The organism is Azorhizobium oxalatiphilum (genome assembly GCF_014635325.1).
GTDB classification, from domain to species: Bacteria; Pseudomonadota; Alphaproteobacteria; order Rhizobiales; family Xanthobacteraceae; genus Azorhizobium; species Azorhizobium oxalatiphilum.
In genome coordinates, this window is sequence record NZ_BMCT01000002.1 from 171,080 (window position 1) to 226,544 (window position 55,465).

Genomic DNA, 55,465 nt, shown 5'->3' on the forward strand with positions numbered 1-55,465 from the left:
AGGGGCGCTCGCCGGCGCCACGCTCGGTGCCGTGCAGATCCTGGCCCCAGAGCAGGAACTCGATGGCGTGCCAGCCGCTGCCCACATTGGCCTCCACGCCGCCGGCGGAGTTCAGCTGATGCAGCAGGGCGGGGGTGATCTTGGTGGTGTCGATCGTCTTCTTGCCGATGCGGATCGACTTGGCGGCGATCACATTGGCCGTATAGAGCGGGTTCTCGTCGGACTTGGTGCCGTAGCTCTTGGCATCCACATAGTCGATCAGGCCCTCGTCCAGCGGCCAGGCATTCACATTGCCTTCCCACTCATCGACGATGGGATTGCCGAAGCGGAACGCCTCGGTCTTCTGATAGGGATTGCGGGCCTTCTTCCACGCGTCCCGCGCAGCCTTTTGCGTGGCCTCGCTGGGGGCGGCGATGAAGGCGTTGATGGCCGTCTGCATCTCCTGAGCAGCGGTATAGCTGTCAGTGTACATGGCCTGCGCGAGATCCGCATAGTGCGTGAGCACCTGCTTGGGCGTGGGAGCGGTGGTCTTTGCCGCTGCGGGCTTGGCGTCCGCCTGTTTCGTTTGAGCGCTTGCCGGGCCTGCGATACCGAAGGCCAAGGCGAGGGCGGCAGCAATGATCTGCGCGCGCATAATCTGGTTTCTCCCGAAAATCCCGGCTGTATGGCGGTGGCCGGCAATCTTGCGATGCAGGGTACCTTCCGGCAGCCGAGCGCAAACTAGCGCCCGGCCAAGCTCGCTCACAAGGCGGCAGAGAGATAATGGAATTATTCCATACTGCTCGCCGGGCCGTGCGGTGCTGTTGATGCGCTTCAGATACGGGCGCGTCGAGCAAGGCCACTGACCACAAGAAAAACGTCGCACGCGAAAATGAACTGTGTCGCTACATCGGAATTACGATCCGCCTGAGCGAGACGGTTCCCTAACGTCCGTCTTTATTTGCAACGCTCGTCTCCTCTATGCGGCCGGGTGCAGTCGTAAATCTGTTTTCTGGATCAATTCCAAAGATTGGCGATGCCGGTGACAGCCGGAAAGCATGCGTGTACCTGCCAGAGATCATCAGCCTGCGCCGCATGCCGGAACAGGGCGGCGGCGCGTGTTCCTGCTCGGGACAGCGCCATGCCGCAACGGCAGAGTGCGCCGGTTTCGTGCCTCGCGAGGAGACCCGCCATGTTGGCCGCTTTCATTATCGTCTTCCGAGAGGTGCTCGAGGCCGGGCTGATCACCGGCGTGATGCTGGCGGCCTCCGAGGGGGTGCGAGGGCGGGGACTGGTGATCTCGCTGGGCATTGTCGGCGGCATCGTCGGCTCGGCGATCATCGCGCTGTTTGCCGAGCAGATCGCCAATCTGTTCGAGGGCTCGGGGCAAGAGCTGCTCAATGCCGCCATTCTCTCAGTGGCAGTGGTGATGCTGGTCTGGACCGTGGTGTGGATGGCCAGCCACGGCAAGGAGATGGTCAGCGAGATGCGGGCGGTCTCCAGCGACGTGAAGGCCGGCCGCCGGCCGTTGGCGGCGCTGGGCCTTGTGGTGGGCATGGCGGTGCTGCGCGAGGGCGTTGAGATCGTGCTGTTCATGTATGGCATTGCCATCACCGGCGGGGAGGGGCCGCTCAATGTGGGCCTCGGCTTCCTCGGCGGCGTGGTGGCGGGCGGTCTCGTGTCCTTCGTGCTCTATCGCGGTCTGGTGGCCATCCCGGTCAAGCACCTGTTCAAGACCACCACCGTTCTGATCACGCTGCTGGCTGCCGGCCTGACCGCGCAGGTGATCGGCATCCTGCAGGATGCGGGCTTCATCCAGTCGATGATCGACCCGGTATGGAACAGTTCGTGGCTGCTGGCGGACGACAGTGCTGTGGGGCGCGTCCTGCGCACCCTGGTGGGCTACCGCGCAGAGCCGACGGGCATGCAGGTCATCGGCTATCTCGGCACGGTGGTGGTGATCGTGGTGATGTCCCGGATCGTCAACGGCCGGCTCCAGAGCCGGAAGGCGAGCGGCGCGGCGCTGGCTGGCGGGAAGCGCTGAGTTGGCGGTGAGTTGTGAAACTTCCGTCCGAGATTCTATAGCAAGCTGCTTCCTGTTTCGGAGGGGTCTCATGAGTCCATTACGCGTCATGATGGCAGCAGGGATTATCCTTTCTCTATCTACTCCCGCTTATTCGATTGAAATAACAAGGGAAGAGTGTCTTGCCATCAGGGATGGCATGCGAGTTTATGCAGAGCTGAATTATGTTGCCTTTAAAATTGCATCTGATGTCAAAAGATATGAAATAATTAATTCCACTCTCAGTAGGCCGCGATTGAATATATCAGATGAAAATATAGATCTCCTGCAAAGTCATAGCGATAAAAATAAATCGATAACCGCTCGGTCTGTTGTTCTTATTAATCGACTGTGTGGAGATAAGTGAAGCGACATATCGGGCGTGCGTGGTGCCCGAGCGACTGATTGCCATCTCGCGCGCTGAAGGGCTTTCGAAGCGAAGGGTGTGGTTTTTGCCTTGGCGATCCATTCGCCTTGCAAGGGGTAGTCGGCGGCCGCATGCCCGATGAACATCCATGCCAGAGCCGCCAGAGGCAGGTCAGCCATGGCCGCCTCCCGCGAGAACGAACGCGGAACCGACTTCGGGGAAAGTTCGGGACTTTGCGCGGCGACTCCCGCACCCCGGCGCACTTAAGCGCACGCTTCGGTTGCGCCTGGCGGCGGCCACGATCACCTTCGCGACCGCGAAAAACGCTTCATTATCAAGGGTCTTGGCGGAAGGGGTGGGATTCGAACCCACGGTGGGCTTGCACCCACGGCGGTTTTCAAGACCGCTGCCTTAAACCACTCGGCCACCCTTCCAGCACAGCGATACCCGTGCACCGTCTTCTAGCGGGACGCACCGGGCGCGTCGAGAGACAGGCGCAAGCTTCCCAAAGGCTTATTGCAGCAAATGCGATGGAATGAGGGTGCACGGCGCCGTCGATTCGACAGTCGGGCAGGTCCACATGCGGTGAGGCGGGGGAGGTGGGCAGGCCGGGAGATGTTGCCGTCATTGGCAAAGCGCCCGCAAAGCCAGCGCCACCTTGCGGAAGATTACAGGTCGTTTACCTTAACCACAGGTGCGCCGCATTTCCGCCTCGTTTTCCGCACCTCTTGTGTCAAATTCCACGCAGGCATGTACAGTCTGCTTGCCGAGAGAAATCCGCACACGCGCAAGGTTGCGCGGGTTTCGCTGACAGGGACGCCCATGACGCGCGAACAGAAAATCGTCTCCCGGGTACGCGCTGCGCGCGGTGGAATGGGCGTGGCCGCCCTCTGCCTGACGCTGGCGGCGTGCAGCTCGGCGGGCAAGCTCGCCAGCCAGATCGACCCCAAATACGGCGTGTCGGCCAGCCCGCGCGTGGTGGCCGATGGCAATCCGGTGCCGAAGGGCGGCGGCGCCTATCGCGTGGGCAAGCCCTATGTGATCGCCGGCCGTACCTACGTGCCGCAGGAAAACCCGAACTACCACGCCGAGGGCATCGCCTCCTGGTATGGCGACGACTTCCACGGCCGCCTGACCGCCAATGGCGAAGTGTTCGACCGCACCTCCATTTCGGCCGCCCATCCCACGCTGCCCATGCCCAGCTATGTGCGCGTGACCAACATGAACAATGGCCGCTCCATCGTGGTGCGCGTCAATGATCGCGGTCCCTATCACCAGAATCGCGTGATTGACGTCTCCCATCGCACCGCCGATCTGCTGGGCTTCTCGTCCAAGGGCGTGGCCAAGGTGCGGGTCGAGTTCGTGGGCCGCGCGCCCATCGACGGGTCCGACGATCGCAAGCTTGTCGCCTCGCTGACGCAGGACGGCTCGCCGGCCCAGGTGCCGGCCAATTCGGCCGTGCAGGTGGCCTCGGCCGCGCCGTTCGTGCCGAGCCTGCCCATGGTGATGCCCACCAGCGCGCCCGGCGATATTCCCGTGCCGCTGCAGCGTCCCTTCGATCTCGGTCATGCCGAGGCGCCCGAGCAGGTGGCTTCCGCCGCGCCTGCGCCGGTGCGCACTGCTGCCGCCGATCCCATCGAGACCCAGTCCATCCGTCGCCCGGCGACGGTGGCCTCGTCCGCTGTTTCCGCCGCGCCCACCGCGACGGCCGCCATCCACGCTGCCGCTCCGAGCGGCTGGTCCGTCGGACCCGCCCCCGTGTCCGGCATGAGCTTTACGGGCGTCTCGAACTCGGGACGCTGATCTGCGGAACGGGAGTTCCGGGGGGTCGTCCATGACACTGGTTTCGAAGGGCATCGGTTCTATTCGCGCCGATGCCGTTTCGCTTCAAATCCGCCGCCGGCCGTTCGGTCCGGCGGCGTTTTTGTCCCTGCGCGCAGCCATCGGCCACGCGGGCGCTGTGCTGCGGCTTGCCGTGGTGGCAGCCGCCGTGGCCATCACGCCGGCTGCCGCCCAGACCACCTTCCAGACTGCGGCGCCGGAAGCCATGCTGCTGGACTTCGGCAGCGGCACCATCCTGTTCGAGAAGAATGCGGATGGGAAAGTCGCGCCGGGCGGCATCGTCAAGATCATGACCGCCGCCGTGGTGTTCGATCAGATCCGCGCCGGCAAGATCACGCTCGATACGCCCTTCTACGTCAGCGAGAACGCATGGCGGCGCGGCGGCGGGCCTTCGGGCGGCGCGGCCATGTTCGCGGCGGTCAAGAGCCAGGTGCGCGTGGGCGACCTGTTGCAGGGCGCGCTTGTGGTTTCCGGCAATGATGCGGCCATTGCGCTGGCCGAGGGCGTCTCGAACACCGAGGGCGAATTCGCCGTCAAGATGAACGAGAAGGCGGCGGCGCTGGGGCTGACGGGCTCGCAGTTCCGCAACGCCACCGGCTTTGCAGATCCCGAGCAATACACCACCGCCCGCGACATGACGCTGCTGGCCCGTTCCATCATCCGGAGCGAGCCGGACCTCTACAAGATCTTCTCGGTGCCAGCCATCGAGTGGAGCAAGATCAAGCAGCGCAACCGCAATCAGTTGCTGGATGCGGGCGTGGGCGCCGATGGTCTGCATGCCTCCTGGGTGCGCGAGGCCGGTTATCATATGGTGGGCTCGGCGGTGCAGGGCGACCGGCGGCTGATCGCCGTGGTGATGGGCGCCAAGTCCGAGAAGGAGCGGCTTGAGGAAATGCGCCGCCTGCTCGACTGGGGCTTCCATTCCTTCCAGAACCGCCTGCTCTTCGCGGAAAGCGCGGAAGTGGGCCGGGCCAGCGTGTGGGGGGGCGAGACCGGCTCCGTGGGCCTGACCGCACAGGTGCCCTTGTCGCTGCTGATGCCCCGCAACAGCCAGGAGAAGCTGGTGGCGCGGGTGAACTACCAGACCCCGCTGCGCGCGCCGGTGGCGAAGGGGGCCGAAGTCGGCCGCCTCGAATTGACGCGCGGGCAGATGAAGGTGCTGGAAGTACCAGTCTACACCACCGCCGAGGTGCCTGTCGGCACGCTGTGGCAGCGGGCGCTGGACGGCGCCGGCACCATTGCGGGCGACGCCTTCCGCGATCTGACCGCGCAGGTCATGGCGAAGCTGAAGCGATGAACGTTTCGCGGGGACGCTTCATCACCCTTGAGGGGGGTGAAGGTACGGGCAAGTCCACGCAATCCCGCCGTCTGGCGGCGGCGCTGGAGGCGCAAGGGCGCAAGGTGCTGATCACCCGCGAGCCGGGAGGGTCTCCGGGAGCGGAAGCCATCCGCCATGTCATCCTGTCGGGCGCGGCCAGGGCCTATGGGCCTGCCTCCGAGGCGCTGCTGTTCGCGGCGGCCCGCGCCGATCACGTGGATACGGTGATCGCGCCTGCGCTCGCTGCCGGCACGTGGGTGGTTTGTGATCGTTTCATCGATTCCACCCGCGTCTATCAGGGCGTGCTGGGCTCCCTGTCCGGCGATCTGCTCGATAGTCTGGAGGGTGTGGCCGTGGGCGAGACGCGCCCCGATCTCACCCTGATGCTGGATGTGCCGCCCGAGGTCGGCCTCGCCCGTGCCGCGGCACGGGGGGAGGCGGCAGACCGCTTCGAGAGCGAGGGGCTTGCCTTCCACGCCAAGGTGCGGGATGCCTTCCTCGCGCTGGCCAAGGCCGAGCCGGATCGCTGCGTGGTGGTGGATGCCACGGTGCCGCCGGACAAGGTGGCGGAACGCATCTGGGAGACTGTGGTGTCCCATCTGTCGCCGGCCGCCCGCACCCGTCGCTCGACGCGGCGGAAGAAGTCGAGCTGAGCGTGCGGCGCGTCATCAATCGAGTAGGGAACAGGGCGTTTGGCGCGAGCTTCTGCTGACAAGGAACTGACCGAGGGGCCGGAAGGCGACATTCTGCCCGGCGCGCCGCATCCGCGCCGGCAGGACCGCCTGTTCGGCCATGCGGCCGTGGAAGCGGACCTGATCGCCGAATGGCGCGCGGGTCGTTTGCCGCACGGGCTGCTGATCGGCGGGCCCGAAGGCATCGGCAAGGCGACACTGGCCTATCGTATCGCGCGCTTCGTGCTGGCCGGTGGCGAGGTTCCCACCACCCAGCACGCCTTCGATGTGCCGGGCAGTCATCCCGTCGCGCGGCAGGTGGCGGCGCTGACCCATCCGGATCTGCTGGTGCTGCGCCGTGTGCCGGAGCCGGGCGAGGAGAAGATCCCCACCGTCATTCCCGCCGAGATGGTGCGTAAGGTACGCGCCTTCTTCGGTGCCACGGCGGGCTCGGGTGGATGGCGTGTGTGCATCGTGGATGCGGTGGACGATCTGAACGCCTTCGGTGCCAATGCGCTGCTGAAGACGCTGGAGGAGCCGCCGCCGCGCGCGTTGTTCCTGCTCATCACCCATGCGCCCGGCCGCGTGCTGCCCACCATCCGCTCGCGCACCCGCAAGGTGCTGCTGAAACCGCTTGGTGGAGCCGAGGTGCTGGCGGCGCTCGATCATCTGGCCCCCGAGCTGGGCCTTGAACCCGATGCGCTGCCCGCAGCGGCTGCGGCCAGCGGGGGCAGTGTCCGCCGGGCCATCGTTCTGGCGCGCGGGGAAGGCATGGAGGTCCGCGGCGCCACGCTGCGGGCGCTGGAGCAACTGCCCGATCCCCGCATGGAGGAACTGCACGCGCTCGGCGCCCGATTGCAGGGCGACCGGGGCGACGGGCTCGATCTGTTTCTGGAAGCGGTCAGCGACTGGATCGCGGCCGAGGCCACCAGCGGTGCGGCATCGGGCCGCCGCCTTGTCCGGCTGGGCGAGGTGTGGGAGAACGTGCAGCGAAACGGAGCGGCGGCCGACACTTACAATCTCGACCGCAAGGCTCTGGTCTTTCGCATTTTCTCCGAGCTGGCGGAGGCCGCGCGCGCGTAAGCGTTCGGTCCGGCCGCGCTTCCCTCGGCCCATTTGTCCGGACGCCAGATGTCAGCCAAGACGCCCTTCTACATCACCACCGCCATCGCCTATCCCAACGGCGTGCCGCACATGGGCCATGCCTATGAGGCGATCGCGACCGACTGCATCGCCCGCTTCAAGCGGCTGGATGGCTATGATGTGCGCTTCCTGACCGGCACCGACGAGCACGGCATCAAGATGCTGCAGACGGCGCAGAAGGCCGGCATCACGCCCGCCGAACTGCTGGACCGCAACGTGCCTGCCTTCAAGGCCATGGGGCCGGCGTTCAACCTCTCCAACGACGACTTCATCCGCACCACGGAAGAGCGGCACATCAAGTCGTCGCAGGCGATCTGGGAGCGGATGGCGGCGAACGGGGACATCTACAAGTCCACCTATTCCGGCTGGTATTCCGTCCGGGACGAGGCCTATTACGCCGAAGACGAGACGACGGTAAACGACCAGAACGTCCGTCTCGGCCCGCAGGGCACGCCGGTGGAGTGGGTGGAGGAGGAGAGCTATTTCTTCCGCCTCTCCGCCTATCAGCAGAAGCTGCTCGACTTCTATGCGGCCAACCCCGGCTTCATCATGCCGGAGGCGCGCCGCAACGAGGTGGTGAGCTTCGTGTCTGGCGGTCTGCAGGATCTCTCCATCTCGCGCACCACCTTCGACTGGGGCATCCCGGTGCCCGGTGATCCGGCGCACATCATGTATGTGTGGGTGGACGCGCTGACCAACTACATCACCGCGCTCGGCTATCCCGATCAGGACGCCGAGCTGTTCAAGAAATTCTGGCCGGCTGACTTGCACGTCATCGGCAAGGACATCATCCGCTTCCATGCGGTCTACTGGCCTGCTTTCCTGTGGTCGGCGGGGCTGGAGCCGCCCAAGCGCGTGTTCGGCCACGGCTTCCTGTTCAACCGCGGGGAGAAGATGTCGAAGTCGGTGGGCAACGTGGTCGATCCGTTCGGCCTCGTTGAGACCTATGGCGTCGATGCCACGCGCTATTTCTTCCTGCGCGAGGTCTCCTTCGGGCAGGACGGCTCGTACAGCCACGAGGCGATCGTGAACCGCATGAATGCGGACCTCGCCAACGACCTCGGCAACCTTGCCCAGCGTTCGCTGTCCATGATCTCGAAGAATCTGGATGGCATGGTGCCCACCCCGGGCCCGCTGTCTCCGGAGGACGAGGCCATCCTCGCTCTTGCCGACGGCATGCTGGCCAAGGCCCGCGAGGCCATGGAAAGTCAGGCGATCCATCAGTATCTGGCAGCGGTCTGGGCCGTGGTGGCGGAGGCCAACCGCTATTTCGCGGCGCAGGCGCCGTGGGCGCTGCGCAAGACCGATCCGGCGCGCATGGAAACCGTGCTCTGGACCACGGCCGAAGTGATCCGGCAGGTGGCGATCCTCGCCCAGCCGGTGATGCCGGAAAGCGCGGGCAAGATGCTGGACCTGATCCTCGTGCCGGAGGCCGAGCGCGGCTTCCACACGCTGGGTGGCGGCTTCCGCTTGCAGGGCGGGCTTCAGATCCCGGCTCCTGTCGGCGTGTTCCCGCGCTATGTGGAGCCCGAGGCGCCGGCCGCCGGCTGAGATCCAATGCCTGAGAAAAGAAGAGCCGGGAGATGCACATCTCCCGGCTTTTTGCTGTCCGCTTCAGCCGCGCGCGAAGGCGGCCGCCGCCTCCACATGCAGCGCCGTGGTGTCGAAGACCGGGAAGCCGGGCAGATCATCCTGGCCGATCAGCAGGAAGATTTCCGTGCAGCCGAGGATGACGCCTTGCGCGCCCTCCACCCGCAAGCCTTGCACCACCCGCAGATATTCGCGCTTCGAGTCCTCCCGCAGGTCGCGCCGGACCAGTTCCTCGAAGATGATGCGGTCAATGATGCTCTTGTCCGCGTCATCGGGCGACACCAGCTCGATGCCGAAGCGGGTGCGGAAGCGCTCCCGGAGGTCTTCGGACTGCATCACCGGCATGGTGCCGAGGAGGCCGACCTTGCGCAGTCCCGCCCGTTGGATCGCCTCGGCGGTGGGATCGGCGATGTGGATGAAGGGCGTCGTTCGCCCGGCCATGATGGGCTCCACCACCCGATGCATGGTGTTGGACACACACAGGATCAGATCCACGCCCGCCCGCTCCAGTCGCTCCACCTTCTCCTGAAGATAGGCGCGGGCCTCATCCCACAGGCCCCGGCGGACGAAATATTCGATGTTTCCGAAGTTCACCGAGACGATGATGATCTCGCCATTGTCCCAGCCCCCCAGCTCACCGTTCAGGCGTTCGTTGAGCAACCGATAATATTCGCCGGTGGCCTGATTGCTCATGCCGCCGAGGATGCCGATGGTCTTCTGCGGCAGGGGGCGTTGTAGCGTCGTCCGGTTCATGGTGCTGGAGATCTGTCCGTTGAGAAATGCGCGCCCATGGTGACGGCTCACCGGTGCCAATGATTGGAAAAACCTGCGCATCACCGCCGGACGGGATATGGTCGCAGGATGGCGATCAGGCGTGACAGGATGACGTTGTGGCGGGAGGCCGACCTGCCGGATGGGCTGGAGATTCTGCGCGCCTCCTGTTTCGATCATCGCTATCCCGCGCATTTCCACGATGAATTCGTCTTCGCCGCCTTCGCGCGCGGGGCGCAACGACATCGCATCGCGCGCTTCGAGGGCGTGGCGGAGGCTGGCACGCTGATGGTCATTCCGCCGGGCGAGGTGCATACGGGGGAGGCTGTGGAGCGCAGCAGGGGATGGGACTATTGCGCCTTCTATCCTTCGGCCCGCTTCGTGGAGGCCATCGCCGACGAGGTGCTGGGCGGCAGCGGGCCGGTGGATTTTCAGGGCGAAGTGCTGCGACATGATCCGGAGCTGGCCCGACATCTGCTGGAGGCCAGTGCAGCCATCGGCGCGTCAGGAGATGTGCTGACGCGGCAGTGTGCGGCCTATGCGGCCTTCGGCGCCGTGATCGCGCGTTATGGCGAGCGCCCCTCGGGTCGCCGGCGGGCGGAAGCGGCGGACACGGCCATGGGACAAGCGATCGCCTTTCTGGAGGCGCACCATGGCGAGCCCATCGGCGTGAATGCGGTCGCGGAAACGGTTGGGCTGAGCCCATATCACTTCATGCGCTCGTTCCGCGCGAAGACGGGCCTGTCCGTTCATCGCTATCTGACGCAGATCCGGCTCAATCACGCCAAGGCGCTGTTGCTGCGAGGCGAAAGCGCGGCCGAGGTTGCGCTCGGCGCGGGCTTCTTCGACCAGAGCCATCTCATCAACCAGTTCCGGGCGCAGTTCGGCGTGACGCCGGGCGCTTTCGTTGCCGCCAGCCGGTAGGGCGTTTCATTGTTTCATGGAAACACTGAAACGCTCCAACGTATTGATAGAGAATGTTTTTCGGCTTGGATGCGGAGCAATCAAAGCCGAACATGCTCCAGGGCCGTCAGCGGACGCGTCGGCCGAGGGTGCGTTCCGCCAACAGCACGGTGGCGGTGGCCAGCAGCACCTTCACCACCGAGCCGGGGAGGAAGGGAATGAGACCCTTCTGGAGGGCGACGGCGGTACCGATCTTGGACGCCAGCCAGCCCACGCCGAAGGTAAGCAGCACCGCATGGCCGAGCGCCATGATGCCGATCCACGCCAGGATGGTGCGGCGGCCGGCACGCTCCGCCAGCCAGCCGACCACGAGGGCGGCAATCAGGAAGCCCACCAGATAGCCGCCGGTGGGGCCGGTGAGCACGGCGAGCCCGCCCTTGGCGCCGGAGAAGACCGGCGCGCCCAGAAGGCCGACCACCAGATAGCCACCGACGATCTCGCCCGCGAGCCGCCAGCCGGCGAGCGCCGCCAGCGTCACCAGCGCGTAGCTCTGCAAGGTCATGGGCACCGGCACCATGGGCACGCTCGCCTGCGCGCTGGCTGCCATGACGGCCGCACCCAGCACCACGAGGGCGAGCCGCCAGACCAGCGAGCGATCGGCGAGGCGGGCGAGGGGGGCGGCGTGCATCCGGCGTCTCCTGAGGATCTTGTTATGCCGCTTCCTATCGGGGGAAAGGCCTATCGACGCAAGGGTAGCGCTTCCGTTCGAGCGCTCACGCCTCGACGGGCCGGCCGGCAGCGCCTATGTGAGGGGCAATCCTTTTCGCCTCAGGTGCCGCGTTTCCCATGCTTGTCGACAGCCACTGCCATCTTGATTTTCCCGATTTCGCCGCGGAACTGCCGGATGTGATCGCCCGCGCCAATGCGGCTGGTGTGACGCATTTCGTCACCATTTCAACGCGGGTGAAGCGGTTTGCCGAGATCCTGGCGATCGCGGAGCGATTCCCGCAGGTGAGCTGCTCGGTGGGCACCCATCCCCATCAGGCTCATGAGGAACTGGACATCACCACGGAAGATCTGGTGCGCCTGTCCGCCCACCCCAAGGTGGTGGCCATCGGCGAGGTGGGGCTCGACTATCATTATGACAACAGCCCGCGTGAGGCGCAGGCGTACGGCTTCCACACCCACATCGCTGCCGCACGCGAGACCGGCCTGCCGCTGGTGATCCACGCCCGCGAGGCTGATGACGACGTGGCCGCCATTCTGGAAGCCGAGAGCGCCAGGGGCGCTTTTCCTTTCCTGCTGCATTGCTACACGGGCGGCGCGGACCTCGCGCAGCGGGCGATTGCGCTCGGTGGCTATGTGTCCTTCTCCGGCGTCATCACCTTCAAGAAGAGCGAGGAACTCCGCGCGCTCGCCGCCAGCCTGCCGGAGGACCGGCTGCTGGTGGAGACGGACGCCCCCTTCCTCGCCCCCATGCCCCATCGCGGCAAGCGCAACGAACCCGCCTTCGTGCGCAACACCGCCACCGTGCTGGCCGAGACGCGGGGCGTGAGCCTTGAGGAGATCGCGGCGCGCACCACCGAGAATTTCTATAGGCTGTTCTCGAAAGCCGCCCGGACCTGAGACCGGGCACGGCCCGAAGACGGCGCCAAGCCGCGCGGGCGAGGAGACGCACAAGGAGAGTGGGCTTGGATCACGATCACTACGCCGACGCCTATATCCGCAGCATCCTGAGCGAGGTGAAGACCATCGCCATCGTGGGGGCGAGCGCCAATGCCGCCCGCCCGTCCTTCTTCGTCACCAAATATCTGGCCGAGCGCGGCTTCAAGGTGTTCCCGGTCAATCCGGGGCAGGCGGGCAAGGAGATCGCCGGCCTGCTTACCTATGCCACGCTGAAGGACATTCCCGAGCCCATCGACATGGTGGACATCTTCCGCGCCTCCGAGCATGTGCCGCAGGTCGTGGATGACGCGCTGGCGCTCTCGCCGCTGCCCAAGGTGATCTGGATGCAGCTCACCGTGCGCAATGACGAGGCCGCCTCGAAAGCCGAGGCGGCGGGACTCAAGGTGGTGATGAACCGCTGCCCCAAGATCGAATATGCCCGTCTCTCCGGTGAGATCGGCTGGACCGGGGTGAACAGCCGGACCATCTCCTCCAAGCGGCCGCTGAGGCTGGGGCAGGGCGTGCAGCGCCTGTCCCTCGATCGGTCCGGCTGGAAGAAGTAGCTCCAGTTTCGGAGAATTCCACAATCAACATGCCGCACGCGGGTTGGCTGGATATCCACCCCGCATGACTGCATGATGCGTGTGACGCGGTAGCCGAACGAGCTTTCGCGCGGAGGAATTCTGCCGGCTGTCCGCGCCCTCCGGTGCGTGCCCCGGCGGCAAGGAGAGACGCTTATGAGCGACCACACCCCCGGCTTTTCCACCCTCGCCATCCATGCCGGCGCGCAGCCCGACCCGACCACGGGAGCGCGGGCGACGCCCATCTATCAGACGACCTCCTTCGTCTTCGACGATGTGGACCATGCGGCGGCGCTGTTCGGCCTGCAGACCTTTGGCAACATCTACACCCGCATCGGCAATCCCACCGTTTCGGTGCTGGAAGAGCGGGTGGCGGCACTGGAGGGCGGCACGGCGGCGCTGGGTGTGGCCTCCGGCCATGCGGCCCAGCATCTGGTGTTCCACACGCTGCTGGAGCCGGGCGATGAGTTCATCGCCTCCCGCAAGCTCTATGGCGGCTCCATCAACCAGTTCAACCATGCCTTCAAGAGCTATGGCTGGAACGTGGTGTGGGCGGATCCGGACGACATCTCCAGCTTCGAAGCCGCGGTGACGCCGAAGACCAAGGCCATCTTCGTGGAGAGCATCGCCAATCCGGGCGGCATCGTCACGGATCTGAAGGCCATTTCGGCGGTGGCGAAGAAGGCGGGCGTGCCGCTGATCGTGGATAACACGCTGGCCACGCCCTATCTGTGGCGCCCCTTCGAGCATGGCGCCGATATCGTCATCCATTCCGCCACCAAGTTCCTTGGCGGCCATGGCAATTCCATCGGCGGCGTGATCGTGGACGGCGGCACGTTCGACTGGACGGCCTCGGGGCGATATCCCTTCCTCACCAAGCCGCGCCCGGAATATCAGGGCATCGTGCTGCACGAGACGTTCGGCAATTTCGCCTTCGCCATCGCCTGCCGCGTGCTCGGCCTGCGCGATCTCGGCCCGGCGCTGTCGCCCTTCAACGCCTTCCTGATCCTCACCGGCATCGAGACGCTGGGTTTGCGCGTGCAGAAGCATTCGGACAATGCGCTGGAGGTGGCGAAATTCCTCAGCCAGCATCCGGCGGTGGCAGGAGTCAATTACGCCGGCCTGCCCGGCGACCGTTACTACGACCTTGCCAAGACCTATCTGCCCAAGGGGGCGGGCGCGGTGTTCACCTTCCGGCTGAAGGGCGGCTATGAGGCGGGCGTGAGCCTTGTCTCCAACGTGGAGCTGTTCTCGCATCTGGCGAATATCGGCGACACCCGCTCGCTGATCATCCATCCCGCCTCCACCACCCATCGTCAGCTCTCCGACGAGCAGAAGACGCTGGCCGGCGCCGGGCCGGAGGTGGTGCGTCTGTCCATCGGCATCGAGGATGCCGCCGACATCATCGCCGATCTCGATCAGGCGCTCGCCAAGCTCTGATTGGAAGCGGAGATCCGTTGAAGTGTGAGAGGCGGATTCACGGATCAGATTGATGCAATCTGATCCGATCCGGCTCTCAGACGGCCATTGCCGTCCCCATGCACCTCGCGGCTCAGCGCCAGCCAGGCGCGGGCCGCGTGGGACAGGTAGCCGCCGCGCCGCCAGACCAGCGCCATGTGCCAGCTGGTTGCCGGCTCGTCCAGAAGCACACGGGCGACGCCGGGATGCTGGCGCTGGGCGGCGATCATGCGCGGCAGGAAAGCCACGCCCATGCCGGCCGCCACCAGACCCACGAGGAAGTCGATCTGGCCACTGCGCGCGACAATGGCGGGATGGACGCCGCGCTGCTGCCATGCCTCGCGCAGCACCTTGTTGAGGGCAAAGCCTTCCTCGAACAGCAGGAGGGGCGAGTCCGCGAGCGAGATGAAATCGCAGGAGGCGGCGAGGGCGAGCGGATGGGCCGCCGGCAAGAGCGCCATCAGCGGCTCAGCGTGCACGGACTGCCACTCGAAATCCTCCGCCACCGGCAGCAGGGAGCCGGCCAGGTCCAGTTCGCCGGTGAGGATCATCTCCTCCAGCCGGGCGCTGCCGTGCTCCACGAGCTGGATCTCGATGCCGGGATAACGACTGCGATAGAGGGCGAACAGCGGCGCGAACAGCGTGTCCGAGCCCAGCGGCGGCAGGCCGAGGCGCAGGCTGCCGCGCTTGAGGCCGCGCAATTCACCCAGCTCGGCCACGAGGTCGTCGCGCTCTGCCAGCATGGTGAGGGCACGGCGATAAACGATCTCGCCCGCCGCCGTCAGCTTGCTCTTGTGGCCGACGCGGTCGAGGAGGGGGACGCCAAGCTCCTCCTCCAGCTGCTTCACCGCTTTGCTGATGGTGCTCTGAGTGGCGAACACGGCCTTGGCGGCCTGCGAGAAGCCGCCCTGCCGCACCACCTCGACGAAGGCGCGAAGGGTTCGTAATTCCATTACTATTCCATATGCGACTTATCTAAATTCCGCCAATTCATTTTACGCATACTGCGATGCAGCGTAATGATATGGGCAAGCCGGAGTCGCCGGCACCTTCCAGCATTTCCAAAGCATCGCCATGATCCAGCGCTCCTTCTCCCTCCTCACCATGTTGCGCCGCACACGTCTGGCGCAGGTGGTCCTGCTCGCCATCGTCTGGTTCGTCAGCGATCTGGCGGTGCGCGCCTTCGACCTGCCGCTGCCGGCGGGCGTGATCGGCATGGTCGCGGTTCTGGCGCTGCTGGGTTCCGGCGTGCTGAAGGTTCATTCGGTCTCGGGTGGGGCCAAATGGCTGCTGGCGGAAATGCTGCTGTTCTTCGTGCCGTCGGTTCTGGCGGTGCTGGATCACTCGGAATTCCTCGGGGCCGTCGGCCTCAAGATCGCGGCGGTGATCGTGGTGGGCACGGTCCTCGTGATGGCCTCCACGGCGCTGACCGTGGACCTGTGCTACCGCTGGAGAGCCCGCCATGCCTGACGCCATGCAAGGCGTGCTGACCGCGCTGTTCTGGTCGGTCATCACCATCGGCTGCTATGTGCTGGCGCGGATCATCGCCAAGCGGTTTCCGGCCTGGTGGTCCTCTCCGCTGCTGCTGGCCCCGATCATGGTGGGGGCGATCATCCTCCTGCTGCATGCGGGCTATGCCTCCTACATCAAGGGCACCCACTGGCTGGCGCTGATGATGGGGCCGGCGACGGTGGCCTTCGCCATCCCGCTCTATGAGCATCGTGAGACCATCAAGCGCCATTGGCCGGTTCTGCTGGCAGGTGTCGCCATCGGCAGCACCACGGCCATCGGCACCGCCTTCGCGCTGGCCTATTACCTCGACATCCCGGCGGCTCTGCGCACCAGCCTGCTGCCGCGTTCCACCTCCACGCCCTTCGCCATGGCGGTGTCCAGCGATCTGGGCGGCATGCCGGAATTGACCGCTGTGTTCGTCATCATCACCGGCGTGACCGGGGCGGCGTTCGGCGAGTTTATGCTGCGGGTGATGCCGCTGCGCTCTTCACTGGCGCGGGGTGCCTTCCTGGGCATGGGCGCCCACGGTGCGGGTGTCGCCAAGGCCCACCAGATCGGCGCCGAGGAGGGCTCCATCGCCGGCCTCGTGATGATCCTCGCCGGCTGCTTCAACCTGATGATGGCCCCGGTGGTCGCGCTGATGATGACCTGATCCCGAAAGCGGGAAAGGGCGAGCAAACGAAAACAGGCGGTCCCAGCGGGACCGCCTGTTTTCGTTCGGATGGCGGGTGCGCCCGTTGCCTGGAGCGTTTCCGTGTTTCATGGAAACGCAGAAACACTCCAACTCATTGATAGAGAACGTATTGTCGCTTGAATTGCAAAGCAATCCAAGCCGGACATGCTCTAGGCCAGGGCGGGGACAGGCGCTTGCGCGCGGGCCACATCGCTGGCGTGGACGGTCGCCACGATGAGCACCACGGCAGCGCCGAACTGGTGGGCAAGGGCGATGTCCAGCGGCACCATGTGGATGAGCGTCAGCACGCCCAGTGTCGCCTGACCCGCGATGAGGGCGAACAGGATCCACGCTCCGCGCCCCGCCGGGCCGCCGATGCGGCCGGCATCCAGAGCGTGCAGCGCCGCTACGGCGAACAGCGTATAGGCGATCATCCGGTGCACAAACTGCACCGTCATGACGTTCTCGAACAGGTTGCGCCACGCCGGCTCCATGGCCCCGAGTTGGGAGGCATGGGGGATGAAGCGCCCGTCCATCAGCGGCCAGGTGTTGAAGGTCAGCCCTGCATCCAGCCCGGCCACCAGTCCGCCGGCGAAGATCTGCAACAGCACGAGGCCCACCAGCACATAGGCACCGGCGCGCACGCGGCCGGGCACCGCCTGCCGCGCCCGTGCGGTGAGCCCGCGCGCTACCCACACCGTGGCGGCGAGAATGATGCAGGCCAGCGTGAGATGGATGGCGAGGCGATACTGGCTCACGGAGGTGCGCTGGGTGAGGCCGGAGGCCACCATCCACCAGCCCACAGCGCCTTGCAGGCCGCCCAGCACGAACAGGGCAAGGCAACGGGCAAGGAGGGCGCCGCGCAGCACGCCGCGCACGGCGAACCAGACGAAGGGCAGGAAGAAGGCAAAGCCGATGATACGGCCCAGCAGCCGATGGCCCCACTCCCACCAGAAGATGCGCTTGAAGCCTTCCAGCCCCATGCCCTTGTTGAGGATCTCGTACTGGGGAATGGTCTTGTACTTCTCGAATTCCGCCTGCCATGCGGCCTCCGAGAGTGGCGGCAGGGTGCCGGTGACGGGCTTCCATTCGGTGATGGAAAGCCCCGACTCGGTGAGGCGCGTGGCGCCGCCCACTACCACCATGAGCACGATCAGGGCCGAAACCGCATAGAGCCAGAGGCGAACCGCGCGATGGCCCGTGACGGTCGGCGGGTGCGCCGCGTCCATGACGGAAATCCCCTGCGCCTGCGACATCACTCCATGCTCCTGCATCTGCCCTCCCGGCGCGATCCGTTATAGACCGGAACATGGCCGTGCAAGGCATGCCGTCGCGGGGAGCGTGCACCTGTGCGTGACGGAAAGCAGCAGCGGGGGCGGGCGGAGCGCTTCCTGAAGTTGGGAATCAGGTGAATGTTCGCCGACAAGCTGTTGATGTGTCGGGGTAACTCTTGTTTTAAAGTGATGATTCAACAGGGAGGGCGCATGCGCCAGCGGGTGCGAAAGCTGATCGGCACGGTGCTCATGCTGGTGCTGGTGGTGGTCTGGGCTGTCAGCGCCATGGCGCTGGCGCAGGGCCGTGTCACCGATCTGCCCTGGGCATGGCAGACGGTGTGCTACGTGCTGCTGGGCATTGCCTGGGTGCTGCCGGCCATGGTGCTCATCCGCTGGATGGAGCGGCCCGACCGGAAGGTCTGATCCTCAGGCCGCGTGAGACGCCGGCTGTTGGACAGGTGTCATAAGGCTCGGCACCGGCAGGGCCAGAGCGGCGTCCGTCTCGGGCGCCGTGTCTGCCTCGCGCGCGTCATCGGCGAAGTTCAGCGGGAGCATCACCACCCGGGCAAAACCCTTGGCGGCGAGCCCGTCATAAGCCTCCACCGCGCCAGTGGTGTCTTCATGCAGGGCGATGAGCAGCGGCGAGAGCGCCGCCAGCCGTTCAGCCCCCGGCGTGCCGGCAAGGCCCGGCGCGGCGACGATGACGCGGCTGTAGGTCTGGCGCAGGGCCTGCAGGATCAGCGTCAGGCGCTCCGCATTCACCACGCTGGCACCGCTGCGATTGTCGCGGCCCGGCGGGATGAGGTGGGCGCGGGACGCGACGTCGCGATGGATGCATTCGCTGAAGCTTGCCACGCCGAACAGCAACTCAGCCATGCCCGGCGCACGCGGATCGAGGGTGAGGCGAGACAGGATGGAGGCTTCGCCGTCCAGCGCCACGAACACCACCTGATCCTCGCTGTCGGCCAGCCGCCGGGCCAGCATGAGGCTGCAGGCGGCGGACTCGTCCGGCAGATCGCCCGAGGTGAGAATGACGAGATCACTCTTCTCTGCCGAGCCGACCGTATCCATGAGCCGGTCCACGGCCGCATCGGGCGCGAGGCTTCCCCCCGCCGTCGAGCGCAGCCAGGAGACGCGACGATCGCTGGGGCATTCCTGCGGCAGCGCATTGTGCACCACGGCGCCGGTCAGCCGCGCGGGGCGGCGGCGCAGATGCAGCGTGGTGGCTGCGGCAAGGCCGGCAGCAATCGCGAGCAGCACCAGCGCGCCCGTGGAAGGCAGGTCGGGCATGCGGGCACTGCTGGCAGGGCTGGCCAGCCGCAGGGTGGGGGCCGGGTCGCGCGGGGCATCGGCGCCTTCGCGCACGCTGGCGTCCAGCGTCAGCAACGCGCCGGCATAGGCATTTGCGACCCGCCGGGCGCGGGCGGCATCCGGCAGGGACACGGCGATATCCAGCGCGCGGCCGTTCTGCTGCGCGCTCACGGCCAGCGCTTCAGCCAGCGTGCGGGCGGCGCGGTTCATGAGCGCCGCCTCGTCGCCGTCCGGCCGACGCCAGAGGGAGGTGAGCAGGGGTGTCGATTGGGCGGCCAGCGCCTTGGTGTCGACGGGGCCGAGTGCGCGGGCGACCTCGAAGGCCAGTTCGCGGGAGGACAGCAACTGGATATTGCCCCGCACCACCGCCGGGGCGGGCTGCGTCGCCATCTCGAAGCTCAACTCCGCATGGGAGGTGTAGCGCAGCGGCAGGCAGAGAACGAGCGCCAGCAGGCCGACGAGAAGCCAGGCAAGCGCGGGTCCGCGCCGCGCCAGCCACGTCGTCGGCGTGTCGGTGTCCGTCATGGCTGCCTCGAAGGCGAATGTCTGCGCCATCGCTCGCTCTTTCCCAAGCCTTCCGTTTGATTCGAAAGGTTTCAGGACCAGCGTGGCCTCTTATGGTTGATAGATGGTAAAGTCGAGAAATGCTTGCGGCATAACGGCTTCAGCGGTCTTCCCAGTATGGCTGACGCTTTCCGATCATGGCGCTGATTCCCTCATCCGCATCGCGGGCGAGCATATTTTCGGCCATCACCTGCGACGCATAGGCATAGGCGTCGTCGAGGCCCATTTCCGCCTGCGTATAGAAAGCCGCTTTGCCCAGCTTCACCGGCACGCGTGATTTGGCGGCGATCTGTCGGGCGAAATCCATTGCCCCCGCCAGCGCCTCGCCGGATGGCACCACCCGGTTCACCAGCCCCATGCGATGGGCCTCCTCGGCCTTCACCCAGTCGCCCAGCAGCAGCATCTCCATGGCGTGCTTGCGGCCCACGGAACGGGTCAGCGCCACCATGGGCGTGTGGCAGAACAGGCCGATATTGACGCCCGGAGTGCAGAAGCGGGCGTCCGCACCCGCAACTGCCAGATCGCAGCTCGCCACCAGTTGGCAGCCGGCGGCGGTGGCCATGCCCTCCACGGCCGCGATCACGGGCTGGGGCTGGCGGACGATACGGGTCATGAGGGTGGCGCAGCGGCGCAGCACGTCCTCGAAATAGGCGCGGCCCCGGTCGGAATCGTTGCGATGGGACTGGATTTCCTTGAGGTCGTGGCCGGCGGAGAAGGCCGGGCCGTCGGCTGCCAGCACGATGGCGCGCACATCCTTGTCGTCCGCCAACTGGTCGAGCGCGGTGGTCAGCTCGGCCATCATGCGTTCCGACAGGCTGTTGCGGCTCGACGGTCGCGCAAGGGTCAGGCATGCAACACCGTCACGATTATCCAGGCGCGTGAAGGCATCGTCGGCGGTGGGGACGGCGGTGTGGGGTGCATGCATGCTGATCCTCCCGTATTGTTCTCTGTGTTGATGTTATCTTATGCAGCTTCAAACAAGCTTGGCGCGTCATAGGTAGGCTGCCCAGGGAGAATGTGAGCAATGCTGTCGGTCAGTGGCGCCGGAATGTCGGTAGCGGATATGGAGGAGTTTCTCTCCCGCGAGTATCCGCAGTCTTTTGGACCCGGTCGTCCGCACCGCATCGAGGCTGTCGCGCCCGGCGCCGCCACCGTGCGCCTTGAGGCCGGCCAGGAGCATCTGCGCCCGGGCGGAACGGTGTCCGGTCCCGCGCTGATGGCGCTCGCCGACATCACCATGTATGTGGCGCTCCTTGCCGAGCTCGGGCCGGTGACGCTGGCCGTGACCACGAATCTCAACATCAATTTCCTGCGCAAGCCCGAGCCCGGTGCGGTGATCGCCGACGCGCACCTGATCAAGGTGGGGCGGCGCCTGTGCGTGGGCGAGATCGGCCTGCGGACCTCCAAGAGCCACGAACTGGTGGCCCATTGCGTGGCCACCTACCACATTCCCAACCACTGATCCGACCATCCGGGGCAACCGTCACGCCGGCTTCGAGCCGGCTTTTGGTGTTGCCGGAGCGGTGCACATGCACGGCCTGCTCTGGTTTGCCGTGCGGCAGTGGTGTCCGGTTGCCGATGGCATGGGGCAGGGGACAAAAGCCCCGAAAAACAGGCTTTATTTTGTGGTGTTATAGCACCATTTTTTCAAGCCATTGATTTTACGTCATAAAATCGGGCGTACTCACGTTGACCGCGCATGCGGCCTCCGGTAGAAGCCCCTGCATCGCCGGACAGCGCGCCAAAACGCGTCGCCCGGCCTTCTCATTTGGAAACGAACCCCATGAAGACGTATTCGGCCAAGCCCGCCGATATCGAAAAGAAGTGGGTGGTGATCGACGCTTCCGGCCTCGTGGTCGGCCGCCTCGCGACTGTCATCGCCATGCGCCTGCGCGGCAAGCACCGCGCCACCTTCACCCCGCACGTGGACACCGGCGACAACGTCGTGGTCATCAATGCGGAGAAGGCAGTCCTGACCGGCCGCAAGCGCGACCAGAAGGTCTACTACCACCACACCGGTTTCCCGGGCGGCATCAAGGAGCGGACTGCGAAGTTCATCCTCGAAGGTCGTTTCCCCGAGCGCGTGATCGAAAAGGCCGTGGAGCGCATGCTCGCCCGTGGCCCGCTCGGCCGCAAGATCATGGGCAACCTGCGCGTTTACAAGGGCCCGAGCCATCCGCATGAGGCCCAGCAGCCGACCGTCCTCGACGTGGCCGCCCTCAACAGCAAGAATGTGAGGATCTGACCATGGCCGAGGCTTTCCAGTCCCTCGACGCTCTGTCGACCCAGCCCGAAGCCCCCGTGCATGTCCAGAAGCTGGACAAGCAGGGCCGCGCCTATGCCACCGGCAAGCGCAAGGACGCGGTCGCCCGCGTGTGGATTCGTCCCGGCACCGGCAAGATCACCGTGAACGACCGTCCGGTCGAGGTGTATTTCGCCCGTCCCGTGCTGCGTCTGATCATCAACCAGCCCTTCCAGGCTGCGGGCCGTGAAGGCGCCTACGACATCGTCTGCACGGTGTCCGGCGGTGGTCTCTCCGGCCAGGCCGGCGCGCTGCGCCATGGCCTGTCCCGCGCGCTCACCTATTATGAGCCCGAGCTGCGCAGCCCGCTGAAGAAGGGTGGCTTCCTGACCCGCGACAGCCGCGTGGTCGAGCGCAAGAAGTACGGCAAGGCCAAGGCCCGCCGCAGCTTCCAGTTCTCGAAGCGCTGATCGGTCCTCACAGACCTTTGGAAGAACGGCGGGGATTTCCCCGCCGTTTTTTTATGCCCGCATGCCAGTGACGCATGGCCTTTGGTGGGCGGACCGTGAAACGAAAAAGGCCGGGCAGATGCCCGGCCTTTTCGATTCTGGCTGTTGTCTCAGAAGCTCGGGGTATCGGCCGGCAGGGGGCTGAAGCCGCCACCCGAGGTGGGGTCGCCGGGCGGGGAGCCGCCGTCCAGGACGTCGATATCCTGCGGGAACACATAGTTCTCGTTGCGGTCATCGCCGAGCGGTACATCGGGGCGGATCGGCGCGCCGGGCCCGGGGTTCAGATAGTTGCCCTGCGGGATCACCGGCAGTTCGATCACGTCCGGCTTGCGGGGATGGATCTCGATATGCGGCACCGGGCCGCTCGACTGCGCAAGCGCAACGGGGAGCGGGGCCAGCAGAGCCGATGCCGAAAGCACGCACAGGCCGATGCCGCGCCGGGCGGACACGCCCATGAAAGACCAGACCTTCGCCATGCCAACCCCCAGGGGAACGGATACCTGTAGTCGCTTAGGGTACCCCGACGCGAGACGCAAGCCGTGGCTGCGCCCCGCGTGCTGCGGCAGCCCCCGGTGGGGCGCCGCCGCAACATTTTGTGCCATAAGCCTTATTTGAAGCCGGCCACCGTGTGGGGCACGTAGGGCTCCTCCAGCGCGGCGATTTCCGCGGGCTCCAGCTTCAGCGCGAGAGCGGCGATGGCATCGTCCAGATGCCCGGCCTTGGTGGCGCCGATGATAGGGGCGGTGATCTCCGGCTTCTGCAGGACCCAGGCGAGGGCCACCTGCGCCATGGGCACGCCACGCGCGGCGGCAACAGCGCTGATCCGCTCCACAACCTGTCGGTCGGCTTCGGCGGTCTTGGTGTAGAGCGCCTTCATCACCTCGTCGGTTTCGGTGCGGTAGGTGTTCTCGTCCCAAGGCCGGGTGACGCGGCCGCGCGCCAGCGGGCTCCAAGGAATGACGCCCACGCCCTGATCGGCGCACAGCGGCAGCATCTCCCGCTCTTCCTCGCGATAGATCAGATTGACCTGATTCTGCATGCTGACGAACCGGGCCCAGCCGTTCTGCTCCTGCAGGGCCAGGGCTTTGGCGAACTGCCACGCATGCATGGAGGAGGCGCCGAGGTAGCGGACCTTGCCGGCGCGCACGACGGCGTCCAGCGCCTCCAGCGTCTCCTCGATGGGCGTGCCGTAGTCCCAGCGGTGGATCTGGTAGAGATCCACATAATCGGTGCCGAGGCGCCGCAGGCTGTTGTCGATCTCGGCCAGGATCGCCTTGCGTGAAAGGCCGGCGCCATAGGGGCCGGGGCGCATGCGGTTATAGACCTTGGTGGCGATCACCAGATCGTCGCGGTGGCCGAGATCCTTGATGGCGCGGCCGAGGAATTCCTCGCTGGTGCCGTCGGAATAGACGTTGGCGGTGTCGAAGAAGGTGATTCCGGCATCGAAAGCCCTGCGGAAGAAGGGCCGGCTCTCATCCTCCGGCAGCGACCAAGGATGGGGGCCGCGATCGGGCACGCCATAGCTCATGCAGCCGAGGCAGAGGCGCGAGACATCGAGGCCGGTGCGGCCGAGCTTCACGAATTCCATGGGGCAGACTCCAGAGGCGGGAGCGGCATCTTATCCTGCGTTCTGAAAGACGAAAGCCTTCCGGCGCCTCCCGACACGCCTATCCCAACGTCAGCAATGCACTCAAAAATGGACTGCCGGTCCGCGCATACGGTCAGGAATACGTATTTACCGCCATAGGATGGCAACGTATATGCCAGTGCGTCTAGGAAAGGACACACCGTGCGTTTTACTTCCCTTATACTCGTTGTGGCCGCCCTCGCTGCCACTCCTTCGCTGGCTCAGGTCAGCAATCCGGACATGTCGTGCGCCGATTATCTCAAGCTTGCGGCGCAAGCTGGCCCGACCCCCAAGACCGGGGATGCGGCCACCGACAAGATGGCGGCCGACATGGATACCAAGATGAAGGCTTATTGCACGGCCAATCCCAAGGCGAAGGCCATGGAAGCTGCCGAAAAGGCGATGATGGGCGGCTGACGGCTGTCGTTTGCTCGGTGCGGCGGGGCCTTCGGGCCCCGTTTTGCTTTGCGGGACGCCTCATCCTGCACGCTGCGCACATCTCTTGAGGCGCCCGCCCTTGACCCTGCGCCCGTCGCAGCCTACCACGCACCCTCAGTGAGCCCGTAGCTCAGTCGGTAGAGCACGTGACTTTTAATCATGGGGTCAAGGGTTCGAATCCCTTCGGGCTCACCACCATCTCCCCGTTCCGCACAGTTGCACTCCGCCGGCCCGTTTGACGACCTTTCCGTCAGGCGTCTGTGCCGGGCAGGTCCGTGTCTTCGGCCGGACGCGCGGCCGCGAGAGCCGGCTGGCCATGGTCGTCCGCGAACAGCGCCCATACGGCGACGAAGAGGGCCGCGATCAGCGGGCCGATGACGAAGCCGTTCACGCCGAACAGCGACAGGCCCCCCAGCGTGGAAACCAGAACCACATAGTCGGGCAGACGGGTGCCCTTGCCCACCAGCGGCGGGCGCAGCAGATTGTCGATCAGGCCGATCACGAACACCCCGATGCCGAGCAGGATGATGCCCTTCACATACTGCCCGCTGAACAGCAGATAGGCTGCGGCCGGCGCCCAGACCAGCGCCGCGCCCACCGCCGGCACAAGCGACAGCATGGCCATCAGCACGCCCCACAGCAACGCACCCTCGATGCCCAGAGCCCAGAATGCGACGCCGCCGATGGCGCCCTGAACGGCGGCGATGATCACATTGCCCTTCACCGTGGCCTGCACCACGTCGGAGAATTTGGTGAACAGGCTGTCCGTGTGGTGCGGGCTGAGCGGGCTCGTCCGGCGGATCCGCCCGGCCAGCGAGGGGCCGTCGCGGAACAGGAAGAACAGCATGTAGAGCATCACGCCGAGGCTGACGAACAGCTGCGCCGTGCCCTGGCCGATGCTGAGCGCCTGCGTGGCGATGATCTGGGACGTCTGGCCGAGGATGGAGACCAGGCGTCCCTGAATGTCCCGCAACGTATCCAGATTGAATTCCGGCAGCATGTCGCGGACGAAGCCGGGCAGGGCGTCGCGGGCGCGCGCCGCCATGTCGGCGGCGTTGAACTCCTGGGTCGAGAGGCGCTGGTAGACGCTGGTCGCTTCCTGAGCCAATGAGGCCAGGATCATGGAGCCGGGGATGACCACGATGCAGATGCAGGCCAGCACGCTCAGGGCCGCTGCCAGGTTTTCGTGCCCGTTGAGAATGCGGACCAGCCAGCGCTGCAGCGGGTTGAAGAGGATCGCGAGGATCACAGCCCAGAGCACCGCACCGTAGAAGGGCAGCAGAAGCCAGATGAAGGCGGCGGTGATCAGTGAAATCAGCACGAAGAAACTGATCTGCTGGGCGTTCGGTGCTTTCATCAAGGGGAATGGCCTCGCATCGGGTACCTTCCCCTATAGGACATTCGCTCGCATCTGGCATCCGGCGTTGCGCAGGCCGGGCGGCAGACCCCGACCCAGCATTCAAGCGCCATTCATCAGGTATGGGCGATCCATGCGGCCCCTGCCGATACGGAGCCGCTGCCGCATGCCGTCATGGATTTCCGCCGATTCCGAGCCCGCCGTTCAGTTTCTTGCGCAGGAACTGGAAGTCGCATTCGGGAGTGGAGATCCTGCAGCTGCCCTCGTCGCATTCCGCACCCGCCTGCCGGAGGCAGCGGTGTTGCCGCGGGATACGAGCCTTTACGGGCAGGAGCGGCCCCATCCCCTGGCCAGCCTCGCTGCTTTCCTGGTGGCTGGAGCGCTGAACAAGTCCGGGCAGGCCGGTGAGGTACGTGCGCTGCTCACGGATTTCGCCGGTCATTTCTACTCACCGCCGCGCCATGCCACGCCGACCGTCCGTCTCAGCGCGCTGGTGAGCGTCTGTCCGGCCCTGTTCGTGCCGCTGATCGAGGCGGCCATCGCAGCTGGCCAGATGTGGGAAGCTGCCTGGCTGATGGTCGATTTCCATCGGGACCAGAAAGGCACGTCCCATGAGGCCGGCGATGCGCTGTTCGCCGCCGCTGCGGCGGACCCGCGCCTCTCCGGTTTCGGCCCGTTCTGCTACGACCGCCGCTGGATAATGGAGCGGCAGCTGAGCATCGCCGAAAGCCCCGAGCTCGATCGGCGTTACAGCCTCGTGCGGAAGTTCGATGCGCAACTGCTGGAAATGGCGCTTTTGGCCAAGTTGCCGGAGCGCGCAGCGTCTTTTCTCGACGCACGCTTGCCCGCCTACAGGGACAGCCCGGTCGAGGACGGTCACAATTTCGGCTTCGACGCCGTATGCCTCCTGGCCGTACTTGGCCGCCACGAAGAGGCTCTGGCACTGGCCCGCCATCTGGCCCGCACAGGCTATGACCTTATGTGGCGGTTCGATCTGGTGGGCGCCGAGAGCATGGCCTGGACACAGGACATGCGACAGAACGAGTGGCTGGGCGCGCTCGCCGCAACGCCCGCCTATGAAGCCTTCCTGCGTGAGGAGCTGAAAGTCCCGAAGCTGGCGCTGGATGATCCCGCCTCCGTGCCGCTCGCTTCCGTGCGCGACGGAGAGCTGGGCGGCAAGAAGAAGGCCCGCTGCTTCGTCTCGCGCAAGCTGATCCAGCCCGGCGCGCCGGTGGTGAAGTTCCGCGTGGTGGCTGGCTCCCGCTGCGGCGACAATGAGGAGACGGCCTCCCGTGCGGCGTTCGACGCCTCGGGCTGGGGCCGGTCCCGGGTCGCCTTCGAGGCGGATCGCGTGCTGCCGGCGCTGATGTTTCCCCATCCCGGCGCGGGTCGTTCGAAGTGGCACAGCCCGTCTATGGCCGCCTTCTGCCATGATGCGGCGCTCAATCCCGATGGCCTCGACATCACACGTGCCGCGCGTCTCATCGCCCAGCATGCGCCGCCTCCGGTTCGGCACGAATGGGTGAAGGGGCCGGCGGCAGGCCAGCGGGTGGCCACGGCCCGGCCTTTCGCCGGGGATGGAGGCCATGGCGAGGCGGCGAACCTCCTCTGGCGTCTCGTCAAGATAGGGCTGGGCGAGGCTCTGCTGGCGGCGGTCTCGGCCTTGCCCGAGGAGCAGGCGGACAAGGTGTTCGCGCTCGCCTCAACGATGCGGCACCCACTGGCGCGCAAGGCTGCCGCAACGCATTTCGCCGCGCCCGATCTGCCTGATGTGATGGACACCGCCTTCAAGAGCCGGCTGACCTTGGCCGATCACCTGACGGTGGCGGATTTCGGCAGCGCCAATCCGCGCTTCCGGGCCGGCCTTCTTGCTGCCTTCGAGGGCTATGCCCTGCATCTCTATTCCAACTACCATCCCGGCGTGGACTGGTATCTTCAGGAGTTCCAGCACTATTCGCTCGCCGGCGGCTCCCGCCTGCTGTTCTTCCTCATCCACCATGCGGATGAAGAGCCGGTGATGGCGACCATGCTGGAGCAGGGCTGGCTCCCGAATGGGGAAGGAGCCGGAGCCTATGATGCCTACGGCAACTCCCGCCGCTTCCTCGTGCGCACCGTGGCCATGCATCTCGCGCTCCATGCCCCGGAAAAGCTGGACGCCTTCTGGGGACGGGATTGGGTGGGCTTCTGGTGCGACACCAGCCTGGATCGCGAGACCGAGCGTATGCTCAAGGCGCTGAAGGCGGGCAAGCGGCGCTGATCGGCTCCGGGCACGAGCATGGTTGACGATGCGTGCATCGCAGCATGAGCCCTTGACCTGCCTGTCCACCCGATTCCACTCTTCGCGGCGAAGGAGTTTTTCGATGCCTGTACTGAACCGCGTTGCCGAGACCGCCGAGGAGATCGCCACTTGGCGTCGGGAGCTGCATACGTTTCCCGAACTCATGTTCGATCTGCCGCGCACCTCCGCTTATGTGGCGGAGAAGCTGAAATCCTTCGGCTGCGACGAAGTGGTGACGGGCATCGGCCGCAGCGGCGTGGTGGCGGTCATCAAGGGGCGGGCGTCTGGCAAGGGGCAGGTGATCGGCCTGCGTGCCGACATGGATGCTCTGCCGATCCTGGAAGACACCGGCCTGCCCTATGCCTCGCAGAACACGGGCAAGATGCACGCCTGTGGCCATGACGGCCACACCGCCATGCTGCTCGGCGCCGCCCGCCATCTGGCGGAGACCCGCGCCTTTGCCGGCACCGTCGTGCTGATCTTCCAGCCCGCCGAGGAAGGCGAGGGCGGCGCGCGCGTGATGATCGAGGATGGCCTGCTGGAGCGCTTCAAGCCGCAGGAGATCTACGGCATGCACAACCAGCCGGGCATTCCGCTCGGCGAGTTCGCGCTCCGGCCCGGCGCCATCATGGCCTCCACCGACCGGCTGGAAATCTTCATCGACGGGCGCGGCGCCCATGCGGCCAAGCCGCATCAGGGCGTGGATCCGGTGCTGGTGGGCTCGGCCATCGTCATGGGGCTGCAGCAGGTGGTGGCGCGCAATGTGGACCCGCTGGAATCAGCTGTGGTCTCCATCACCATGTTCCATGCCGGCGCGGTGGAGAATGTCATTCCCGCTACGGCCCAGCTCACCGGCACCGCCCGCACGCTGAAGGCATCCGTACGCAAGATGCTGCAGGAGCGCCTGCCGGCCATCGTGGAGGGCATCGCCTCCGCTTATGGCGCCACCGCGCAGCTGAAGTGGATCGACGGCTATCCGGTGACGGTGAACCATGCCGAGCAGGCAGCTTTCGCGGCCAAGGTGGCGGCGGACGTGGCCGGCACCGACAAGGTGGACACCAACATCGCCCCGATGATGGGCGCGGAAGACTTCTCGTTCATGCTGGAAGCGCGGCCCGGCGCCTTCATCTTCGTGGGCAACGGGCAGAGCGCGGGGCTGCATAACCCGCACTACAACTTCAATGACGAGGCCATTCCCTTCGGTACGTCCTACTGGGTGCGCCTCGTGGAAACCGCGATGCCGCTCTGAACGCTTCAGCGATTTCCGGAACGCCTGACCTTCGGGTCAGGCGTTGGTCTTGCGCAGACGGAAGGTGATCACGCCGTCTTCCAGCGTGCGGCCTTCAAAAGTGTTGCCCGTCTCGGCGGCGAGATGGGGAATGTCGATCACCGACATGGGGTCCGTGCATTCCACCACGAGGCAGGTGCCGGGGGTGGCGGCACAGAGCGCCTTGCGGGTGCGCAAGGCGGGCATCGGGCATTTGAGGCCCTTAAGGTCCAGACGCAGCTCTCCGGTCGCGGAATCGGCCACGGGCGCACGCCGGTGGGGGGTGATTCCGGCCAGAATGCCAGTTGCTGCCTTCATTCAAGACTCCTGTCAGGCCGCCTGATCTTTCAGGCGGGCAAGGCTTTCCGCGCGACCCAGAACTGCGAACACGTCGAACACGGGCGGCGAGGTGGTACGCCCAGTCAGTGCGGCGCGCAATGGCTGGGCGACCGCTCCGAGCTTGATACCTGCGGTTTCCGCATAGGAACGGACCACGCTTTCGGTCGCGGAGGCCGACCACTCCACGATTTCCAACTGCGGCAACAATGCGGCGATATGTGCCTTCGCATCAGCCGTCAGAATGCCCGCCGCCTTTTCCTCCAGCGGTAAAGGGCGCTCAGCGAAGATGAACTCGGACCCGTCCAGCAGTTCGGTCAGGGTCTTGGAGCGCTCCTTCAGCCCCGGCAGGGCCGCGCGCAGCTGGCCCTTGCGCTCCTCGGTGAGGCGGGCGAGGCGGCGCTCGGCATCCGGAAGGTGCGGAATGAGGCCCATCAAGGCGTCGAACAGTTCGTCGTCGGTGGACGCACGGATGTACTGGCCGTTGATGTTCTCCAGCTTCAGGAAATCGAAGCGGGCAGCGGAACGGCCGACGCGATCCAGATCGAACAGCTCGACCATTTCTTCCGTGGAGAAGATCTCCTGATCGCCATGGCTCCAACCGAGGCGAACGAGATAGTTGCGCAACGCGGCGGGCAGGTAGCCCATGTCGCGATAGGCATCCACGCCCAGCGCGCCGTGGCGCTTGGAGAGCTTTGCACCGTCCGGCCCATGGATCAGCGGAATATGCGCCATGCGCGGCACATCCCAGCCGAGCGCATTGTAGATCTGCGTCTGCCGCGCGGCGTTGGTGAGGTGGTCGTCGCCACGGATGATGTTGGTGACGCCCATGTCATGGTCATCAACCACCACCGCCAGCATGTAGGTGGGGGTGCCGTCCGAGCGCAGCAGGACGAGATCGTCCAGATCCTTGTTCGGGAAGGTCACGGTGCCCTGCACCTGATCCTCGATCACGGTCACGCCCTCCTGCGGGGCGCGCAGGCGGATGACGGGATCGCGGTCGGTGGGGCGATCCGCCACCGGGCGGTCACGCCAGCGGCCGTCGTAGCGCGGCGGGCGGCCTTCCTTGCGGGCCAGCTCGCGCATCTCGTCCAGTTCCTGCGGCGTGGCATAGCAGGGATAGGCATTGCCCCGTGCCAGCATCTCCTGCACCGCCTCCTGATGCCGGGCGACGCGGGAAAACTGGTAGATCACCTCGTCATCCCACTCGATGCCGAGCCAGGTCAGGCCCTCGATGATGGCCTCGATCGCTTCCGGCGTGGAGCGCTGGCGGTCGGTATCCTCGATCCGCAGCAGCATCTTGCCGCCCTTGGCCTTGGCATAGAGCCAGTTGAACAGGGCCGTGCGGGCGCCGCCGATGTGCAGGAAGCCCGTGGGGGAAGGAGCAAAGCGGGTGACGATCTGCGACATCAGGATCAAGCCGGAATACGAGGTAGGGCGGGGCGCGTCGTCTGGCGGGGCGCGGACGCGACTCAAAGCCAATCGGCACGCCAGCGTAGCGCGCGGGCGGCGCCCGTGTAGCATAGGCCGTGGGCTGAAGGAACACGGCCGATGGAGCACCGCCGGGGGGCGGGAAAACGCGGATCATCCGGCGCCGTGGCGGGCGTTCTCGGAGGTGCCGTTGCGCGTCCCGCTTTCCTGCCTGCTTTGCTGTGGCCCGGAGCCGTGCTCGGCCGTCTGCGCGATGCCATCCGTACCGACGCGGCGGCCGAAGTTGCATCCGGCCGGCTGATCCTGTGGCTGCCGGTCCTGCTCGGCTGCGGCATCCTGCTTTATTTCGGCGCGGAGCAGGAGCCCTCGCTCCCCGCCGCTCTCGGTCTTGCCGGGGTAATGGCCTGCGTTGCCTTCGCCGCGCGAACCCGGCCACGCGCCTGCGCGGTACTGCTCGGCCTGGCCACGCTCGCAGCCGGATTTGCGCTCGCCGCTGTCCATACGGCAAGCATCGCGCGTCCCGTGATCATCACCCCACCGACGCCCGTCCGGCTCACCGGCTTCATCGAACAGGTGGAGCGGCGGGCGACGGCGGACCGTGTCCTGCTGCGCGTTACTTCGGCAGAGGGGCGGGGGCTGGAGGTGGTTCCGAAGCTCGTTCGCATCTCGCTCGGGCGCGGCACGGCACCTGCGGCGGGCACGCCGGTGGAGATGCTGGTGCGCCTGCTGCCGCCCATGGAGGCGGCATTGCCGGGCGGCTACGATTTCGGCCGCAACATCTGGTTCCGGGGCATCGACGCGGTCGGGTTCGGCCTCGGCCGGCCGAAGCTGATCGCGGCGCCGGGGGAGCCGCCGTTCAGCGTGCGCTTCGGCGCCGCCATCGAACAGGTGCGGCAGAGTGTGGGAACCCGCATCCGCCAGTCGCTGGAGGGCACCGCCGCCGCCATCGCGGTCGCACTCGTGGTGGGCGACCGCACCGCTATTTCCCCACAGGTGGAAGAAAGCATGCGGGTGTCCGGCCTCACCCATGTGCTGTCCATCTCCGGCTTGCACATGGCCATGGTGGCGGGCACGCTGTTCTTCCTCGTGCGAGGTCTCCTTGCGGCCTTTCCGCCGCTGGCGCTCGGGGCACCCATCAAGTCCATGGCGGCGCTGGCCGCACTCGCCGGCAGCGGGATCTATCTGCTGCTATCCGGCAACGACTGGCCGGCCCAGCGGTCCTTCTTCATGCTCGCCATTGTTCTGGTGGGGGTTCTCGCCGGGCGCGCCGCACTCACCCTGCGCACCGTCGCAGTGGCAGCGGTTCTGGTGCTGGTCCTCGGGCCGGAAGCCATCCTGGAACCCGGCACGCAGATGTCCTTTGCCGCGACACTGGCGCTGGTGGCAGCCTTTGAGCACTGGAGCCGCGTGCGCGGACGCCCCATGGTGGGAAGCCTCATGTGGCGCGCACTGGCGCGCGGCCTGATGTTCCTCGCTGCCTTGTCACTGACCTCGCTGGTGGCGGGAACAGCCACGGCACCCTATGCAGCCCTGCATTTCCAGCGTCTCGGCCTATACGGGCTGCTGGCTAATCTGGCGGCCATGCCAGCGGTAGAATTCCTCGTGATGCCTTTCGGCCTGCTCGGCGTACTGCTGATGCCGTTTGGCTGGGACTTCATCGCCTGGCCGGTGATGGGGCTCGGCATCGACCTCATGGTGAAAGTGTCGGATCTGGTCGCCGCTTTGCCGGGCGCGGATGCGCGTACCGACTGGGTGGGACCGGCGGCGGCGGGTGTGCTCACGCTGGCCCTGCTTTGCCCATGCCTGCTGAGGGGCTGGCTGCGCGCATTGGCCGTGATCCCTGCGGTCGTTGCGCTGTTGCTGATGGGGCCGCCGCCACGGCCTGACGTGCTGATTGCCCCGAACGGTCAGACGGTGGCGGTGCGCGGTGCCGACGGGCGCCTGTCGGTGGCGGGGGCCGGCAGCGGCCGGTTGATGGTGGAGCAATGGCTGTCACGCGAGGCCGATGTCCGCAAAGCGGATGCACCGGATCTCGATCTCGGCTTCCTCTGCGATGCACGCGGGTGCCGGATCTCTCTGAGGGGCGGAGGGCATCTCACCCTCCTGCGCCGGGCCGATGGCCTGCCGGCGGCATGTGGAGCCGGTGACATCGTGGTCGCGCCCTGGCCGCCGCCGCCCGATTGCGCCGCCAAGGCCTTCTATCCCGAAGCGCTGGCGCGCACGGGGACGCTGGCCATGTATCGGCGGCCGGACAGCAAAAGCGTGCCGGCGGGCGGGAAGCCGGGGCCCATGGGGCGGGCGGAAGACGTGGAAACGCACCAGCCAGATCTGGCCGACCCAATCCCGCCGGCGGTTCCGGATGAGCGGAGCGGGCGGGGCGCAGCAATGGCGGGAACCGCTGACAGTTCTCCCCCTGAACCGCCTCCTTTGACCGGCCGGCCGCGCCGCATGGCGGCCGATCACCGGGCCTCGTTGAGGCGAGAGGGCGCCGCTCGGGAGCCGGTGGTGACGTTGGCCGCCGAGGTTGATGGCGCTGTACGACAGGGGAAGGTTGAGGAATGGCTGGGCACAGGATCGGGGCAGGTGGTCGGGCCCGCCGCGCCGCTTGCCTCAGCCGACAGGACGCCTGAACTGTCCGGCGGTCCGCGTTCCGGGCAGACCGGCGGGCGTCCGGGTGGGCGCGGAAATACATCGACAGAAGCAGCCATTGCACCCGGTCGGGAACCGCCCTTTACGTCCCTCTGGCGCGTGGTGCCGACACGCGCGCCCGGTGTCCAGCGCCCGTGGATGCCGGTCCTTCCGCCGCTCGCGGAGAAGCAGGACGAGCCGGAAAGGGCCGGGATCCGTGCAGCAGAAGACGCGCTGACCGCGCCTTGACGTTCCCGCTGTCGAGCCGACAACGGATTTTCGCTCACCCAAAAAGCAGATCGGGCCCCGAAGGGCCCGAGCAAAACTGTCAGTAACGCCGCATGAGGCCGACGAGCCGGCCCTGAATGCGCACCCGGTCGGGGCCGAAGATGCGGGTCTCATAGGCCGGATTGGCAGCTTCCAGCGCGATGGAGGCGCCCTTGCGACGCAGCCGCTTCAGCGTGGCTTCCTCGTCATCCACCAGCGCCACGATGATGTCGCCGGTTTCCGCCGTCTCGGTCTTGCGGATGAGCACCGTGTCGCCGTCGAGAATGCCGGCCTCGATCATGCTGTCGCCACGCACTTCCAACGCGAAATGCTCGCCCGAGCCCAGCATTTCGGGCGGCAGGTTCAGCGTGTGGCTACGGCTCTGGATGGCAGAGATGGGCGAGCCCGCGGCGATGCGGCCCATGACCGGAACCGCCACGGTGGGGGCGATCTCCTCATCCTCCACCGGCGGGCGGACGCGGCCGAGGCTGCCCTCGATCACGCTTGGCGAGAAGCCGCGCGCGCTGCTGCGCTGGGCGGCAAGGCCGGGCGCGGCACTGTCCGGCAAGCGCACCACTTCCAGCGCGCGGGCCCGGTTCGGCAGGCGGCGGATGAAGCCGCGCTCTTCCAGAGCGGTGATGAGGCGATGGATGCCTGACTTGGAGCGCAGGTCCAGCGCCTCTTTCATCTCGTCGAAGGAGGGGGGAACCCCGGTCTCCTTCAGGCGCTCGTGGATGAAGCGGAGAAGATCATATTGCTTGCGCGTAAGCATGCGTGGTTCAGCCCCTCAGCCCCTGGAGCGCGTGCCCCATGCGGCGACCGCCGTCCGGTCCGAAACCTGCCTCGCCGACCGCGAAACAAATCACGAACATGGTGTAGCTGTTTCTTTTTTGTTCCACAAGCCTCAACACGAGGTAAACGCGCGCTTATCCGTTGAACGGAATGATCTCGCAGGGCGCGCCGGCCTCGGCGGCGGGGGCGAATGAGGGACGAATCAGCAAGCAATCGGCCAGAGCGAGGGCTGACAGCATGCTGCTGTCCTGCGTGGGCAGCGGGGTCGCGCGGGGCAGGCCGTCGCTGAAATCGAGGCGCGCGCGGATGAAATCCATGCGCATGTCATTGGCAGCCATGGCAGCGCCCAGCACCGCAGGACGGGTCGGCATCAGCGGCACTTCTTCACCCTGCATGCGGCGCAGGATGGGCAGCAGAAACAGCACGGCGCAGACATAGGCCGAGACCGGATTGCCGGGCAGGCCCAGTGCCCGCATGCGGCGACCGGTACCGAACATCAGCGGCTTGCCCGGACGCAGCGCGATCTTGTGCACGGCGAGATCGACGCCTTCCGCCTTCAGCGCGGGGGCCATGAGGTCATGCTCGCCCACCGATGCGCCGCCGGAGGACACCAGCACGTCGATGCCCATGTCTTCCGCCTGCCGGATGGCGGCACGGGTCTCCTCCATGCCGTCGCGCACGAGGCCGAGGTCCACCACCTCGGCGCCCACGCTGCGGGCCAACGCCGCAAGGCCATAGACGTTGGACACCACCACATCGGCCAGCGATCCCGTGCCCTGACCGGGATAGACCAGTTCGTCGCCGGTCTGGATGATGCCCACGCGGGGGCGGCGGGCGACGGAAAGAGTCGCATGATCGCCGGCGGCGGCGAGCATGATGTCGCGGGCATTCAGGCGGCGGGCGGCAGGCAAAAGCTGAGCATCGGTGCGGAAGTCAAAACCCGCCTTGCGGATGTTGCGCCCCTGCGCCGTGTGGGAGACGAGGGTGACGACATCGCCCTCCCGCGTGGTGTTCTCCTGGATCACCACGGTATCGGCGCCATCGGGCACCAGAGCGCCGGTGAAGATACGCACCGCCTCGCCCGTGGCGATGGCGCCGGAGAACGGATTTCCCGCTGCTGATTCGCCGATCACTTTCAGGCTGACCGGAAGCTCGGGCGCGTCGGCGAACCTGATGGCGTAACCGTCCATGGCCGACATGTCGGCGGAAGGCTGGTTGCGGCGTGCCGCCACCGGCGCTGCCAGCACGCGCCCCACCGCGTCGCCAACCGCCACGTTCTCGGCGGCCAGCACTGTCAGGCCGGAGGTGATGCGCGCAAGGGCCTCGGCCACGGGCATGAGGCCGGGCTTTCCGGCTGCGGATGCAGTCATGTCAGGCCTCCGCGCGCCAGTGGCCGGACCGCCCGCCCTGCTTCTCCAGCAGACGGATATTGCCGATCCGCATGCCGCGATCGGCGGCCTTGGCCATGTCATAGATGGTGAGGCAGGCGACGGAGACGGCAGTGAGCGCCTCCATCTCCACCCCGGTCTGGCCGGCGACCTTCACCCGCGCGGTCACGCGCAGGCCGGGCAGGGTGTCGTCCGGCGTCACCTCCACTTCCACCTTGCTGATCATCAGCGGGTGGCAGAGGGGGATCAGTTCATGGGTGCGCTTGGAGGCCATGATGCCGGCGATGCGGGCGACGCCGAGCACGTCGCCCTTCTTGGCATTGCCGGAGCGGATCAGTTCCAGCGTCTCCCGCGCCATCACCACCTCGCCTTCCGCCAGCGCCTCGCGGCTGGTGGAGGGTTTTTCCGAGACATCCACCATGCGAGCGGCGCCGGAGGAATCGAGGTGGGTCAGTTCAGTCATCAGCGCACGCGGGTCCAGGTCTGGGTCTGGCACAGGGGCACCACGATGCAGCCCCGCACCTTGAGTGTATTGTCGCCATCCAGCGTCAGGGAGGCGCTGTAGGTCTTGCCGTCCTCGGCATTGTAGATCTGCCCGCCGCTCCATTCCGTGGGGCCGCCGGAGAAGCCGCCGAGGATCTGCTGGCCCTTCAGGGCGCGGTCGCGCTTGGAGGCGTCGGAATTCTTGGTGTCCTTCAGGCCGGGATCGGCCTTGATGCCATCGGACGTGACAATGCGGCCGCACACCGACGCACCGCACTTGGCAATCTCCACCTGTCCGCCATGGACCGGGGTCGCCCACAGGCCTGTCACATCGGCCGCAAGCGCGGGGCCGGCGGCAAGGAAAAGGCCCAGGGCGGCAACGGGCGCAAATGCCCTTGAGACGAAACCAGAGCAATCCATGTTCGTATCTCCCAGCTGGCCGCCTCTGCGGGCAGCCTCGGCGCAGTATGGCCCAGTCGCGGGTAGGCGGGAAACGTCAGTCGCCCAGCAGTGTCCGGGTGGCGGCGGCCACATCGTCCTGCCGCATCAGGCTTTCGCCCACGAGGATGCTGCCGATGCCGACCTTCGCCAGCATCTGCACGTCCGAATGCGTGAAAATGCCGCTCTCGCCGATAACGATGCGGTCCTTCGGCACACGTGGCGCCAGCCGTCCGCTGGTGGCGAGCGTGGTCTCGAAGGTGCGCAGGTTGCGGTTGTTGATTCCCACCAGACGCGAAGGCAGCGCGAGTGCGCGCTCCAGCTCGGCGTCGTCATGCACTTCGAGGATCGAGTCCATGCCGTACGACTTGGCCGCCTCCACGAGGTCGAGGGCAAGCGCATCGTCCACGCCGGCCAGGATCACGAGGATGCAGTCGGCGCCCCAGGCGCGGGCTTCCGCCACCTGATAGGTGTCGTACATGAAGTCCTTGCGCAGCACCGGCAGGCTCACCTCGGCGCGAGCGGCGACGAGGAACTCCGGCGCCCCCTGGAAGGAGGGGGTGTCGGTGAGGATGGAGAGACAGGTCGCCCCGCCCTCCTCATAGGCTTTCGCGAGCGCAGGCGGATCGAAGTCGGGCCGGATGAGCCCCTTGGACGGGCTGGCCTTCTTGATCTCGGCGATCAGCGCGGTACGACCAGCGGCGATGGAGGCCTCCAGCGCCCCGCCGAAAGGGCGCACGGGCGAGGCTTCGCGGGCTGCGGCCTCCACCTCGGACAGCGGGAGTGCGTCCTTGGCGGCGGCGATCTCCGCGCGCTTGTAGATTTCGATGCGGCTGAGGATGTCGCTCATGCTTCCACCTGCGGGGCAAGCGCCTGGGAGACGCGGGCGAGATGTTCGAGGCGCGCCTTGGCTGCCCCGGTGTCGATGCTGGCGCGGGCCATGTCCACGCCGTCTTTCAGCGACTTGGCCTTGCCGCCGATGAGCAGGGCAGCGCCCGCATTCATCAACGCCACGTCGCGATAGGCGCCCGGCGCACCGTCCAGAACGGCGCGCAAGGCTTCCGCATTATGCGCCGCATCGCCGCCACGCAAAGCCTCCGGTGCGGCACGGGTGAGGCCCACGTCCTCGGGCGCGATCTCGAAGGTATGTACGCGGCCATCCTCGAGGCTCGCCACGGCCGTGGTGCCCGAGATGGTGATCTCGTCGAGACCATCGGAACCGTGCACGACCCACGCCCGCTCCGAGCCGAGTGCCTTCAGCACCTCGGCCAGCGGCGAGATCCAGGTCTTGGCGAACACGCCCACCATCTGACGCTTGACGCCGGCCGGGTTGGAGAGCGGGCCGAGCAGGTTGAAAATGGTGCGGGTGCCCATCTCCACGCGGGTCGGGCCCACATGCTTCATGGCCGGGTGATGGGACGGCGCGAACATGAAGCCGATGCCGGTCTCCGCCACGCAGCGGGAGATGGCGGCGGGCGCCAGGTCGATGCGCACGCCCAGCGCCATCAGCACATCGGCCGCGCCGGACTTGGAGGAGAGGGCGCGGTTGCCGTGCTTGGCGACCGGCGCACCGGCGCCCGCGACCACGAAAGCCGAGCAGGTGGAGATGTTGTAGGAGCCCGACGCATCACCGCCGGTGCCCACCACGTCCACCGCGTCGGCCGGGGCCTCCACGGGCAGCATCTTGGCGCGCATGACGGAGACGGCGCCGACGATCTCGTCCACGGTCTCGCCGCGCACGCGCAGGCCCATGAGGAAGGCCCCCATCTGCGAGGGCGTGGTTTCGCCGGACATCATCTTGTCGAAGGCGTAGGAGGCTTCCTCGCGGGTGAGTTCCGCGCCGGTGGCGACCTTGTTCAGCAGGGGGCGAAGCCGTTCCATGGTGCGTCAGTCCTTGGGCCGGCCGGCATTGAAGGCCGTGGCGATGTCGAGGAAGTTGCGCAGCAGCGCATGGCCGTGCTCCGAGGCGATGCTTTCCGGATGGAACTGCACGCCATGCACGGGGCGGGTCTTGTGGGCGAGGCCCATGATGAGGCCGTCCGCCGTATGGGCGGTGATTTCCAGATCGGGGGGCAGCGTTTCGCGCGCCACGATCAGCGAATGATAGCGCGTGGCCTGAAAGGAATGGTTGAGCCCGCGGAAGACGGAACCGCCCTCGTGCAGGATCTCGGACATCTTGCCGTGCATGGGGGTGGGCGCACGCACCACCTCGCCGCCGAAGACCTGCCCAATGGCCTGATGGCCAAGGCACACGCCGAACAGCGGCACGCTTTCGCTGGCGGCGGCGATCAGATCGCAGCAGATGCCCGCCTCGGTGGGCGAGCAGGGGCCGGGCGAGATGACGATGGCGTCGGGCTTCTCGCCCAGCACGCTCGCCACGTCGCGCGTGTCGTTGCGATACACCGTTACCTTGGCACCGAGCTCGCCCAGATAGTGCCAGAGGTTGTAGGTGAAGCTGTCGTAATTATCGATCAGCGTGACGGCGGTCATGGGGGCTCCAGCACCCGGCGGATCCGGGCAGACGGCGCGCCGGGTTCAAGCCGGGGCTGCCTTCGGGTTTAAAGCGTAGCGGCGATCACAGGGTCAAGCGCCACGCCATCGCCCCTCGGATCTGGGAAGCCCCGCCTGGGTCATTGGCCGCGCCTCGCGCGGGCGGCGAAGCGCACCGCCTCCTCGCCGGCCCGGAACAGGGCCTTGGCCTTGTTGATGCACTCCTGATGCTCGCTCTCGGGCACGCTGTCATAGACAAGGCCGGCCCCGGCCTGCACATACATGCGGCCATCCTTCACGATGGCTGTGCGCAGAACGATGCAGGTGTCCATCTCGCCATTGGCACCGAAATAGCCGATGGCGCCGGCATAGATGCCGCGCTTGTCGCGTTCCAGCTCGTCGATGATCTGCATGGCCCGCACCTTCGGCGCACCGGAGACGGTGCCCGCAGGGAAGCCGGCCGCCAGCACATCAAGCGCATCGAAGCGCGGGTCCAGCTCGCCTTCCACGTTGGAGACGATGTGCATGACCTGGCTGTAGCGCTCGATGAAGAAGCTGTCCGTCACCTTCACGGTGCCGATCCTGGACACGCGGCCGGTGTCGTTGCGGCCGAGATCGAGCAGCATCAGATGCTCGGCACGCTCCTTGGCATCGCCGAGCAGTTCGGTGGCCAGCGCTTCGTCCTCGGTGGGGCTGGCGCCCCGGCGGCGGGTGCCGGCGATGGGACGGATCGTCACCTTGTTGTTGCGCAGTCGCACCAGAATCTCGGGGCTGGAACAGACCACCGAGAAGCCCTCGAAGTTCAGGTACACGAGGAAGGGCGCCGGATTGATGCGCCGCAGCGCCCGGTAAAGGGCGAAGGGCGGCAGCGTAAAGTCGCTCTCGAAACGCTGCGACAGCACAACCTGGAAGATGTCGCCCGCGCGAATGTATTCCTTGGCCTTCTCCACCATCTCACAGAAGGCGGCGGGCTCGGTGTTGGAGGTGGCCTCCACCGTACCGTGGAACGGGTCCGGCGCGGGATGGGCAATGGACTGCTCCAGCGCCGCCGTCACGCCATCGAGCCGGGTCAGAGCGGCTTCGAAGGCGGCGGTGGCCGACACACCCTCACGGGGGCGCACGGGCGTGACCGCCGTGATCTCGTCCTTCACCGCATCGAACACGATCATGATGGTCGGGCGGATGAGCAGGGCTTCCGGCACGCCGATGGGATCGGCCTTGGCCGGTCCCAGGCGCTCCATCTGGCGCACCATGTCATAGCCGAGATACCCGAACACGCCCGCCGCCATGGGGGGGGAGCCTTCCGGCAGCTCAATGGCGGATTCGGCCAGCAGGGTCCGCAGCGCCTTGAGCGGCGCTTCAGGGCAGGGCACGAAGGCGTCCTTGTCCTGCTGCGGCTGACGGTTGATCTCGACGGTTTCGCCGTTGGAGCGCCAGATCAGATCGGGCTCCAGCCCGATCATCGAATAGCGGCCGCGCTGCTCCCCGCCTTCCACCGATTCCAGCAGGAAGGCGTTTGGACGATCACCGGCGATCTTGAGAAACGCCGAGACCGGCGTTTCCAGATCGGCGATCAGGGTGGTGCTCACCACCTGAGCCTCGCCGCGCGCATAACGGGCGGCGAAGGCGTCAAAAGGGCTGGGTGCGCTCATGTCGCTCGCCTTCAGTTCACCGCCGCGCCGCCGGTGGCCTGCAGGAAGGTCCGCTCGTTGACCTTCAGCCCCAGCGTCTTCTGCACCTCGGACAGATAGGCCTGCATCACGTCGCTTTCGATCTGCTGCTGCAACTGGCTGGCGATGCGCGGATCAACGGCGCCTGCGGGCACGTCGATCTTCGTGACCTGGAACACCAGCTGTTCGGCATTGCCGGTGCCGGCGGCCATGCCAAAACCCGACTGGGGCAGGCTGAACACCTGCGTCAGCGCTTCGGCTGTGAAGTCACCCTCGGCGCGGCTGCGCTTGAAGGTGGCGGTCTTCACTTCGAGGCTGTTGGCGGTCGCCACATCGGCCATGGGCTTGCCACCCTGAAGCTCGGCCAGCAGCGCCTTGGCCTTGGCATCCACAGCCTTGGCCACTTCATCCTCGGCCCAGCGGGAAGCCACCTGATCCTTCGCCTCGTCGAACGGGCGTTCGCGAGAGGGCGTGATCTCGGTCACGTCGTACCAGATGTAACCGGCATTCTGGGGCAGCTGCACCGGATCATTGTCGGTGCCGGGACGGCTGGCGAAGGCGGCGCTGAGCACATTGGCGCGGTCGGGAATGGAGGTGATCTCCGCGCCCGAGGTGTCGCGGCCGGAGCGATCCACCGCCTCGATCTCTTCCAGCGACAGGCCCACCTTCTGGGCGGTCTCGGCAATGGTGGCGCCGGAATTGCGCTCGTCCTCGATGGCGTCATGCTTGTCCATGAGCTCGCGACGGGCACGCTCCAGCACCAGCTGCTGCCGCAGGCCGGCCGAGACTTCCTCCAGCGGCTTCTGGGTGGCGGGCACCACCTTCGTCACATGCACGAGGGCATAGCCGAAGCGACCCTGGATGGGATCGGACGTGCCGTCGGCAGCAAGCGCGAAAGCCGCGTCGGCGACCTTGGGGTCGAGAATGCCGGACTTCGCCACCAGCCCGAGATCGGTGTCCTTGGCGGTGAGGCCGCGCGAGGCGGCGATGTCCGCGAAGGGCGTCCCGGCCTTGATCTTCTCCAGCGCCGCAACCGCATCCGCCTGATTGGGGAATACGATCTGCTGCACCTCGCGCTGCTCCGGCGTGCCGAAGCGGCCAGCGTTGCGCTCATAGGCCGCCTTCAGGTCCGCATCAGACACCTGCACCCAGGGGGCGAGCGTGGCGGGGGTGAGGACCAGCAGGTTCAGCTTGCGATATTCGGGGGCGCGGAACGCCGCCTTGTGGGTCTCGTAATAGGCCTTGAGCTGCTCCTCGGTGGGGGCAGGGCCGGCCGTCGTCGCGCCGGAGGTCACGTCCAGATAGGAGACGGTGCGCTGTTCGTCCTCGTAGCGCTGCACGGCAGAGGTGAGCGCGCCGGGCACGGTGACGCCGCCGCCGAGCGATTCGACCAGTTGCTGACGCAGCACGCGCTTGCGCTCCTCGGCGAGGAAACGCTGCTCGGTGAGATTGTTCGACTGCAGCAGCCGGGCGAAATAGGCCGGGTCAAAGGCACTGGCGCCCTGCGGCCAGAAATCCTGATTGGCGTGGATGGCCTGCACGATGTCGGCATCCGCCATGGACAGGCCGAGCACCCGCGCCGAGTCGTCGAGCGTCGCCTCGGTGATCATCTGGCTGAGGATCTGGCGATCGAGACCGAACGCGCGCGCCTGCTCCTGGGTGATTCCCCGCCCGGACTGGCGGCCCAGCGACTGGATCCGATCCAGATAGCGCTGGCGGAAGGCATCTGCCGACACGTCCGTATTGCCCACGGTCGCGACCGTGGTGGAGCTCGAACCAGTGAAAACGCCAGAAATGCCCCAAAGGACGAAGCTGACCATCAGCACGAGGAGAAAGACCTTGGCGATCAGGCCGGATGCGCCCTTGCGGAGATTCTGAAGTACCATCGTTCGGTCTGGTTCGAGAACGCGACGGGCAGGCCCCGGCGCAGAAGGCGCGCATCATAGGGAGGGGGCCTCGCCGCTGCAACGGCGCAGGTCGGGCCATCTGTGTCCAAGATCCCTGCGTTCAAGATCCGGGTGCCGATCCTCCGCGACCTCATAACACCTCCAAACCTGCGCTCCTCGTTTGCGACGCACGCGGTGCTCTGCTAACCCGTGGCCAACTTTACGCTGGAGATGCTGATGACCGCCGCCGTTCGCCGCCCCCTCGTCGCCGGAAACTGGAAGATGAACGGGCTTAAGGCGTCCATCGGCGAGATCGAGGCCATTGCCCGCGCCTGTGACGACAGCATCTCGGCCCGTGTGGACCTGCTGATCTGCCCGCCCGCCACACTCGTGGCGCTGGCCGCGGACAGCGTCGGCACCAGCCAGCTCGCCATCGGCGGGCAGGATTGCCACGTGAAGGCCTCGGGCGCCCACACCGGAGACGTCTCGGCCGAGATGCTGGCCGATGCCGGCGCCACCATGGTCATTGTCGGTCATTCCGAGCGCCGCGCCGATCACAACGAGAGCGATGCCATCGTCCGCGCCAAGGCAGAAGCGGCCTGGCGCTCCGGCCTCACCGCCATCGTCTGCGTGGGCGAGAGCGAGGCGCAGCGCAAGGCGGGTGAGCATCTCGATGTGGTGGGCGGGCAGGTGACGGCCTCCATTCCCGACGGGGCCACGCCGACCAATCTCGTGGTGGCCTATGAGCCCATCTGGGCCATCGGTACCGGCCTCGTGCCGACGCCGGAAGACGTGGCGGAAGTGCATTCGCTGGTGCGCGCCGTGCTGGTGGAGCGCTTCGGCGAGGCCGGGCAGGCCATGCGCATCCTCTACGGCGGCTCGGTGAAGCCGGACAATGCGGCCGCCCTGCTGGGCGCGGCCAATGTGGACGGGGCGCTGGTGGGCGGAGCAAGCCTGAAGGCCACTGACTTCCTCGCCATCGCCCGCGCCTGCCCCTGAGCCTGAGCCTGCGGGGCTGTGCGCTTCAGCGCGGCTCCTCCCATACGAGAGGAACGAGAGCGAGATGACGGCTGACGGCAATCGGCCGGTGCGGATCGCGCTCGGCTCCGCCTATGCCGCGCTGTTCTTCGCGCAGGGCATCAACATGCCTTTCTTCTCGCTGTGGCTGGCGGCACGAGGCCTGACGCCCACCGAGATCGGCACGGCGCTCGCGATTCCCCTCGTCACCCGTCTGCTGGCAACGCCTTTGCTCGGCGTGCTCTCGGACTGGCTCGGCAAGCCGAAGGCCGTCCTCGCGACCCTCGCCGCTGTCGCAGTGGTGCTGATGAGCGTGATGGCCTTCATGCGCAGCACGCTGGCCATCTTCATCCTGCTCGGCATCATAGCGCTGTTCTGGAACCCCACGTTCCAACTGCTCGATGCCTATGCCACCCGGCAGGCGCGGGCGGGGCGGGTGGATTATGGCCGCAGCCGCCTGTGGGGCTCGGTGGCCTTCATTATCGCCAATCTGGCAGGCGGTGTCGTGATCGCGCAAGCCGGGCAGAATGCGACCATGGCACTGCTTCTGCTGGGTCTTGCCGCCTTGCTCATCACCTGCCTCCTTTTGCCCGAACTGCCGCGCGCGCTCCCGGTCGCCTCTGCCCATCTCGCGCTGCCGCGTGCGCGGGCCGCGCTGATCGCCGGCATCGTGGCGGCGGCATTGGCGCAGGCGAGCCACGCGCCGCTCTATGCCTTCGGCTCCCTGAACTGGCAGGCGCAGGGCTATTCGCTGGGTGTCATCGGCTGTCTCTGGGCAACCGGCGTGGTGTCCGAGGTCGTGCTGTTCCATTTCGGCACCCGCGTGCTGCGGCGCCTGCCCCCGGCCCTGCTGCTGGCGGCGGGCGGAGGGGCGGCGCTGGTGCGGTTCAGCCTCCTCAGTCTCGATCCGCCGCTTGTTCTGCTGGTGCCACTGCAATTGCTGCACGGCCTGACCTTCGGTGCGACCTATCTTGGCCTCGTGGAACTGGTGGCCCGCGCCGTGCCGGAGCACCGCGCCGCCACCATGCAGTCGCTGGCAGGATGGGCCGTCAGCCTCGCCATGGCAGCGGCGAGCGTCGTGGCGGGTCCGCTGTTCTCGGCTTTCGGAACCGGGTCCTTCCTGCTGTCGGCCGTGCTGGGACTGGCGGGCCTGTGCGCGGCGTTCCTGTCCGCCCGGCTTCAGCCCCAGAGTTCAGGGGCGGGCGGATAGGCCAGGGCTCCCTCGTAGCGCAGGCCTGGGCTGCGGTCGCGGGCCAGCAGCAACGGGCCGTCGAGGTCAACCACCTCCGCATCCTGCGCCAGCAGAATGGCCGGGGCCATGGCCAGCGAAGAGGCCAGCATGCAGCCCACCATGATCCGGAAGCCGTGCGTCCGCGCCTCCTGCGCCAGCGCCAGTGCCTCGGTGAGGCCGCCGGTCTTGTCCAGCTTGATGTTCACCGCGTCATAGCGATCCCTCAGGGCAGCCAGCCCCGCGCGGTCATGCACGCTCTCGTCGGCGCAGACGGGAACCGGCCGGGGGATGCGTGCGAGAATGCCATCGTTACCGGCGGGCAGGGGCTGCTCGATCAGCTCGACGCCCGCCGCCGCGCAGACGGCCATGCGGGCGGCCACGGTCTCGTCGGTCCAACCTTCATTGGCGTCGACGATGAGCCGGGACTGCGGCGCGGCAGCGTGGATGGCCGCGAGGCGTTCGGCATCACCTTCCGCGCCGAGTTTCAGCTTGAGCAGGGGGCGATTGGCGGCGCGGGCGGCCTTGGCCATGGCCTCCGGCGAATCGAGGCTGAGGGTATAGGCGGTGATGACGGATTTCGGCGTGGGCAGGCCGATGCGCTCGGCAACGCGCCGGTTCGTGGCCTTGGCCTCCAGGTCCCAGAAGGCGCAATCAAGGGCGTTGCGCGCGGCACCCGCCGGAAGGGCGCTCTGAAGGGCCGCGCGGTCGAGGCCGCCGGCCACTGCACCGGCCAGCCGCTCCAGCGTCGCGACCGTTTCCTCGACGGTTTCGCCGTAACGGGCATAAGGCACGCATTCGCCCCGCCCCACGGCATCGCCCGCGCTCAGCTGTGCCATCACGACAACAGCTTCCGTTTTCGAGCCGCGCGCGATGGTAAAGGTGCCTGCGATCGGGAACCTTTCGACGCTGACTGATAGTTTAGGCATGCTGGGACTCGCGAAGGGCTGGGGGCGGAAAGCCTTCCGCACCTTTCCGTCAGTGGGCGTTCGGGCGCAAGCCTCTGTAACATCTCGACGGAAGGGGGCCGGGCGGGTATGAGCATGATCAAGGTTCGCCGTCTGGCGAGAGCCCACCGCCGGAGACCCGTGTGGCCGATTCCCCGCTTCTCGACGTCCATGCCGATGGCGACACCGTGCGTGTGGAAGGCCATGGCGCCTGGACCTCGGAATGCGCCGACGATCTGGAGCAGGCGGTGAACCGCCAGTGCGTGGCCTATGCCGGCGCCCGCCACGTGGAGATCGACCTCTCCGACGTCCAGAAGATGGATACGTTCGGCGCCCTGCTTCTGGAGCGCCTGCGCCGCGTCTGGCAGAAGGAAGGCGTCGAGCCGCAGGTGGTGGGGCTGAACCCCTCCTACACCGTCCTCATCGAAGAGATGACCCGTACAGGCCGCGAGCCGCCCCCGCCCGAACGGGCGACCGTGGGCGTGTTCGAGCGCGTCGGTCGCGAGATGGTGAACATCGCCGAAGACGCCATCGCGATGCTCAACTTCATCGGTGCGGTGGTGGCGGCCTTCGGGCGCATGATGGCGCGGCCGCGCTCGTTCCGGTTCACCTCGATGGTGAACCAGCTGGATCGCGTGGGCTTCCGGGCGGTGCCGATCATCCTGCTGATCACCTTCCTGATCGGCTGCATCATCGCCCAGCAGGGCATCTTCAATTTCCGCCGCTTCGGCGCCGACATCTATGTGGTGGACATGGTCGGCGTGCTCGTGCTGCGCGAGCTGGGCGTGCTCATCGTCTCCATCATGATCGCCGGCCGCTCCGGCAGCGCCTACACCGCCGAGCTCGGCTCCATGCGCATGCGCGAGGAAGTGGACGCGCTGCGGGTGATGGGCTTCGATCCCATCGAGGTGCTGGTGGTGCCGCGCATGATCGCGCTCATCATCGCCCTGCCGCTCCTCACCTTCATCGGCTCGATGTCGGCGCTGGTGGGCGGCGGCCTCGTGGCCTGGTTCTACGGCGGCATCCAGCCAGACGTGTTCATGACCCGGCTGAAGGACGCCATCACGCTGGCGCAGTTCGAGGTCGGCATGATCAAGGCGCCGTTCATGGCGGCGATCATCGGCGTGGTGGGCTGCATGGAAGGTCTGCGTGTGGGCGGCAGCGCCGAATCGCTCGGCACCCACACCACCGCCTCGGTGGTCAAATCCATCTTTCTGGTGATCGTGGTGGACGGTCTGTTCGCCATCTTCTTCGCCTCCATCGACATGTGAGGCGGCCATGAACGTCACGGATCAGAACGCACAGCCCCGCCGCCGGCAGATCAGCCGCGATGTGATCATCAGCGTGCGCGACATCGTGGTGAGCTTCGGCGAGCGCACCATTCTCAATCACCTCAACCTCGACGTTTACCGGGGCGAGATTCTCGGCTTTGTCGGTACCTCGGGCGGCGGCAAGTCGGTGCTGACCCGCACCATCCTCGGGCTGGTGCCGAAGCAGTCGGGCACGGTGGAGGTGTTCGGCCAGGATCTGGACCACCTGAGCGAACGTGAGCGCTCGGCGCTGGAACGCCGCTGGGGCGTGCTGTTCCAGCAGGGCGCGCTGTTCTCCTCGCTCACCGTTAAGCAGAATATCCAGTTCCCGCTGCGCGAGACCCTGCGTCTCTCCCAGCGCATGATGGACGAGATCGCATTCGCCAAGATCGAGATGGTCGGGCTGAAGCCGGACGTGGCGGAAAAGCTGCCGTCCGAACTGTCCGGCGGCATGATCAAGCGCGCCGCGCTTGCCCGCGCGCTGGCCCTCGATCCGGAGATCGTCTTCCTTGATGAGCCGACTTCGGGCCTCGATCCGATCGGCGCGGGCGATTTCGACGAACTGATCCGCACGCTCCAGCAGACTTTGGGGCTGACGGTTTTCATGGTAACGCACGATCTGGACAGTCTGCATACCGTGTGTGATCGCATCGCCGCTCTCGGAGAGGGCAAGGTGATCGCGCAGGGGACGATCGAGACGATGATGGAAGCGCAGCATCCCTGGCTGCGTGCCTATTTTCATGGCGCCCGCGCCCGGGCGGTACAGTCGGCGCGCTAAGGCAGGAGAGGCATGGAAACCCGGGCCAATTACACCGTCATCGGCATCTTCACCGTCGCAGTGATCGCCGCCGCATTCGTGTTCGTCTACTGGTTCGCCGGTCCGAAGGACAGCGACAAGCGCAAGGTCTATGAGGTGCTCTACGAGGGCTCCGTCAGCGGCCTGCGCGAGGGCAATGCCGTGCTCTTCAACGGCATTCCGGTCGGGCAGGTGACAAAGCTCGGGCTGGTGCCCAATGCGCCGGACGAAGTGCTGGTGCGCATCGGTGTGCGCAATGACGTACCGATCCTGTCCGACGCTCGCGCCACCCTCGAATCGCAGGGCATCACCGGCATCGTCGCCGTGAGCATCACCGGCGGCTCGGCGCAGGCACCTCAGCTGCCGCCCGGTCCCAACGGTATTCCCCGCATCGAAGCGCAGGGCGGCTCGGGCATGCAGGGCCTGATCCAGACCGCTCAGGGCATCGCGGCCAAGATCAACGCCGTCGTTGAGGCCGTCGACCCCAAGCAGGTGTCGCAGATCGTCGCCAATGTGGAGAAGTTCAGCGAGAGCCTGTCCAGCCGCTCCGAGGAAGTGGGCGTGCTGGTGGATGATGGCGCCAAGCTCGTCCGTCAGCTCAACGATCTGGCCCAGAAGCTCGATGTGGTGGTGGTGAACCTGCAGAAGGCCTCCGGCGACAAGGACGGCGTTCTGGCGCAGGCCGCGGAAGCGGCGACCTCCGTGCGCAAGCTGGCGGACAATCTGGATCAGCGCACACAGCTGCTGACCGACCAGATTTCGAAATTCACCGGGCCGGGCCTGCGCCAGTATGAGTCGCTGGCCGCTGACGGCCGCAGGACGTTGTCCGAGATCGAGCGGGTCTTCCGCAATCTGGAGCGGAATCCGCGCCAGTTCATCTTCGGCGGCAGTTCCATCCCCGAATATAACAGGCGATGATGGGTCGATGATGCGTAACGCAGAGGCCGGCATGGCGCGGCGTACCGGTATGGGCCACGGCCGGATGGTGGTGGCGGCGATGATCGCCCTGACGCTGGCGGGGTGCGCCTCGGCGCCGGTGCCCACCTTCGATCTGTCGGCGCCCACCGGCTTTACCGCACGTGGCGGCAGCAACGGCCAACTGGTCGTCGTCTCCCCCACCGCGCTGGCGGTACTGGATTCCGAGAAGATCGTGGTGGAGCCGGCCCCGGGCCAGATCACCTATCTGCCGGACGCCCAGTGGAGCGACAAGCTGTCCTCGCTGTTGCAGGCGCGCACGGTGCAGGCGTTCGAGAACGGCAGCAAGCTGCGCCGCGTCGCCCGCCCCGGCGATGGCGTTGCCGGCGACTATCAGCTCAATATGGACATCCGCAGCTTCGGCGTGAAGGTTCTGCCCGAGGGCACCTTCGCGGTGGTGGAGATCTCCGCCAAGCTGATCGGCTCGGCCAGCGGCAAGATCCTCGCGGCGCGCATCTTCTCCGCCCGCGTGCCGCTCGCCAGCGTGAGCAGCACCAGCGCCACCTCGGCGCTGGATCAGGCCAGCAATCAGGTGCTGATCGAACTGGTGCGCTGGGCGTCCGCCGCGCAGGGCTGATCGCCGCTCAATTTCGAATGTGAAGAGGCCCGCCGAGCGTTCCGGCGGGCCTTTTTCGTTTGACGGCCCCGCAATCGAGCCTCGCTCCTGCATCGGGGCATCCACCCCCCAAACGAAAACGGCGCGGCCGAAGCCGCGCCGTTCATCCCGATCCCTCAGGCCGTTCGCCTCATTCGAAGCGGCCGGCGGCGTGGGCGAGCATGGTGTAGACCTTGCCCGTGTCCGAGGTGAGATAGGTCTTCGTCAGCACATTGCCCCGGTCGTCGGCCGCCACCTGATCCAGCAGGCGATCGAACTCGGCGATGTAGCGATCCACGGTCTCGTGGAACTCGCTGTCGGTGCGGTACTTGCGGCGCAGCTCCTCGAAGGCCTGCTGGCCCTGCATGGTGTAGAGCCGGCGGGTGAAGACATTGCGCTCGCCCCGCTTGTAGCGCTCCCACAGCTCCACCGCCGCCTCATGGTCGATCATGCGGGCGATGTCCACCGCGAGCGAGTCCAGCGACTCGATCATGTGGTGATGGGGACGCTGGGTGCGGGTCTGCGTCTGGGTCCGCTGCGTGGTCTCCGGGCGGGTTTCCTCACCCTCGCCGGAAGCGCGGGCAAGCAGGTCGGACAGCCAGCCGTTGCGGCCTTCACCCTCGCGGGCGGGAGCCGGGGCGGGGCGGTTGGCCGGACGGGTCTCCGTCCGCGCCTCGGTGCGGGCCTCGCTGCGCACTTCCGTACGCGGCGGGGAGGTGCGCTCGGGCGCGCGGATCTGACTCACCGGCTGCTCGACAGGCTCCGGACGGCGGGCGATGGGACGGCGCAGGCCCTCCGGCACCGCCGGCGGCTGCGGACGGGGCGCGGGCGCAGCGTCACGGGCGGCCGGCTGGGCGGGCTTGGCCTGCGTCGGGGCTTCGCGCACCTGCGGTGCCGCGGCGGGCACATGCACCGGGGGCAGGGACGGGCCACGCGGAGTCGTGTGCTCCGTGCGCTCGGCACGCTGGGTCGGTTCGGTGCGCGCCGGTTCGGTACGCTCGACGCGGGCGACGGTTGCCTCGCGGGACGGATTGTCCCGGGGAGACACGTCACGCGCCACGGGCGCCGCAGGGCGGTTGAGCACGCGATTGCCGCTACCGACCACGTCGAGCGCCTGACCCTGGCGGGCGACGATCTCGTTCAGCTCGGCCAGCGCCTTGATCTGCTCAGCAACGGCGCGGCGCATGGTGGCGGCGCTCGCCTCTGTCTCGTTCGGCAGTTCGAGGATGCCGCGCTTCATTTCCTCGCGGGCGAGTTCCACGGACTGCTGCACGTCGTTGGCCGCGCTCTTGAGCTGGCGGGCCACATCCGTGAAGCGGCGACCGCTTTCCTCGAACAGGCGGTTCACGTCGGTGAGGGCCGTGTCGTAATTGGCCTTCAGCGTCTCGGTGAGGCGGGCACGCTCCGTCTCGGCAGCAGTGCGCAGGGCATTGTGCTGGCCGTCGATGGCCTTGGCGGATGCCGCCGTCGCATCGGCCACAACGGTGGCGATCTGACGGGTACGATCCTGCGCGCTCGAAAGCGTGCTGCCGACGGTCTGCTGGAAGGACTGGAGGCCGGCTTCCAGCTCCTCGACACGGGCGGTGAGCGTGGCGCTCAGCTCTTCCATCGCCGCGCGGCGGGTGGAGAGGGTGGCGTCCACCTGATCGTGGGTCTGGCCCAGCGTCTCGGAGGCGCGGAGCACGAGCTGGCTCTGCGTCTCGAAGCGGTCGGTCAGGCCGGCGATCTCCTGCAGCGTTCCCAGCGTCACGCGCTCCAGGCTCTGGAGCTGGCTGTCGAGGCGCGACACCGTGCTGTCCGCGGACATATTGATGCCGTCCACGCTGGCGCGCAGCGTGTTGACCTTCTCCGCGAAGCCGCCTTCGAAGGTGCCGAGGTTCTGAAGCACGCCGCCCATGGCGCTCTCGAACGCGCCGTTGGTGGCGGACAGGCGGTCGAGGATCGCCTGGATGTCGCCGCGCAGCTGGCGGTTGGCGGCGGAAATCTCCGCCACCGCGCGCTGGCTGGTGGTCTCCAGCGAGCCGAGGAAGGTGCCGTTCTTGTCGTCGAACACGGCGATGATCTCGGACAGCCGCGCATTCAGCTTGGCGGTCATGTCATCGGCATGGGCGGTCATGGTCTGGCCGACCGCCTGGGTGAGGGCGCCGAGGCGCTCCTCCACCTCGCCCGCGCCGGAGCGCAGGGCGCTGGAGGCCTGCTCGGCCTGCACGGTGAGCGAACGGCCCACCTTGGCGGCCAGATCGTCCAGGCTCTGGCCGATGCTCTGGGCGCTGCCGTTCAGGGCGCCCGAGACGCTGTCTGCCTGCGTGCTGAGCGACTGGCCCACATTCTGGGCGAGGCTGCCGAGGCTCTGCTCCACCTGACCGGCGCTGGCCTGCAGGGTGCTGGCCACCTGCTCGGCCTGGCTGCCCAGCGAGCGGCCGACATTCTCCGACAGGCTGGAGAGGCTGAACTCCACCTGGCCCGCGCTGGTGCGCAGGGTGGCGGCGACGCCTTCCGCCTGCGCGGAGAGGGCGCGGCCCACATTGTCGGCGAGGCTGGCGAGGCTCTGCTCAACGCCGCCGGCTTCGTCGCGCAGCAGCGAGGTCACGCCTTCCACGCGGCCGACGAGGGTGTCGGCCACGGCCACGCCGCGTTCCTCGATGAGGGCGGTGATGCCCTCGAGGCGGCCGGTGACGAGGTTCTCGATGCGATCCACGCGACCGTCGAGGATATTGGCGATGTCGTGGGTGCGGCTGCTGATGGTGCTGGTGACGCCCTCGGCACGCTGCACGATCATGTCGCCCAGCGACTTGCCGCGCTCGGCGAAGAAGCCGTCCAGGGTCTCGATGGAGGTGTCGAGGGCCTGCGACACCGACTGCGAGCCTTCGGTGATGGCGCGGGCCAGATCCACCGTGCGGTTGGCAAGTGTCTCGGTGATGCTCTGGGTCCGCTGCTCCAGCGTCTGCTCGATGCAGCCGAGGCGCTGGTCGAGGGTGATGGTGACGGCTTCCGAGGTCTGGGCGAAGGCTTCGCTGGCGATACGGGTGCCTTCCGACACGACGCGGGAGAATTCGCCGGCGCGGTTGTCCAGAGTGACGGTGAGCGTCTGGGTCCGCTGGTCGAGCATGAGCTCGATCTGCTGCAAACGATGGCCGATGGCGGCAGTGACGCTCTCGCCGGTCAGCTCGAAGGACTGGCTGGCGGTTGTGGTGCTCTCGGTGACGATGCGGCTGAACTCGCCGGTCCGGGCTTCGAGCGTGTCGGTCAGGCTGCGCGAGCGCTGGTCGAGCACCTGCTCGATATGGCCGAGACGCTCACCGATGGCGGCGGCAACCGCGTCGCTGGTCTGGACGAAGGCCGCATTGGCCTCACGGCTGCTGGCCTCCACGGCACGGGCGAATTCTTCCGCGCGGCCGTCCAGCGTGCCGGTGAGGCGGCTGGTGCGCTCTTCCAGAACCGCTTCGATCTGGCCGAGACGCTCACCGATGGCGGCGGCGACCGCATCGCTGGTCTGGGCGAAGGCCGCATTGGCCTCGCGGCTGCTGGCCTCCACGGCGCGGGCGAATTCTTCCGCCCGGCCTTCCAGCGTGCCGGTCAGGCCGCTGGTACGCTCGTTGAGCACGCGCTCCACATGGGCGAGGCGGTCCTCGATGGCGCTCGCCACACGGTGGCTGGTCTGCTCGAAGGCAGCGTTGGCCTCGCGGCTGGAGTCGGCGACGGCGCGGGCGAACTCTTCCGCGCGGCCTTCCAGCGTGGTGGTGAGGCCAGTCGTGCTCTGCTCCAGCACCTGCTCCACGCGGGCCAGCCGCTCCTGGATGGCGATGGCGACGGTCTCGCCGGTCTGCTCGAACGACGTGGCGGCGTTCTGGGTGCTTTCGGTGACGATGCGGCTGAAGTCGCCGGTGCGGGCCTCCAGCGTCTCGGTGAGGCTGAAGGCGCGCTCGTCCAGCACCTGCTCGATATGGGCAAGGCGCTCCTGGATGGCGGCGGCAATGGTCTCGCCGGTCTGCTCGAACGCGGAGGTCGAGGTCCGGGCGCTTTCGGCGAAGCTGACGGCGCGCTCATCCAGCGCCTGCTCGACATGAGCGAGGCGTTCCTGGATGGCCGTGGCGATGGTCTCGCTGGTCTGCTCAAAGGCTGTGGTGGCGTTCAGGGCACGCTCGGCAAGGCTGTCGGCACGCTCGCCCAGCACCTGCTCGATATAGGCGAGACGGTCCTGAATGGCGGCAGCGATGGTCTCGCCCGTCTGCTGGAAGGCAGAGGTCGAGGTCCGGGCGCTTTCGGCGAAGCTGACGGCGCGCTCGTCCAGAGCCTGCTCGATATGGGCAAGGCGCTCCTGGATGGCGCTGGCGATGGTCTCGCTGGTCTGTTCGAAGGCCGCGGTGGCGTTGAGGGCGCGCTCGGCAAGGCTGTCGGCGCGCTCGCCCAGCACCTGCTCGATATAAGCGAGGCGCTCCTGGATGCTCGCAGCCACCGTCTCGCCGGTCTGCTCGAAGGCGGCGTTGGCGTCGCGGGTGGTCTCGGTCACTACGCGGGTGAAGTCGCCGGCGCGGGCTTCCAGCGTCTCGGTGAGGCTGACGGCGCGCTCGTCCAGCACCTGCTCGATGCGGCCGAGGCGGTCGGCGATGGCGTTGGCGACAGCCTCGCTGGTCTGCGCGAAGGCGTCCTGCACCTGCTGGGCACCTTCGGTCACGGCGAGGTTGAAGGCGTCGGTGCGGCTGTCGAGGGTCTGGGTCAGGGCGTCGGTGCTGATGCCGAGCACCTGCTCCATGCGGGCGAGGCGCCCGTCCATGGCGGAGGCAAGGGCGTCCGTGGTCTGGTCGAGAGCGTCGGTGGCGGTGCGCGTGCCCTCGGTCATGGCGCGGGTGAGGGACTCGGTGCGGCCCTCGATCATCTCGGTCAGGCCGAGGCTGCGGCTCTCCAGCACTTCCTCGATGCGGGCGAGGCGGCTGTCCAGCATGCTGGCGACACCTTCGCTGGTGGCGTCGATGCGCTCGTCGAGCTGGGTGATGGTGCCCTGCAGGGTCTCGCTGATGGCCTCGATGCGGGCCGAGATGCTGTCCGCCAGCTCGGGGCCCTGGACGCGGATGGTGTTGTCGAAGCCGGCGAGGCCGTCCTCGATGGCCTTGGCGACAGCGCCACTGTCCTGGCCGATACGCTCGGCCAGAGCCATGCCGCGCACGGTGACGAGTTCGTCGATGGCGCCGAGGCGGCTGGTGAGCATGTGCTCCAGCGCCTCGCCATTGCCGCCGAGCGAGGCGACCAGTTGGTCGGCATGCAGGCGGAAGGCATCGTTGAACTTCTCGCCCTGCGAGCCGAGGGCATTGCCCACGTCGCCGGCGATGTTGTCGAAGCGCTCGCCGATTTCGGCGGTGGTCTGGGTGAGGGCCTGGGCGATCTCATC

Annotated in this window: 51 protein-coding genes and 2 tRNA genes (2 of these 53 cut by a window edge); 28 read left to right on the plus strand and 25 right to left on the minus strand. The window is 66.9% G+C overall.

Annotation, left to right across the window (positions count from 1 at the left end; translation table 11 throughout):
• Positions 1–634 carry the start of an imelysin family protein gene (locus IEW24_RS09300; protein ID WP_188577766.1) on the minus strand. The gene continues 683 nt to the left of window position 1, outside the view, so 634 of the gene's 1,317 nt are visible here — the first part of the coding sequence; the start codon lies at positions 632–634; its stop codon lies beyond the left edge, outside the window.
• Between the two features lie 362 nt (positions 635–996).
• Positions 997–1,188: a hypothetical protein gene (locus tag IEW24_RS09305; RefSeq protein ID WP_188577768.1), complete on the minus strand. Its 192-nt coding sequence runs from the start codon at positions 1,186–1,188 to the stop codon at positions 997–999.
• Between IEW24_RS09305 and IEW24_RS09310 the strand changes: the two genes are divergently transcribed.
• Entirely contained in the window at positions 1,172–2,023 is an 852-nt protein-coding gene (locus tag IEW24_RS09310; RefSeq protein WP_188577770.1) for an FTR1 family iron permease, read from the plus strand. The genes IEW24_RS09305 and IEW24_RS09310 overlap by 17 nt on opposite strands.
• A 70-nt stretch (positions 2,024–2,093) precedes the next feature.
• Complete coding sequence (locus IEW24_RS09315; protein WP_188577771.1) at positions 2,094–2,408, plus strand: hypothetical protein; 315 nt, start codon at positions 2,094–2,096, stop codon at positions 2,406–2,408.
• 344 nt (positions 2,409–2,752) lie between these two features.
• On the opposite strand, the gene IEW24_RS09320 is transcribed toward IEW24_RS09315, so the two are convergent.
• Positions 2,753–2,842: transfer RNA gene (locus tag IEW24_RS09320), tRNA-Ser, on the minus strand.
• Positions 2,843–3,281: 439 nt separating this feature from the next.
• On the opposite strand from IEW24_RS09320, the gene IEW24_RS09325 reads away from it, so the two are divergent.
• The 5 genes from IEW24_RS09325 to metG are packed head-to-tail and all read left to right on the plus strand — an operon-like array spanning position 3,282 to position 8,933.
• Positions 3,282–4,211: a septal ring lytic transglycosylase RlpA family protein gene (locus IEW24_RS09325; protein WP_188578789.1), complete on the plus strand. Its 930-nt coding sequence runs from the start codon at positions 3,282–3,284 to the stop codon at positions 4,209–4,211.
• A gap of 31 nt (positions 4,212–4,242) precedes the next feature.
• Positions 4,243–5,547: a D-alanyl-D-alanine carboxypeptidase family protein gene (locus IEW24_RS09330; protein WP_188577773.1), complete on the plus strand. Its 1,305-nt coding sequence runs from the start codon at positions 4,243–4,245 to the stop codon at positions 5,545–5,547.
• Positions 5,544–6,221 (plus strand): dTMP kinase, encoded by a 678-nt coding sequence (tmk, locus tag IEW24_RS09335; RefSeq protein WP_188577775.1) that lies wholly within the window; start codon positions 5,544–5,546, stop codon positions 6,219–6,221. The genes IEW24_RS09330 and tmk overlap by 4 nt, the downstream gene beginning before the upstream one ends.
• 39 nt (positions 6,222–6,260) lie before the next feature.
• Positions 6,261–7,322, plus strand: a complete 1,062-nt coding sequence (locus IEW24_RS09340) for a DNA polymerase III subunit delta' (protein WP_244644276.1) — start codon at positions 6,261–6,263, stop codon at positions 7,320–7,322.
• Positions 7,323–7,370: 48 nt separating this feature from the next.
• Positions 7,371–8,933 carry a methionine--tRNA ligase gene (gene metG / locus IEW24_RS09345; RefSeq protein WP_188577777.1) on the plus strand — a complete coding sequence of 521 codons (1,563 nt, stop codon included), beginning with the start codon at positions 7,371–7,373 and terminating at the stop codon, positions 8,931–8,933.
• Between the two features lie 63 nt (positions 8,934–8,996).
• Here metG and IEW24_RS09350 read toward each other — a convergent pair whose 3' ends face one another.
• Complete coding sequence (locus IEW24_RS09350; protein ID WP_188577779.1) at positions 8,997–9,725, minus strand: aspartate/glutamate racemase family protein; 729 nt, start codon at positions 9,723–9,725, stop codon at positions 8,997–8,999.
• Between the two features lie 129 nt (positions 9,726–9,854).
• Between IEW24_RS09350 and IEW24_RS09355 the strand changes: the two genes are divergently transcribed.
• The gene (locus IEW24_RS09355; protein WP_210324174.1) at positions 9,855–10,667 is read left to right on the plus strand and encodes a helix-turn-helix transcriptional regulator; all 813 of its coding nucleotides are present in this window, start codon (positions 9,855–9,857) and stop codon (positions 10,665–10,667) included.
• Positions 10,668–10,773: 106 nt separating this feature from the next.
• On the opposite strand, the gene IEW24_RS09360 is transcribed toward IEW24_RS09355, so the two are convergent.
• Complete coding sequence (locus IEW24_RS09360) at positions 10,774–11,334, minus strand: biotin transporter BioY (protein ID WP_188577782.1); 561 nt, start codon at positions 11,332–11,334, stop codon at positions 10,774–10,776.
• Positions 11,335–11,492: 158 nt separating this feature from the next.
• Here IEW24_RS09360 and IEW24_RS09365 point away from each other — a divergent pair, with 158 nt between their 5' ends.
• The 3 genes from IEW24_RS09365 (at position 11,493) to IEW24_RS09375 (ending at position 14,332) form a co-directional block, all read left to right on the plus strand.
• The gene (locus tag IEW24_RS09365; protein ID WP_188577785.1) at positions 11,493–12,272 is read left to right on the plus strand and encodes a TatD family hydrolase; all 780 of its coding nucleotides are present in this window, start codon (positions 11,493–11,495) and stop codon (positions 12,270–12,272) included.
• Between the two features lie 65 nt (positions 12,273–12,337).
• Complete coding sequence (locus IEW24_RS09370) at positions 12,338–12,874, plus strand: CoA-binding protein (RefSeq protein WP_188577787.1); 537 nt, start codon at positions 12,338–12,340, stop codon at positions 12,872–12,874.
• A gap of 174 nt (positions 12,875–13,048) precedes the next feature.
• Entirely contained in the window at positions 13,049–14,332 is a 1,284-nt protein-coding gene (locus IEW24_RS09375; protein ID WP_188577789.1) for an O-acetylhomoserine aminocarboxypropyltransferase, read from the plus strand.
• A 44-nt stretch (positions 14,333–14,376) separates the two neighbouring features.
• On the opposite strand, the gene IEW24_RS09380 is transcribed toward IEW24_RS09375, so the two are convergent.
• Positions 14,377–15,303, minus strand: a complete 927-nt coding sequence (locus IEW24_RS09380; RefSeq protein ID WP_188577791.1) for a LysR family transcriptional regulator — start codon at positions 15,301–15,303, stop codon at positions 14,377–14,379.
• 121 nt (positions 15,304–15,424) lie between these two features.
• On the opposite strand from IEW24_RS09380, the gene IEW24_RS09385 reads away from it, so the two are divergent.
• Positions 15,425–15,820, plus strand: a complete 396-nt coding sequence (locus tag IEW24_RS09385; RefSeq protein ID WP_188577792.1) for a CidA/LrgA family protein — start codon at positions 15,425–15,427, stop codon at positions 15,818–15,820.
• On the plus strand, positions 15,813–16,514 hold the full coding sequence (locus IEW24_RS09390; RefSeq protein ID WP_188577794.1) for an LrgB family protein: 702 nt from the start codon (positions 15,813–15,815) through the stop codon (positions 16,512–16,514). Before IEW24_RS09385 ends, IEW24_RS09390 begins: the two co-directional genes overlap by 8 nt.
• A gap of 191 nt (positions 16,515–16,705) precedes the next feature.
• Here the strand turns inward: IEW24_RS09390 and IEW24_RS09395 are convergent, their stop codons facing one another.
• Complete coding sequence (locus IEW24_RS09395) at positions 16,706–17,764, minus strand: COX15/CtaA family protein (RefSeq protein ID WP_210324185.1); 1,059 nt, start codon at positions 17,762–17,764, stop codon at positions 16,706–16,708.
• Between the two features lie 255 nt (positions 17,765–18,019).
• Between IEW24_RS09395 and IEW24_RS09400 the strand changes: the two genes are divergently transcribed.
• Positions 18,020–18,232 carry a DUF2842 domain-containing protein gene (locus IEW24_RS09400; RefSeq protein ID WP_188577796.1) on the plus strand — a complete coding sequence of 71 codons (213 nt, stop codon included), beginning with the start codon at positions 18,020–18,022 and terminating at the stop codon, positions 18,230–18,232.
• Between the two features lie 3 nt (positions 18,233–18,235).
• On the opposite strand, the gene IEW24_RS09405 is transcribed toward IEW24_RS09400, so the two are convergent.
• Together IEW24_RS09405 and IEW24_RS09410 are read right to left on the minus strand one after the other, a co-directional pair.
• Positions 18,236–19,675 (minus strand): hypothetical protein, encoded by a 1,440-nt coding sequence (locus tag IEW24_RS09405; RefSeq protein ID WP_188577798.1) that lies wholly within the window; start codon positions 19,673–19,675, stop codon positions 18,236–18,238.
• A 109-nt stretch (positions 19,676–19,784) separates the two neighbouring features.
• Positions 19,785–20,609: an enoyl-CoA hydratase gene (locus tag IEW24_RS09410; RefSeq protein ID WP_188577799.1), complete on the minus strand. Its 825-nt coding sequence runs from the start codon at positions 20,607–20,609 to the stop codon at positions 19,785–19,787.
• A 99-nt stretch (positions 20,610–20,708) separates the two neighbouring features.
• On the opposite strand from IEW24_RS09410, the gene IEW24_RS09415 reads away from it, so the two are divergent.
• The 3 genes from IEW24_RS09415 to rpsI all read left to right on the plus strand — a co-directional run bounded on the left by IEW24_RS09415 (position 20,709) and on the right by rpsI (position 22,396).
• Entirely contained in the window at positions 20,709–21,146 is a 438-nt protein-coding gene (locus IEW24_RS09415) for a PaaI family thioesterase (protein ID WP_244644278.1), read from the plus strand.
• Between the two features lie 321 nt (positions 21,147–21,467).
• Positions 21,468–21,929, plus strand: a complete 462-nt coding sequence (gene rplM / locus IEW24_RS09420; RefSeq protein ID WP_188577801.1) for a 50S ribosomal protein L13 — start codon at positions 21,468–21,470, stop codon at positions 21,927–21,929.
• 2 nt (positions 21,930–21,931) lie between these two features.
• Positions 21,932–22,396, plus strand: coding sequence for a 30S ribosomal protein S9 (gene rpsI / locus IEW24_RS09425; RefSeq protein ID WP_188577803.1), 465 nt, complete (start codon positions 21,932–21,934; stop codon positions 22,394–22,396).
• Positions 22,397–22,545: 149 nt separating this feature from the next.
• On the opposite strand, the gene IEW24_RS09430 is transcribed toward rpsI, so the two are convergent.
• Together IEW24_RS09430 and IEW24_RS09435 are read right to left on the minus strand one after the other, a co-directional pair.
• Complete coding sequence (locus tag IEW24_RS09430; RefSeq protein ID WP_188577805.1) at positions 22,546–22,911, minus strand: hypothetical protein; 366 nt, start codon at positions 22,909–22,911, stop codon at positions 22,546–22,548.
• A 131-nt stretch (positions 22,912–23,042) separates the two neighbouring features.
• Positions 23,043–24,023: an aldo/keto reductase gene (locus IEW24_RS09435; protein WP_188577807.1), complete on the minus strand. Its 981-nt coding sequence runs from the start codon at positions 24,021–24,023 to the stop codon at positions 23,043–23,045.
• A gap of 201 nt (positions 24,024–24,224) precedes the next feature.
• Here IEW24_RS09435 and IEW24_RS09440 point away from each other — a divergent pair, with 201 nt between their 5' ends.
• Positions 24,225–24,479 (plus strand): hypothetical protein, encoded by a 255-nt coding sequence (locus IEW24_RS09440; RefSeq protein ID WP_188577809.1) that lies wholly within the window; start codon positions 24,225–24,227, stop codon positions 24,477–24,479.
• Between the two features lie 140 nt (positions 24,480–24,619).
• A tRNA-Lys gene (locus IEW24_RS09445) sits at positions 24,620–24,695 on the plus strand.
• A gap of 55 nt (positions 24,696–24,750) precedes the next feature.
• On the opposite strand, the gene IEW24_RS09450 is transcribed toward IEW24_RS09445, so the two are convergent.
• Positions 24,751–25,857, minus strand: a complete 1,107-nt coding sequence (locus IEW24_RS09450; protein ID WP_188577811.1) for an AI-2E family transporter — start codon at positions 25,855–25,857, stop codon at positions 24,751–24,753.
• Between the two features lie 301 nt (positions 25,858–26,158).
• Here IEW24_RS09450 and IEW24_RS09455 point away from each other — a divergent pair, with 301 nt between their 5' ends.
• Complete coding sequence (locus tag IEW24_RS09455; protein WP_188577813.1) at positions 26,159–28,114, plus strand: hypothetical protein; 1,956 nt, start codon at positions 26,159–26,161, stop codon at positions 28,112–28,114.
• 103 nt (positions 28,115–28,217) lie between these two features.
• Complete coding sequence (locus tag IEW24_RS09460; protein WP_188577815.1) at positions 28,218–29,384, plus strand: M20 aminoacylase family protein; 1,167 nt, start codon at positions 28,218–28,220, stop codon at positions 29,382–29,384.
• A 36-nt stretch (positions 29,385–29,420) separates the two neighbouring features.
• Here IEW24_RS09460 and IEW24_RS28985 read toward each other — a convergent pair whose 3' ends face one another.
• Both IEW24_RS28985 and gltX read right to left on the minus strand, forming a co-directional pair.
• Entirely contained in the window at positions 29,421–29,720 is a 300-nt protein-coding gene (locus tag IEW24_RS28985) for a sulfurtransferase TusA family protein (protein ID WP_188577818.1), read from the minus strand.
• 12 nt (positions 29,721–29,732) lie between these two features.
• Positions 29,733–31,148 carry a glutamate--tRNA ligase gene (gene gltX, locus IEW24_RS09470; RefSeq protein ID WP_188577820.1) on the minus strand — a complete coding sequence of 472 codons (1,416 nt, stop codon included), beginning with the start codon at positions 31,146–31,148 and terminating at the stop codon, positions 29,733–29,735.
• 255 nt (positions 31,149–31,403) lie between these two features.
• Here gltX and IEW24_RS09475 point away from each other — a divergent pair, with 255 nt between their 5' ends.
• Complete coding sequence (locus IEW24_RS09475; RefSeq protein ID WP_188577822.1) at positions 31,404–34,046, plus strand: ComEC/Rec2 family competence protein; 2,643 nt, start codon at positions 31,404–31,406, stop codon at positions 34,044–34,046.
• 79 nt (positions 34,047–34,125) lie between these two features.
• On the opposite strand, the gene lexA is transcribed toward IEW24_RS09475, so the two are convergent.
• The 9 genes from lexA to IEW24_RS09520 all read right to left on the minus strand — a co-directional run bounded on the left by lexA (position 34,126) and on the right by IEW24_RS09520 (position 43,211).
• On the minus strand, positions 34,126–34,836 hold the full coding sequence (lexA, locus tag IEW24_RS09480; protein WP_188577824.1) for a transcriptional repressor LexA: 711 nt from the start codon (positions 34,834–34,836) through the stop codon (positions 34,126–34,128).
• Positions 34,837–34,990: 154 nt separating this feature from the next.
• Positions 34,991–36,226, minus strand: coding sequence for a molybdopterin molybdotransferase MoeA (locus tag IEW24_RS09485; protein ID WP_188577826.1), 1,236 nt, complete (start codon positions 36,224–36,226; stop codon positions 34,991–34,993).
• A 1-nt stretch (position 36,227) separates the two neighbouring features.
• Complete coding sequence (gene moaC, locus IEW24_RS09490) at positions 36,228–36,707, minus strand: cyclic pyranopterin monophosphate synthase MoaC (protein WP_188577828.1); 480 nt, start codon at positions 36,705–36,707, stop codon at positions 36,228–36,230.
• Complete coding sequence (locus IEW24_RS09495) at positions 36,707–37,147, minus strand: DUF2147 domain-containing protein (protein ID WP_188577830.1); 441 nt, start codon at positions 37,145–37,147, stop codon at positions 36,707–36,709. The genes moaC and IEW24_RS09495 overlap by 1 nt, the downstream gene beginning before the upstream one ends.
• A 76-nt stretch (positions 37,148–37,223) precedes the next feature.
• Complete coding sequence (gene trpC, locus IEW24_RS09500; protein ID WP_188577832.1) at positions 37,224–38,015, minus strand: indole-3-glycerol phosphate synthase TrpC; 792 nt, start codon at positions 38,013–38,015, stop codon at positions 37,224–37,226.
• Positions 38,012–39,046 (minus strand): anthranilate phosphoribosyltransferase, encoded by a 1,035-nt coding sequence (trpD, locus tag IEW24_RS09505; RefSeq protein WP_188577835.1) that lies wholly within the window; start codon positions 39,044–39,046, stop codon positions 38,012–38,014. The genes trpC and trpD overlap by 4 nt, the downstream gene beginning before the upstream one ends.
• Before the next feature lie 6 nt (positions 39,047–39,052).
• Positions 39,053–39,655 carry an anthranilate synthase component II gene (locus tag IEW24_RS09510; RefSeq protein ID WP_188577837.1) on the minus strand — a complete coding sequence of 201 codons (603 nt, stop codon included), beginning with the start codon at positions 39,653–39,655 and terminating at the stop codon, positions 39,053–39,055.
• Between the two features lie 140 nt (positions 39,656–39,795).
• Entirely contained in the window at positions 39,796–41,307 is a 1,512-nt protein-coding gene (gene trpE / locus IEW24_RS09515; protein ID WP_188577839.1) for an anthranilate synthase component I, read from the minus strand.
• 11 nt (positions 41,308–41,318) lie between these two features.
• Entirely contained in the window at positions 41,319–43,211 is a 1,893-nt protein-coding gene (locus IEW24_RS09520) for a peptidyl-prolyl cis-trans isomerase (RefSeq protein WP_188577841.1), read from the minus strand.
• Positions 43,212–43,448: 237 nt separating this feature from the next.
• On the opposite strand from IEW24_RS09520, the gene tpiA reads away from it, so the two are divergent.
• Both tpiA and IEW24_RS09530 read left to right on the plus strand, forming a co-directional pair.
• On the plus strand, positions 43,449–44,210 hold the full coding sequence (gene tpiA / locus IEW24_RS09525) for a triose-phosphate isomerase (protein WP_188577844.1): 762 nt from the start codon (positions 43,449–43,451) through the stop codon (positions 44,208–44,210).
• Positions 44,211–44,274: 64 nt separating this feature from the next.
• Entirely contained in the window at positions 44,275–45,438 is a 1,164-nt protein-coding gene (locus IEW24_RS09530; RefSeq protein ID WP_188577845.1) for an MFS transporter, read from the plus strand.
• Here IEW24_RS09530 and dgcA read toward each other — a convergent pair.
• Positions 45,408–46,385 carry an N-acetyl-D-Glu racemase DgcA gene (gene dgcA / locus IEW24_RS09535; RefSeq protein WP_188577847.1) on the minus strand — a complete coding sequence of 326 codons (978 nt, stop codon included), beginning with the start codon at positions 46,383–46,385 and terminating at the stop codon, positions 45,408–45,410. The genes IEW24_RS09530 and dgcA overlap by 31 nt on opposite strands.
• 161 nt (positions 46,386–46,546) lie before the next feature.
• Here dgcA and IEW24_RS09540 point away from each other — a divergent pair, with 161 nt between their 5' ends.
• From IEW24_RS09540 to IEW24_RS09555, 4 genes are read left to right on the plus strand one after another with little or no spacing between them, the layout of a single operon-like run.
• The gene (locus IEW24_RS09540; RefSeq protein ID WP_188577849.1) at positions 46,547–47,674 is read left to right on the plus strand and encodes an MlaE family lipid ABC transporter permease subunit; all 1,128 of its coding nucleotides are present in this window, start codon (positions 46,547–46,549) and stop codon (positions 47,672–47,674) included.
• Positions 47,675–47,681: 7 nt separating this feature from the next.
• A complete protein-coding gene (locus tag IEW24_RS09545) occupies positions 47,682–48,491 on the plus strand; it encodes an ABC transporter ATP-binding protein (RefSeq protein ID WP_188577852.1) in 810 nt (269 codons plus the stop codon).
• Positions 48,492–48,503: 12 nt separating this feature from the next.
• Positions 48,504–49,427 (plus strand): MlaD family protein, encoded by a 924-nt coding sequence (locus IEW24_RS09550; RefSeq protein WP_188577854.1) that lies wholly within the window; start codon positions 48,504–48,506, stop codon positions 49,425–49,427.
• A gap of 7 nt (positions 49,428–49,434) precedes the next feature.
• Positions 49,435–50,061 carry an ABC-type transport auxiliary lipoprotein family protein gene (locus IEW24_RS09555; RefSeq protein ID WP_188577856.1) on the plus strand — a complete coding sequence of 209 codons (627 nt, stop codon included), beginning with the start codon at positions 49,435–49,437 and terminating at the stop codon, positions 50,059–50,061.
• Between the two features lie 169 nt (positions 50,062–50,230).
• Here IEW24_RS09555 and IEW24_RS09560 read toward each other — a convergent pair whose 3' ends face one another.
• A protein-coding gene (locus IEW24_RS09560; RefSeq protein WP_188577859.1) for an apolipoprotein A-IV repeat region-like domain-containing protein crosses the window boundary here: on the minus strand, positions 50,231–55,465 show its 3' portion. 1,539 nt of this gene lie beyond the right edge of the window; the window shows 5,235 of its 6,774 coding nt (coding positions 1,540–6,774); its start codon lies beyond the right edge, outside the window — the gene reads right to left on this strand; the stop codon is at positions 50,231–50,233.

What these genes read in the sequence shown, in the direction of transcription:
- IEW24_RS09310 (WP_188577770.1), top strand. Translation starts at nt 1,172, where the DNA reads ATGTTGGCCGCTTTCATTATCGTCTTCCGAGAGGTGCTCGAGGCCGGG.
- IEW24_RS09305 (WP_188577768.1), bottom strand. Translation starts at nt 1,188, where the DNA reads ATGAAAGCGGCCAACATGGCGGGTCTCCTCGCGAGGCACGAAACCGGC.
- IEW24_RS09315 (WP_188577771.1), top strand. Translation starts at nt 2,094, where the DNA reads ATGAGTCCATTACGCGTCATGATGGCAGCAGGGATTATCCTTTCTCTA.
- IEW24_RS09325 (WP_188578789.1), top strand. Translation starts at nt 3,282, where the DNA reads ATGGGCGTGGCCGCCCTCTGCCTGACGCTGGCGGCGTGCAGCTCGGCG.
- IEW24_RS09330 (WP_188577773.1), top strand. Translation starts at nt 4,243, where the DNA reads ATGACACTGGTTTCGAAGGGCATCGGTTCTATTCGCGCCGATGCCGTT.
- tmk (WP_188577775.1), top strand. Translation starts at nt 5,544, where the DNA reads ATGAACGTTTCGCGGGGACGCTTCATCACCCTTGAGGGGGGTGAAGGT.
- metG (WP_188577777.1), top strand. Translation starts at nt 7,371, where the DNA reads ATGTCAGCCAAGACGCCCTTCTACATCACCACCGCCATCGCCTATCCC.
- IEW24_RS09350 (WP_188577779.1), bottom strand. Translation starts at nt 9,725, where the DNA reads ATGAACCGGACGACGCTACAACGCCCCCTGCCGCAGAAGACCATCGGC.
- IEW24_RS09355 (WP_210324174.1), top strand. Translation starts at nt 9,855, where the DNA reads ATGACGTTGTGGCGGGAGGCCGACCTGCCGGATGGGCTGGAGATTCTG.
- IEW24_RS09360 (WP_188577782.1), bottom strand. Translation starts at nt 11,334, where the DNA reads ATGCACGCCGCCCCCCTCGCCCGCCTCGCCGATCGCTCGCTGGTCTGG.
- IEW24_RS09365 (WP_188577785.1), top strand. Translation starts at nt 11,493, where the DNA reads ATGCTTGTCGACAGCCACTGCCATCTTGATTTTCCCGATTTCGCCGCG.
- IEW24_RS09375 (WP_188577789.1), top strand. Translation starts at nt 13,049, where the DNA reads ATGAGCGACCACACCCCCGGCTTTTCCACCCTCGCCATCCATGCCGGC.
- IEW24_RS09380 (WP_188577791.1), bottom strand. Translation starts at nt 15,303, where the DNA reads ATGGAATTACGAACCCTTCGCGCCTTCGTCGAGGTGGTGCGGCAGGGC.
- IEW24_RS09385 (WP_188577792.1), top strand. Translation starts at nt 15,425, where the DNA reads ATGATCCAGCGCTCCTTCTCCCTCCTCACCATGTTGCGCCGCACACGT.
- IEW24_RS09390 (WP_188577794.1), top strand. Translation starts at nt 15,813, where the DNA reads ATGCCTGACGCCATGCAAGGCGTGCTGACCGCGCTGTTCTGGTCGGTC.
- IEW24_RS09395 (WP_210324185.1), bottom strand. Translation starts at nt 17,764, where the DNA reads ATGGACGCGGCGCACCCGCCGACCGTCACGGGCCATCGCGCGGTTCGC.
- IEW24_RS09400 (WP_188577796.1), top strand. Translation starts at nt 18,020, where the DNA reads ATGCGCCAGCGGGTGCGAAAGCTGATCGGCACGGTGCTCATGCTGGTG.
- IEW24_RS09405 (WP_188577798.1), bottom strand. Translation starts at nt 19,675, where the DNA reads ATGGCGCAGACATTCGCCTTCGAGGCAGCCATGACGGACACCGACACG.
- IEW24_RS09410 (WP_188577799.1), bottom strand. Translation starts at nt 20,609, where the DNA reads ATGCATGCACCCCACACCGCCGTCCCCACCGCCGACGATGCCTTCACG.
- IEW24_RS09415 (WP_244644278.1), top strand. Translation starts at nt 20,709, where the DNA reads ATGCTGTCGGTCAGTGGCGCCGGAATGTCGGTAGCGGATATGGAGGAG.
- rplM (WP_188577801.1), top strand. Translation starts at nt 21,468, where the DNA reads ATGAAGACGTATTCGGCCAAGCCCGCCGATATCGAAAAGAAGTGGGTG.
- rpsI (WP_188577803.1), top strand. Translation starts at nt 21,932, where the DNA reads ATGGCCGAGGCTTTCCAGTCCCTCGACGCTCTGTCGACCCAGCCCGAA.
- IEW24_RS09430 (WP_188577805.1), bottom strand. Translation starts at nt 22,911, where the DNA reads ATGGCGAAGGTCTGGTCTTTCATGGGCGTGTCCGCCCGGCGCGGCATC.
- IEW24_RS09435 (WP_188577807.1), bottom strand. Translation starts at nt 24,023, where the DNA reads ATGGAATTCGTGAAGCTCGGCCGCACCGGCCTCGATGTCTCGCGCCTC.
- IEW24_RS09450 (WP_188577811.1), bottom strand. Translation starts at nt 25,857, where the DNA reads ATGAAAGCACCGAACGCCCAGCAGATCAGTTTCTTCGTGCTGATTTCA.
- IEW24_RS09460 (WP_188577815.1), top strand. Translation starts at nt 28,218, where the DNA reads ATGCCTGTACTGAACCGCGTTGCCGAGACCGCCGAGGAGATCGCCACT.
- IEW24_RS28985 (WP_188577818.1), bottom strand. Translation starts at nt 29,720, where the DNA reads ATGAAGGCAGCAACTGGCATTCTGGCCGGAATCACCCCCCACCGGCGT.
- gltX (WP_188577820.1), bottom strand. Translation starts at nt 31,148, where the DNA reads ATGTCGCAGATCGTCACCCGCTTTGCTCCTTCCCCCACGGGCTTCCTG.
- lexA (WP_188577824.1), bottom strand. Translation starts at nt 34,836, where the DNA reads ATGCTTACGCGCAAGCAATATGATCTTCTCCGCTTCATCCACGAGCGC.
- IEW24_RS09485 (WP_188577826.1), bottom strand. Translation starts at nt 36,226, where the DNA reads ATGACTGCATCCGCAGCCGGAAAGCCCGGCCTCATGCCCGTGGCCGAG.
- moaC (WP_188577828.1), bottom strand. Translation starts at nt 36,707, where the DNA reads ATGACTGAACTGACCCACCTCGATTCCTCCGGCGCCGCTCGCATGGTG.
- IEW24_RS09495 (WP_188577830.1), bottom strand. Translation starts at nt 37,147, where the DNA reads ATGGATTGCTCTGGTTTCGTCTCAAGGGCATTTGCGCCCGTTGCCGCC.
- trpC (WP_188577832.1), bottom strand. Translation starts at nt 38,015, where the DNA reads ATGAGCGACATCCTCAGCCGCATCGAAATCTACAAGCGCGCGGAGATC.
- trpD (WP_188577835.1), bottom strand. Translation starts at nt 39,046, where the DNA reads ATGGAACGGCTTCGCCCCCTGCTGAACAAGGTCGCCACCGGCGCGGAA.
- IEW24_RS09510 (WP_188577837.1), bottom strand. Translation starts at nt 39,655, where the DNA reads ATGACCGCCGTCACGCTGATCGATAATTACGACAGCTTCACCTACAAC.
- trpE (WP_188577839.1), bottom strand. Translation starts at nt 41,307, where the DNA reads ATGAGCGCACCCAGCCCTTTTGACGCCTTCGCCGCCCGTTATGCGCGC.
- IEW24_RS09520 (WP_188577841.1), bottom strand. Translation starts at nt 43,211, where the DNA reads ATGGTACTTCAGAATCTCCGCAAGGGCGCATCCGGCCTGATCGCCAAG.
- tpiA (WP_188577844.1), top strand. Translation starts at nt 43,449, where the DNA reads ATGACCGCCGCCGTTCGCCGCCCCCTCGTCGCCGGAAACTGGAAGATG.
- IEW24_RS09530 (WP_188577845.1), top strand. Translation starts at nt 44,275, where the DNA reads ATGACGGCTGACGGCAATCGGCCGGTGCGGATCGCGCTCGGCTCCGCC.
- dgcA (WP_188577847.1), bottom strand. Translation starts at nt 46,385, where the DNA reads ATGCCTAAACTATCAGTCAGCGTCGAAAGGTTCCCGATCGCAGGCACC.
- IEW24_RS09545 (WP_188577852.1), top strand. Translation starts at nt 47,682, where the DNA reads ATGAACGTCACGGATCAGAACGCACAGCCCCGCCGCCGGCAGATCAGC.
- IEW24_RS09550 (WP_188577854.1), top strand. Translation starts at nt 48,504, where the DNA reads ATGGAAACCCGGGCCAATTACACCGTCATCGGCATCTTCACCGTCGCA.
- IEW24_RS09555 (WP_188577856.1), top strand. Translation starts at nt 49,435, where the DNA reads ATGATGCGTAACGCAGAGGCCGGCATGGCGCGGCGTACCGGTATGGGC.